This window comes from Gordonia terrae (assembly GCF_001698225.1).
Lineage (GTDB): Bacteria > Actinomycetota > Actinomycetes > Mycobacteriales > Mycobacteriaceae > Gordonia > Gordonia terrae.
Window position 1 is genome coordinate 576545 of the sequence record NZ_CP016594.1, and the last position, 56298, is coordinate 632842.

General features: G+C 67.5%; 59 protein-coding genes and 1 tRNA gene (2 of these 60 only partly in view). 39 read left to right on the forward strand and 21 right to left on the reverse strand.

Annotation, left to right across the window (positions count from 1 at the left end):
- From BCM27_RS02645 to BCM27_RS02685, 9 genes are all read left to right on the forward strand, one after another.
- On the forward strand, positions 1-1009 hold the 3' portion of the coding sequence (locus BCM27_RS02645; protein ID WP_004021520.1) for a CaiB/BaiF CoA transferase family protein. The gene continues 299 nt to the left of window position 1, outside the view; only the last 1009 of its 1308 coding nucleotides appear in the window; its start codon lies off the left edge, out of view; the stop codon is at positions 1007-1009.
- 16 nt (positions 1010-1025) lie between these two features.
- Complete coding sequence (locus BCM27_RS02650; RefSeq protein WP_239450649.1) at positions 1026-2255, forward strand: CaiB/BaiF CoA transferase family protein; 1230 nt, start codon at positions 1026-1028, stop codon at positions 2253-2255.
- The gene (locus BCM27_RS02655) at positions 2252-3430 is read left to right on the forward strand and encodes a thiolase C-terminal domain-containing protein (RefSeq protein WP_004021522.1); all 1179 of its coding nucleotides are present in this window, start codon (positions 2252-2254) and stop codon (positions 3428-3430) included. Before BCM27_RS02650 ends, BCM27_RS02655 begins: the two co-directional genes overlap by 4 nt.
- Positions 3427-3894, forward strand: coding sequence for a Zn-ribbon domain-containing OB-fold protein (locus BCM27_RS02660; protein ID WP_004021523.1), 468 nt, complete (start codon positions 3427-3429; stop codon positions 3892-3894). The genes BCM27_RS02655 and BCM27_RS02660 overlap by 4 nt, the downstream gene beginning before the upstream one ends.
- 25 nt (positions 3895-3919) lie before the next feature.
- Positions 3920-5230, forward strand: coding sequence for an acyl-CoA dehydrogenase family protein (locus BCM27_RS02665; RefSeq protein ID WP_004021524.1), 1311 nt, complete (start codon positions 3920-3922; stop codon positions 5228-5230).
- A gap of 1 nt (position 5231) precedes the next feature.
- Complete coding sequence (locus BCM27_RS02670; RefSeq protein ID WP_004021525.1) at positions 5232-6317, forward strand: acyl-CoA dehydrogenase family protein; 1086 nt, start codon at positions 5232-5234, stop codon at positions 6315-6317.
- Positions 6314-7489, forward strand: coding sequence for an NAD(P)/FAD-dependent oxidoreductase (locus BCM27_RS02675; protein ID WP_033204528.1), 1176 nt, complete (start codon positions 6314-6316; stop codon positions 7487-7489). The genes BCM27_RS02670 and BCM27_RS02675 overlap by 4 nt, the downstream gene beginning before the upstream one ends.
- A gap of 116 nt (positions 7490-7605) precedes the next feature.
- Positions 7606-8406 (forward strand): FadR/GntR family transcriptional regulator, encoded by an 801-nt coding sequence (locus tag BCM27_RS02680; RefSeq protein WP_004021527.1) that lies wholly within the window; start codon positions 7606-7608, stop codon positions 8404-8406.
- Between the two features lie 39 nt (positions 8407-8445).
- Positions 8446-10065: a thiamine pyrophosphate-binding protein gene (locus tag BCM27_RS02685; RefSeq protein WP_004021528.1), complete on the forward strand. Its 1620-nt coding sequence runs from the start codon at positions 8446-8448 to the stop codon at positions 10063-10065.
- Here BCM27_RS02685 and BCM27_RS02690 read toward each other — a convergent pair.
- Positions 10051-10938 carry a TIGR03619 family F420-dependent LLM class oxidoreductase gene (locus tag BCM27_RS02690; protein ID WP_004021529.1) on the reverse strand — a complete coding sequence of 296 codons (888 nt, stop codon included), beginning with the start codon at positions 10936-10938 and terminating at the stop codon, positions 10051-10053. The two genes, BCM27_RS02685 and BCM27_RS02690, sit on opposite strands and share 15 nt — an antisense overlap.
- A 189-nt stretch (positions 10939-11127) precedes the next feature.
- Between BCM27_RS02690 and BCM27_RS02695 the strand changes: the two genes are divergently transcribed.
- The 8 genes from BCM27_RS02695 to BCM27_RS02730 all read left to right on the forward strand — a co-directional run bounded on the left by BCM27_RS02695 (position 11128) and on the right by BCM27_RS02730 (position 19210).
- Positions 11128-11892: an SDR family NAD(P)-dependent oxidoreductase gene (locus BCM27_RS02695; RefSeq protein ID WP_033204526.1), complete on the forward strand. Its 765-nt coding sequence runs from the start codon at positions 11128-11130 to the stop codon at positions 11890-11892.
- Between the two features lie 85 nt (positions 11893-11977).
- Positions 11978-12493, forward strand: coding sequence for a thioesterase family protein (locus BCM27_RS02700; RefSeq protein WP_004023333.1), 516 nt, complete (start codon positions 11978-11980; stop codon positions 12491-12493).
- Between the two features lie 140 nt (positions 12494-12633).
- Complete coding sequence (locus BCM27_RS02705) at positions 12634-13896, forward strand: cytochrome P450 (RefSeq protein ID WP_004023334.1); 1263 nt, start codon at positions 12634-12636, stop codon at positions 13894-13896.
- Positions 13897-14117: 221 nt separating this feature from the next.
- Positions 14118-15227 (forward strand): phosphotransferase family protein, encoded by a 1110-nt coding sequence (locus BCM27_RS02710; RefSeq protein WP_004023335.1) that lies wholly within the window; start codon positions 14118-14120, stop codon positions 15225-15227.
- 40 nt (positions 15228-15267) lie between these two features.
- Positions 15268-15558 carry a hypothetical protein gene (locus BCM27_RS02715; RefSeq protein WP_004023336.1) on the forward strand — a complete coding sequence of 97 codons (291 nt, stop codon included), beginning with the start codon at positions 15268-15270 and terminating at the stop codon, positions 15556-15558.
- A gap of 8 nt (positions 15559-15566) precedes the next feature.
- A complete protein-coding gene (locus BCM27_RS02720; protein WP_033204522.1) occupies positions 15567-17036 on the forward strand; it encodes a class I adenylate-forming enzyme family protein in 1470 nt (489 codons plus the stop codon).
- A 46-nt stretch (positions 17037-17082) separates the two neighbouring features.
- Entirely contained in the window at positions 17083-18696 is a 1614-nt protein-coding gene (locus BCM27_RS02725; protein ID WP_004023338.1) for an FAD-dependent oxidoreductase, read from the forward strand.
- 40 nt (positions 18697-18736) lie between these two features.
- Positions 18737-19210 (forward strand): MaoC family dehydratase, encoded by a 474-nt coding sequence (locus BCM27_RS02730; RefSeq protein ID WP_004023339.1) that lies wholly within the window; start codon positions 18737-18739, stop codon positions 19208-19210.
- Between the two features lie 18 nt (positions 19211-19228).
- Here the strand turns inward: BCM27_RS02730 and BCM27_RS02735 are convergent, their stop codons facing one another.
- From BCM27_RS02735 to BCM27_RS02765, 7 genes are all read right to left on the reverse strand, one after another.
- Positions 19229-20611 (reverse strand): FAD-binding oxidoreductase, encoded by a 1383-nt coding sequence (locus BCM27_RS02735; RefSeq protein ID WP_004023340.1) that lies wholly within the window; start codon positions 20609-20611, stop codon positions 19229-19231.
- 28 nt (positions 20612-20639) lie between these two features.
- A complete protein-coding gene (locus BCM27_RS02740) occupies positions 20640-20972 on the reverse strand; it encodes a hypothetical protein (RefSeq protein ID WP_004023341.1) in 333 nt (110 codons plus the stop codon).
- 265 nt (positions 20973-21237) lie between these two features.
- The gene (locus BCM27_RS02745) at positions 21238-22545 is read right to left on the reverse strand and encodes a signal peptidase I (protein WP_004023342.1); all 1308 of its coding nucleotides are present in this window, start codon (positions 22543-22545) and stop codon (positions 21238-21240) included.
- Positions 22538-23134, reverse strand: coding sequence for a SipW-dependent-type signal peptide-containing protein (locus tag BCM27_RS02750; RefSeq protein ID WP_004023343.1), 597 nt, complete (start codon positions 23132-23134; stop codon positions 22538-22540). The genes BCM27_RS02745 and BCM27_RS02750 overlap by 8 nt, the downstream gene beginning before the upstream one ends.
- On the reverse strand, positions 23131-23724 hold the full coding sequence (locus BCM27_RS02755; RefSeq protein WP_004023344.1) for a signal peptidase I: 594 nt from the start codon (positions 23722-23724) through the stop codon (positions 23131-23133). The genes BCM27_RS02750 and BCM27_RS02755 overlap by 4 nt, the downstream gene beginning before the upstream one ends.
- A complete protein-coding gene (locus BCM27_RS02760) occupies positions 23721-24284 on the reverse strand; it encodes a hypothetical protein (RefSeq protein ID WP_141638839.1) in 564 nt (187 codons plus the stop codon). The genes BCM27_RS02755 and BCM27_RS02760 overlap by 4 nt, the downstream gene beginning before the upstream one ends.
- Before the next feature lie 25 nt (positions 24285-24309).
- The gene (locus BCM27_RS02765) at positions 24310-24852 is read right to left on the reverse strand and encodes an alternate-type signal peptide domain-containing protein (RefSeq protein WP_004023346.1); all 543 of its coding nucleotides are present in this window, start codon (positions 24850-24852) and stop codon (positions 24310-24312) included.
- Between the two features lie 391 nt (positions 24853-25243).
- Here BCM27_RS02765 and BCM27_RS02770 point away from each other — a divergent pair, with 391 nt between their 5' ends.
- From BCM27_RS02770 to BCM27_RS02785, 4 genes are all read left to right on the forward strand, one after another.
- Positions 25244-26509: a lipase family protein gene (locus BCM27_RS02770; protein WP_004023347.1), complete on the forward strand. Its 1266-nt coding sequence runs from the start codon at positions 25244-25246 to the stop codon at positions 26507-26509.
- 64 nt (positions 26510-26573) lie between these two features.
- Entirely contained in the window at positions 26574-27263 is a 690-nt protein-coding gene (locus BCM27_RS02775) for a hypothetical protein (protein WP_004023348.1), read from the forward strand.
- A 128-nt stretch (positions 27264-27391) separates the two neighbouring features.
- Positions 27392-27823 (forward strand): organic hydroperoxide resistance protein, encoded by a 432-nt coding sequence (locus BCM27_RS02780; protein WP_004023349.1) that lies wholly within the window; start codon positions 27392-27394, stop codon positions 27821-27823.
- A gap of 65 nt (positions 27824-27888) precedes the next feature.
- Positions 27889-28365, forward strand: a complete 477-nt coding sequence (locus BCM27_RS02785; protein ID WP_004023350.1) for a Dps family protein — start codon at positions 27889-27891, stop codon at positions 28363-28365.
- 87 nt (positions 28366-28452) lie between these two features.
- Here BCM27_RS02785 and BCM27_RS02790 read toward each other — a convergent pair whose 3' ends face one another.
- Positions 28453-29034, reverse strand: a complete 582-nt coding sequence (locus BCM27_RS02790; RefSeq protein WP_004023351.1) for a hypothetical protein — start codon at positions 29032-29034, stop codon at positions 28453-28455.
- Positions 29035-29237: 203 nt separating this feature from the next.
- Between BCM27_RS02790 and BCM27_RS02795 the strand changes: the two genes are divergently transcribed.
- The 3 genes from BCM27_RS02795 (at position 29238) to BCM27_RS02805 (ending at position 33641) form a co-directional block, all read left to right on the forward strand.
- Complete coding sequence (locus BCM27_RS02795) at positions 29238-30710, forward strand: serine/threonine-protein kinase (RefSeq protein ID WP_033204598.1); 1473 nt, start codon at positions 29238-29240, stop codon at positions 30708-30710.
- A gap of 129 nt (positions 30711-30839) precedes the next feature.
- Entirely contained in the window at positions 30840-32216 is a 1377-nt protein-coding gene (locus BCM27_RS02800) for a DUF2252 domain-containing protein (protein WP_004023353.1), read from the forward strand.
- Between the two features lie 54 nt (positions 32217-32270).
- Positions 32271-33641 carry a dipeptidase gene (locus BCM27_RS02805; protein ID WP_004023354.1) on the forward strand — a complete coding sequence of 457 codons (1371 nt, stop codon included), beginning with the start codon at positions 32271-32273 and terminating at the stop codon, positions 33639-33641.
- Here BCM27_RS02805 and BCM27_RS02810 read toward each other — a convergent pair.
- Complete coding sequence (locus BCM27_RS02810) at positions 33628-34695, reverse strand: acyl-CoA dehydrogenase family protein (RefSeq protein ID WP_004023355.1); 1068 nt, start codon at positions 34693-34695, stop codon at positions 33628-33630. The genes BCM27_RS02805 and BCM27_RS02810 overlap by 14 nt on opposite strands.
- A gap of 213 nt (positions 34696-34908) precedes the next feature.
- On the opposite strand from BCM27_RS02810, the gene BCM27_RS02815 reads away from it, so the two are divergent.
- Positions 34909-35352 carry a helix-turn-helix transcriptional regulator gene (locus tag BCM27_RS02815; protein ID WP_004023356.1) on the forward strand — a complete coding sequence of 148 codons (444 nt, stop codon included), beginning with the start codon at positions 34909-34911 and terminating at the stop codon, positions 35350-35352.
- A 66-nt stretch (positions 35353-35418) separates the two neighbouring features.
- On the opposite strand, the gene BCM27_RS02820 is transcribed toward BCM27_RS02815, so the two are convergent.
- Positions 35419-36033, reverse strand: coding sequence for a lipocalin family protein (locus BCM27_RS02820; protein WP_004023357.1), 615 nt, complete (start codon positions 36031-36033; stop codon positions 35419-35421).
- 149 nt (positions 36034-36182) lie between these two features.
- Positions 36183-36608: a DUF7144 family membrane protein gene (locus BCM27_RS02825; protein WP_004023358.1), complete on the reverse strand. Its 426-nt coding sequence runs from the start codon at positions 36606-36608 to the stop codon at positions 36183-36185.
- Positions 36609-36808: 200 nt separating this feature from the next.
- Between BCM27_RS02825 and BCM27_RS02830 the strand changes: the two genes are divergently transcribed.
- Positions 36809-36882: transfer RNA gene (locus tag BCM27_RS02830), tRNA-Pro, on the forward strand.
- 77 nt (positions 36883-36959) lie between these two features.
- On the opposite strand, the gene BCM27_RS02835 is transcribed toward BCM27_RS02830, so the two are convergent.
- From BCM27_RS02835 to BCM27_RS02850, 4 genes are all read right to left on the reverse strand, one after another.
- On the reverse strand, positions 36960-37154 hold the full coding sequence (locus BCM27_RS02835; protein ID WP_004022074.1) for a hypothetical protein: 195 nt from the start codon (positions 37152-37154) through the stop codon (positions 36960-36962).
- A complete protein-coding gene (locus BCM27_RS02840) occupies positions 37151-37876 on the reverse strand; it encodes a haloacid dehalogenase type II (RefSeq protein ID WP_033204517.1) in 726 nt (241 codons plus the stop codon). Before BCM27_RS02840 ends, BCM27_RS02835 begins: the two co-directional genes overlap by 4 nt.
- The gene (locus BCM27_RS02845) at positions 37873-38880 is read right to left on the reverse strand and encodes a metallophosphoesterase (protein ID WP_004022076.1); all 1008 of its coding nucleotides are present in this window, start codon (positions 38878-38880) and stop codon (positions 37873-37875) included. The genes BCM27_RS02840 and BCM27_RS02845 overlap by 4 nt, the downstream gene beginning before the upstream one ends.
- A gap of 83 nt (positions 38881-38963) precedes the next feature.
- Positions 38964-41411: a penicillin-binding protein gene (locus BCM27_RS02850; RefSeq protein ID WP_004022077.1), complete on the reverse strand. Its 2448-nt coding sequence runs from the start codon at positions 41409-41411 to the stop codon at positions 38964-38966.
- 312 nt (positions 41412-41723) lie between these two features.
- Here BCM27_RS02850 and BCM27_RS02855 point away from each other — a divergent pair, with 312 nt between their 5' ends.
- Complete coding sequence (locus tag BCM27_RS02855; RefSeq protein WP_004022078.1) at positions 41724-42032, forward strand: WhiB family transcriptional regulator; 309 nt, start codon at positions 41724-41726, stop codon at positions 42030-42032.
- 20 nt (positions 42033-42052) lie between these two features.
- Here BCM27_RS02855 and bagB read toward each other — a convergent pair whose 3' ends face one another.
- On the reverse strand, positions 42053-43147 hold the full coding sequence (gene bagB / locus BCM27_RS02860; RefSeq protein ID WP_004022079.1) for an ArsA family ATPase: 1095 nt from the start codon (positions 43145-43147) through the stop codon (positions 42053-42055).
- On the reverse strand, positions 43147-44244 hold the full coding sequence (bagA, locus tag BCM27_RS02865; RefSeq protein WP_004022080.1) for an ATPase BagA: 1098 nt from the start codon (positions 44242-44244) through the stop codon (positions 43147-43149). Before bagA ends, bagB begins: the two co-directional genes overlap by 1 nt.
- Before the next feature lie 43 nt (positions 44245-44287).
- Here bagA and BCM27_RS25615 point away from each other — a divergent pair, with 43 nt between their 5' ends.
- From BCM27_RS25615 to BCM27_RS02900, 8 genes are all read left to right on the forward strand, one after another.
- The gene (locus tag BCM27_RS25615; RefSeq protein WP_004022081.1) at positions 44288-44452 is read left to right on the forward strand and encodes a Sp36 family protein; all 165 of its coding nucleotides are present in this window, start codon (positions 44288-44290) and stop codon (positions 44450-44452) included.
- 2 nt (positions 44453-44454) lie between these two features.
- Positions 44455-44928, forward strand: a complete 474-nt coding sequence (locus BCM27_RS02870; protein ID WP_004022082.1) for a RidA family protein — start codon at positions 44455-44457, stop codon at positions 44926-44928.
- Positions 44929-44936: 8 nt separating this feature from the next.
- Complete coding sequence (locus BCM27_RS02875; RefSeq protein ID WP_004022083.1) at positions 44937-45698, forward strand: TSUP family transporter; 762 nt, start codon at positions 44937-44939, stop codon at positions 45696-45698.
- A 112-nt stretch (positions 45699-45810) separates the two neighbouring features.
- On the forward strand, positions 45811-47385 hold the full coding sequence (locus tag BCM27_RS02880; RefSeq protein ID WP_004022084.1) for an MFS transporter: 1575 nt from the start codon (positions 45811-45813) through the stop codon (positions 47383-47385).
- Positions 47382-48617, forward strand: coding sequence for an MFS transporter (locus tag BCM27_RS02885; RefSeq protein WP_004022085.1), 1236 nt, complete (start codon positions 47382-47384; stop codon positions 48615-48617). Before BCM27_RS02880 ends, BCM27_RS02885 begins: the two co-directional genes overlap by 4 nt.
- Before the next feature lie 40 nt (positions 48618-48657).
- Positions 48658-48894 (forward strand): hypothetical protein, encoded by a 237-nt coding sequence (locus BCM27_RS02890; RefSeq protein ID WP_004022086.1) that lies wholly within the window; start codon positions 48658-48660, stop codon positions 48892-48894.
- Between the two features lie 77 nt (positions 48895-48971).
- Positions 48972-50114, forward strand: a complete 1143-nt coding sequence (locus BCM27_RS02895; protein ID WP_004022087.1) for a flotillin family protein — start codon at positions 48972-48974, stop codon at positions 50112-50114.
- A gap of 78 nt (positions 50115-50192) precedes the next feature.
- Entirely contained in the window at positions 50193-51014 is an 822-nt protein-coding gene (locus tag BCM27_RS02900; protein ID WP_004022088.1) for an MBL fold metallo-hydrolase, read from the forward strand.
- Positions 51015-51108: 94 nt separating this feature from the next.
- Here the strand turns inward: BCM27_RS02900 and BCM27_RS02905 are convergent, their stop codons facing one another.
- Together BCM27_RS02905 and BCM27_RS02910 are read right to left on the reverse strand one after the other, a co-directional pair.
- Entirely contained in the window at positions 51109-51783 is a 675-nt protein-coding gene (locus BCM27_RS02905) for a Crp/Fnr family transcriptional regulator (protein ID WP_004022089.1), read from the reverse strand.
- Positions 51784-51964: 181 nt separating this feature from the next.
- Entirely contained in the window at positions 51965-52228 is a 264-nt protein-coding gene (locus tag BCM27_RS02910; protein ID WP_004022090.1) for a hypothetical protein, read from the reverse strand.
- Positions 52229-52474: 246 nt separating this feature from the next.
- Between BCM27_RS02910 and nth the strand changes: the two genes are divergently transcribed.
- The 4 genes from nth to BCM27_RS02930 are packed head-to-tail and all read left to right on the forward strand — an operon-like array spanning position 52475 to position 56002.
- Positions 52475-53251, forward strand: coding sequence for an endonuclease III (nth, locus tag BCM27_RS02915; RefSeq protein WP_172622041.1), 777 nt, complete (start codon positions 52475-52477; stop codon positions 53249-53251).
- Positions 53248-53979 (forward strand): TlpA family protein disulfide reductase, encoded by a 732-nt coding sequence (locus BCM27_RS02920; RefSeq protein ID WP_033204512.1) that lies wholly within the window; start codon positions 53248-53250, stop codon positions 53977-53979. The genes nth and BCM27_RS02920 overlap by 4 nt, the downstream gene beginning before the upstream one ends.
- Positions 53976-54812, forward strand: a complete 837-nt coding sequence (locus BCM27_RS02925) for an NUDIX hydrolase (protein ID WP_004022094.1) — start codon at positions 53976-53978, stop codon at positions 54810-54812. The genes BCM27_RS02920 and BCM27_RS02925 overlap by 4 nt, the downstream gene beginning before the upstream one ends.
- Positions 54809-56002: a MarP family serine protease gene (locus tag BCM27_RS02930; protein WP_004022095.1), complete on the forward strand. Its 1194-nt coding sequence runs from the start codon at positions 54809-54811 to the stop codon at positions 56000-56002. The genes BCM27_RS02925 and BCM27_RS02930 overlap by 4 nt, the downstream gene beginning before the upstream one ends.
- On the opposite strand, the gene BCM27_RS02935 is transcribed toward BCM27_RS02930, so the two are convergent.
- Positions 55917-56298, reverse strand: the 3' portion of a protein-coding gene (locus tag BCM27_RS02935) for an alpha/beta fold hydrolase (protein ID WP_004022096.1). Its footprint extends 683 nt past the window's final position; 382 of the gene's 1065 nt are visible here — the last part of the coding sequence; the start codon falls outside the window, past its right edge — the gene reads right to left on this strand; it ends in the stop codon at positions 55917-55919. The two genes, BCM27_RS02930 and BCM27_RS02935, sit on opposite strands and share 86 nt — an antisense overlap.

The following is a 56298-nucleotide window of genomic DNA, read 5'->3' on the forward strand; positions in this document are numbered from 1 at the left end:
CACAGTCGACATGAAGACCGCCCGGGGCCGCGAACTCGTCGACGAGCTCATCTCGCAGAGCATGGTCGTCACCGAGAATTTCGCGCCGGGTGTGATGGAGCGGTGGGGCCTCACCTACGAGCGACTGCGCGAGCTGTCCCCCGAGGTGGTCTACGGCCGGATGAGTGGGTTCGGCCATTCCGGACCGCACGCGCACTACAAGTCCTACGGACCCATTGTGCAGGCGGTCAGCGGTCTGTCGTTCATCAGCGGACTGCCCGGCGTCGAACCGTCGGGATGGGGCCTATCCTACATGGACAACCAAGCCGCGTATTACAACTCGGCCGCGCTCATGATGGCGATCCTCCGTCGACGCGCGACCGGGCTGGGTGCCGAGGTCGATGTATCGGCCGTCGAGGTCGGGATCTCGATGATCGGTGCCGACATGCTCGACGTGACGGCCAACGGAGCGGCCACTCGTCGCCCGACGTTTCCGCGCGGCAACCGCCTCGACGATCCGACGGCCGCCCCGCACGGGGTGTACCCGAGCGTCGACGAGGACCGGTGGGTCGCGATCGCCGTCTTCGACGACGCCGACTGGCAGCGCTTCGTCGCGGCCATCGGCCGGCCTGCGTGGACCGCCGACCCGCGGTTCGCGACGCAGCCTGACCGGCACGCCAACCAGGACGCCCTCGACGTCCAGGTCGCCACCTGGACGCGCGAGCGCAGCGATCGGGAGGCGATGGAGGTGCTCCAGGGTGCGGGCGTCGCGGCCGGTGCAGTGCAGAACGCCCAGGACGTGAGCGAATGGGATCCCCAGATCGCCGCTCGCGGAACGTTCTTCGAACTGGACCATCCGGTGATCGGCGAGGCGCGGTTCGAGGGGACCCCGGTTTCCTTCTCCCGCACCGAGCCGCACACCTGGCGATCCGCGCCGCTACTCGGCGAGGACAACCACTACGTGTTCGGGAACATCTTGGGCCTGTCCGGCGACGAGATCACCGAACTCGAGAACGACGGAGTGATCTGACATGTGGCAAGGACCGGTGGACACACTCACCTACAGCGGCCTCCGTGTGGTGGAGCTGGCAGACGACCCGCGAGGAGAGATCCTCGGGAAGCTGCTCGCGGACCAGGGCGCCGACGTGATCAAGGTCGAGCCCGTCGGAGGCTCGCGGGGAAGGCGTGTGGGCCCTTGGGTTCGCGGGCACGAGGGCGATCCCGACTTCAGCCTCAATTTCTGGACGTACAACACGAGCAAGCGGAGTGTCGTCGTCGACGCGACCACCGCCGAGGGACGGACCGAGCGCGACGACCTCATCGCCACCGCCGACGTGCTCATCACCTCGGACACCCCCGACGGCCTCACCGCGGCGGGCATCGATCTGCAGGAACTGACCGATCGTCATCAGCATCTGATCGCGGTCTCGGTCTCGCCCTACGGCCTCACCGGGCCGTGGGCCAACCGGCGCTCGAGCGACCTCGTCGCGCTCGCGTCCGGCGGGATTCTGATGAGCTGCGGATACGACGATCACTCCATTCCGCCGATCCGCCCGGGCGGCAACCAGTCGATGCAGATCGCGGCGAGTTTCGGCCACACCGGGCTGCTGCTGGCGCTGCTGGAACGACAGATGTCGGGACTCGGCCAGATCGTCGATGTGTCGATGCACGAGGCGATCGCCGTCAGCGGTGAGCTGGCCAACCCGTACTGGTTCTATCCACGGGTCCTACTGCAGCGCCAGACCTGTCGTCATGCTCAACCGAGCCCGACATCGCCGGCACTGTTCGAGTGCGCCGACGGCGTCCAGGTGTACTTCGCGCTGATCCTCAGCGACACCAAGACCTGGGGCATCCTGGTCGATTGGCTCGACTCGCTCGGCATGGCGCTCGACCTCGCCGACGAGGAGTATCTCCAGCTGTCACATCGTCAGGAGAACTTCCCCTACATCCAGACATTGCTGGAGTCGTTCTTCCTCATGCAGGATTCCGGGGCGGTCTACACCGAGGCGCAGCGACGCGGCTTGCCACTGGGCCCCATCTCCGCCCCCGAAGACCTGGTCGAGGATCCGCACCTGGCAGCACGCGGGTACTTCGTCGACGTCCCGATGGACGGTGAGTCGGTGAAGTTCCCGGGCTCGCCGTTCTCGTTCTCCTACGGGACCGGCGCACCCACGAGCCCACCGAAGCTTGGTGCAGACACGGAAGCAGTTCTCGCTCAGACGAAATCGTCGGCCGCCGAGGCGACCGCAGGCGTGGGGATCGGAGTGATGTCGTGAGCACCTGGAAGCCCGACACCTGTGCCGTCGTCGGGATCGGCACCACCGAATACTCGAAGAAGTCCGGTGTCAGCGTCACCTCACTCGCGGCCGACGCGGCTCTTGCGGCGATCGCCGATGCGGGACTGAAGCCCGGTGACATCGACGGTCTGATCCGCAGCGATTACGACGAGACGTCCCAGGTGGCGCTCGCCGATGCCATCGGTGCCGACGACATCGCCTACTGGGGACAGAACGGGCCCGGCGGCTCCGGTCCGTGCGCGATGGTCGGCCAGGCCGTCGCCGCGATCATGTCCGGCCAGGCCACCACAGTTCTGGTGTACCGCGCGCTCAACGGCCGATCCGGTCGCCGACTCGGCAAAGGAGTCAGCGTCGACGGCGGTGTCGGCGGCGCATCGAGCTACCTGGAGTTGTTCGCACCTTATGGCATGACCTCCCCAGGCCAGTTCTTCGGGATGCTCGCCCGCAGGCACATGTCCGAGCACGGTCTCACCCACGAGGCGCTTGCCGAGATCGCGATGGTGTGTCGCCGCCGCGCCAACGCGAACCCGGCCGCCCAGATGTACGACCGGAAGCTCTCGCTCGAGGACTACTACGATTCCCGAATGATCTCGGACCCGCTTCGGCTCTTCGACTTCTGCCTCGAATCTGACGGCGGCGCAGCACTTGTCGTCACCACGGCCGAACGGGCGAAGGATCTGCGGCAGCCGCCGGCCCTCATCAATTCCGTTGCGCAGGCGACAGGACTGCGCGTGGGACCGGGACAGATGTATCCGGTGCTGTTGGGAGAGAGCCTCGAGCACCTGACGTCCAAGCGTGTCGCCGAACGGCTGTACGAACGGTCAGGGCTGCGCCCGTCCGACGTCGACGTCGCGCAACTGTACGACTGCTTCACGGTCACGGTCTACCTGCAGCTCGCCGACTTCGGTTTCTGCAGCCGCGACGACGTGTCGGGATTCGTCGAGAGCGGTGCCCTGGATCTCGACGGTGCCATCCCGATCAACACCGCAGGAGGGCAGTTGTCCGAGTCGTACATCCACGGCATGAACCACATTGTGGAGGGGGTCCGACAGATCCGTGGGACGTCCACCTCGCAGGTGCCGGGCGCGCAGGTCTCACTCGTCACCTCCGCGCCGCCGCCCGGCGCGAGCGCACTGCTGTTGGTGGCCGCATGAGCGCCCCGGGCAGCGACGCGAACACCGAACTCGGGGGCGGTGTCGGACTCCGGCCGGTGGTCGACGACCCGGAGACCGGCGGGTTCTTCGCCGCTGCGGCCGATCGTCGTCTGGTGGTCCAGACGTGTCGCACATGCAACCACCAGCAGCACCCACCGAGGCCGCGATGCCGTTCCTGTCACGGCGACGATCTGGACTGGGCCGACGTCCCACAGGCGGGGACCGTCCACACCTGGACCGTCGTCGAACACCAGATCAACCCGCATTACCCGGTGCCGTACACGTCGGTCCTCGTGGACGTCGAACCCCGGCCCGGCGAGCCGGTGATCCGGTTCCTCGGTCACATCGCCGGACGCCCGGCGATCCACGTCGGCGACCCGGTGCGCACGGTGTTCGTCGACCTCGACGAGTCGATCACCATCCCGAATTGGGAGCTCGTCCCCGCCACCGACCCACTCACCTGAACCTCCCCGACTGAAGGAGCCCCCCATGGCATGGGACTTCGAGACCGACCCCGAGTACCAGGAACAACTGGACTGGGTGGAGCAATTCGTTCGCGACGAGGTCGAGCCGGCCGATCGCATGTACGACCATCCGCTCGACATGGCCGACCCGGTGCGCAACGCCATCATCAGGCCACTCCAGGAGAAGGTTCGCGAAAAAGGTTTGTGGGCCTGCCATCTCGGTCCGGAACTCGGCGGTCAGGGCTATGGTCAACTCAAGCTGGCCCTGCTCAACGAGCTGATCGGCACCACGCTCAGTGGACCGGTGATCTTCGGGACCCAGGCCCCCGACTCCGGCAACGCCGAGATCTTGGCGCATTACGGTTCCGACGAACTGAAGAAGACCTACCTCGAACCGTTGCTCGCCGGCGAGATCGCGTCCTGCTTCTCGATGACCGAGCCCACCGGCGGCTCCGACCCGACCTCGTTCCGATGCCGCGCCGTCCGCGATGGGGACGACTACGTGATCTCGGGTGAGAAGTGGTTCTCGTCGAATGCGCGTTTCGCGTCGTTCCTGATCGTCATGGCGGTCACCGATCCCGACGCCGAGCGCCATCGCCGCGCGTCGATGTTCGTCGTACCCTCCGACACCCCGGGTATCGAGATCGTCCGCAACGTCGGCGTCACCGGCCACGCCGGGCATGAGGGCACCCACGCCTACGTCCGCTACAACGATGTCCGCGTGCCCGCGGCGAACCTCCTCGGTGGTGACGGCGACGGGTTCAAGGTCGCCCAGGTCCGGCTGGGTGGCGGTCGCATCCATCACGCGATGCGCACCGTCGCGCTGGTGCGTCGCTCGCTGGATGCGATGCTCGAACGCGCTGTCTCGCGCGAGACCCGCGGCCGCACACTCGGCGAGCTGCAGCTGGTCCAAGAGATGATCGCCGACTCGTGGATTCAGCTCGAACAGTTCCGGCTGCTCGTGTTGCGCACCGCGTGGAAGATCGATCAGGTCAACGACTACAAGCAGGTCATCAAGGACATCGCCGGCGTCAAGGTCGCCATGCCGAAGGTGCTGCAGGACGTCGCGGGCCGGGCCGTCCAGCTACACGGTTCGCTCGGCATCTCCACCGAACTACCCTTCGGCAAGTATGTCCTCGAGGGCTTCCACATGGCCATCGCCGACGGTGCGACCGAGATCCACAAGCAGTCGGTCGCCAAGCAACTCCTCAAGGGCGTGGAGCCCGCCCCGGATCTGTTCCCGTCGATCCACGTCCCCCGTCTCCGAGATGCCGCCGACACGAAGTTCGCCGACGTCTTGGCCGCTGCCGCGGCCGACGCCGCCGAGGTGAACTGACATGATCCTCGACGATGTGGACGCCGTCGCCGATCGCGCCGACTTCGCGGAGGTCCTCGCCGGCGTCGCCAACCGTGCGACACCGCGCAACACCGTCGTCACCCGAGCGGATGCGGCCGCGTCGGGGGAGATCGACTCCGCACTCTGGGAACGCCTGATCGGTGAGATCGGGGTGCTCGGGCTGGCGGTCCCGGACGAACTCGGTGGGGCAGGGGCAACCTGGGCGGAGATCGCCGTGCTGATGGAGCAGATCGGACGCAGCACCGCAGCGGTTCCGGTACTTGGTGCGGTCCTCGCCGTCGAGGCGATCACGGCATCCGGGGACTCCGCTGCCCTCGCCGAACTGTTGCCCGCGATGGTCGCGGGCTCGACGATCGGAACCGTGTGGTCGGGAACGGGACTGACCGCCGACGCCACCGGAGCGGTGTCCGGCGAGGCGCGCCTCGTCCTCGACGGCGGCCATGCCGACGTGGTCCTCGCGCAGGCCGAAACAGGCACCGGTGCAGCGTGGTTCGCAATCGAGACCGCAAGTGCCGCCGTCCGTCGTCACGAGACGCTCGACCTCGTCCGCGATCTCGCCACCATCACGTTCAGCGACGCTCCCGCGCGGGCGATCGCGGTCGCCGACCCCGGCGGTTTGGCTGCTCGGCTGCGGGATCTGGCGCTGGTTGCGGTGGCCGCCGAACAGCTCGGGGTCGCCGAGCAGGCGCTGGCGGATGCCGTCGAATACGCCGGCGTACGTGAGCAGTTCCGCCGGGTCATCGGCTCGTTCCAGGCGCTCAAACATCTCATCGCCGATGTCGCCACCGAGACCGACCTCGCTCGTTCGATGGTGGAACACGCTGTGTGGGCTGCGGTCTCGAGTCCGGATGATCTGCCGGAGGCGGCGGCCATGGCGATGCTGGCGGCGTCACGTGCCGCAATTCTCGCCAGCGGTGAGAACGTCCAGATCCACGGTGGCATCGGATTCAGCTGGGAGCACCCCGCCCATCTGCTGTTCCGCAAGGCGCGAAGCAACGACTCCCTGCTCGGCCCGACCGAACGCCTGACGGACCGCATTCTGTCGACTCACGGTGTGCACCGATGACTCCCGACGGTGGTCATCGAGTTGTGGTGCTCGGTGGCGGAATCGGCGGTGGACGCACCTGTGCCGCACTCCGATCGGAGGGTTTCGACGGTCACATCACCCTCATCGGTGGGGAGGAGCACGACCCCTATGACCGTCCGCCGCTGAGCAAGGCGTGTCTCACCGAGTCCGCCGACCCCGGCCTCGGACTCGACTTCGAGGAACTCGAGGTCTCGGTCCGGCGCGGCGTGTGGGCGACCGGACTTGATCGGGGCGCCAAGATCGTCGCGACCACCGGTGGTGACATCGGTTACGACACACTGGTTCTCGCAACCGGTTCGGCACCAGTTCGACTCCCTGGGCCGGGTGAACAATTGACTTTGCGCACACGAGAAGACGCCGAGAAGCTTGCGGCGGTGCTACGGCCCGGGGCGCGGATGGTCATCGTGGGAGCCGGTTGGATTGGCGCCGAGGTTGCCACTGCAGCGAAGGGTTTCGGCTGCTCGGTGGTGTGCGTCGAGGCAGGTGACGGCCCGCACGCGGGTCCGTTCGGTGCAGCGGTGTCCCAACGAATGGCCGAGATGTGGGAGGGCGTCGACCTCCGCGTGCGAACAGGTGTGGCCGAAGTCGAGGACGCCGGCGTCCGGCTCATCGACGGCACTCTGCTCACCGCGGACGCAGTCGTGGTCGGGGTTGGTTCGCGAGCTGATGTCGGCTGGCTGGCCGCGGCGGGTCTCGACGTCGATCGGCACGGGATATGCGTCGATTCGGGGCGTCGGACAAACGATCCTTCGATCTATGCGATCGGTGACGTCGCGAGCCGGTGGAGCGACCGTCTGTCGGCGCGGGTCCACACCGGCCACTGGGATGAGGCGGCAGTAGGCGGCGCGGTCGCGGCGCGCTCGATCATGCATTGCGACAGGGGGACCGATGACATCCCCTACTTCTGGTCAGACCAGTTCGGGCGCAAAGTGCAGTATGTCGGGCAACATCGCCGAGGGCATCGGTTGATCGTCCGCGATCACCCGACGACGGATCGCTGGGGTGCGGTCTGGCTCGACGAGTGCGATCGCGTTGCCGCCCACCTGTCGGTTGGTTTTCCGCGGGCAATGATCCACGCGCGATCCGCCATCGCGGACGGCCGCCGGGTGGATCGGAGGACTCTGGCTGATCTGACTGCACCGCTGGGATGAGCGCATCGGCCGGGTTCGGACTCGATGCGCGGACCCGCCTCGATGTGATAGATCATCGGTATGAATTGCTGACCCGTGGAAACTCCGCAGGTACTGCTATCAGGGATGGGGACAACATGACCGAATCGAATGCCAGGACGCGTGACATCGCTGACCAGCCCGCGATCGCGATTGCGGGAGGCGGTTCGGTACTCCGTCCGTTGAAGGCTGCGGAGGTCGTCGCGCGCGCGGTTGTGCGAACCATTCGCTCCGAGGGTCTTCAGACCGGGGACAGTCTGCCGTCCGAGGCCGAGATGCTCCCTCAGTACGGGGTGAGTCGCGAATCCTTACGAGAGGGATTGCGGCTTCTGGAGGTCCAGGGCATGATCTCCATCCGCCGCGGGCCCGGAGGAGGCCCGATCGTCGGCACGGTCGATTCGGCCAACCTGGGTCGGATGGAGGCGCTGTACCTCCATCTCGCCGGGGCGACATACGACGAGTTGTTCGAGACGTGGGTGTTCGCCGAGACCACCCTGGCCGGGATGGCAGCTGCAAACCCTGACAGCGAGGCGCGCCATGCCGCCATGGCACCGTACATCGACGGGCTCGTGGACGAGGTCGTGCACGGCGACCTCGACGTCTACATGTCCGGACACGAGGGCTTTCACGGATCGGTGGCGGCCCTTGCGGGCAATCGCGTCTTTCAGGTGACCTTCCGCGCCTACGGACAGATCGTTGCCCACCACCTGGCCATGGTCGGCGACGTCAAGTTGATCCATCAGGAGCTCGTCGACGACCATCTCGAACTCGCCCAAGTGATCTCCGAAGGAGATCCCGAACGGGCATCCACATTGATGAACCAGCACCTGACTCGTGTTCTCGCGTTGAACCGAGCGCAGCTGGGCACTCTCCTCGACGGCGACGTGGAGTGGGTCTGAATCCCTCCCGAGTCGTCGACTCACAGAAGGAAATTCACGATGTTCTTCCACGAGTCCATCGCCAGGTCGCTGCGCGCCGAAGGCGTCACCAGCATCTTCGGCGTGATGGGTGACGCGAATCTGTACATGATGGACAGCTTCGCGGATCTCGATGACACCCAGTTCATCTCGACTTCCAACGAGGCCGGGGCGATCACCGCGGCCAACGGATACGCTCGCGTCACCGGAGGTCTCGGCGTGGCCAGCGTGACCCATGGCCCCGCGCTCACCAACACCTTGACCGGCTTGGTCGAGAGTGTGAAGGATCGGACCCCGGTACTCCTCGTCGCCGGTGACACCGCGGTTGTCGATCGCGACAACTTCCAGAACATCGCCCAGCGTGAGCTGGTCGTCGCCACGGGTGCCGGTTTCGAACAGGTGCGGTCTGTCGAGACGATTGCGGAGGACGTCGCCGTTGCGGTTCGCCGCGCGATGACCGAACGTCGGCCGATCGTGCTCAATGTGCCGATCGAGTTCCAGTGGCAGCAGGCCGGACACTCTGCCGGAGAGCGCAGGTGGGCGCCGGTTCAGGCAGTGCGGCCGGCAGCGCAGGCGCTCGAGGATGCGGTGGCAGTCGTTGCTGCTGCCCGACGGCCGTTGGTGATCTCCGGGCAGGGCGTGATGTCTGCCGAGGCGCGCGCCGCCGTCGCGCGTTTCGCCCACCGTATCGGCGCGCCTCTCGGTACCACACTGCGCGGCCGCGATTCATATCGCGACGACCCGCACAACATCGGCATCGTCGGCACCATCTCGCACGAGGTCGCCCTCGATGTGATCGGCGATGCGGACACCGTGATCGCCTTCGGTGCCGGGTTGAACAAGTGGACGACTCTGGAAGGCAGCGTGCTCGCCGGCCGCCGCGTAGTTCAGATCGATTGTGACCGAGACGCCCTGCACCGCAATGGTTCCGCTGATGTCGTGGTTCTCGGCGATGCCGCGGCGACCGCGGATGAGCTCGTGGAGATGCTCGACTCGATCGAGGTTCCGGCAACCGGTTTCGCCTCGCCGGAACTCGCGGCGCGACTGACCGAGCGCCGCGATGACGGGTTCGTGGACCGCAGTCGCGTCGGAACGGTGGATCTCCGCTCGGCGATGATCGCCATCGAGAATGCTTTCCCGCGCGATCGCGCTCTGGTCTATGACGGTGGCCGGTTCATCTTCAACGCGTTCGCGCTGTTTCACGTCGAGCAACCCCGGGACTACGTGCACACGGTGAACTTCGGATCCATCGGACTGGGGATGGGAAATGCGATCGGTGCAGCGGTCGGTTCCCGTCGGCCGACCCTGTTGGTCACCGGTGACGGTGGCTTCATGCTCGGCGGTCTCGCCGAGTTCAACACCGCGGTGCGTCACGGACTCGATCTCGTGGTCGCGGTCTTCAACGACGGGGCCTACGGCGCCGAACACATCCAGTTCCGCCGAAAGGAGCTGGATCCGTCTCGGTCGACGTTCGATTGGCCGGACTTCGCGCCAGTGGCCGAATCGCTCGGTGGGCGGGGCTACACGGTGAGGTCGTTGGACGATCTCCATCGGGCCCTTGCCGAGCTGCCGAATCGCGATCGTCCGATTCTGCTGGACATCAAGCTGGACCCGGACGAAGTCGACTCAGCGGGACACTGACCCGCCCGTCATCCCGATCCCGAGTCGCCGAGCGTGCTCGGCGAGGATCTCGGACCGGTGCGGGTCGGTGCTGGGCCAGACGACGTCGGCCCAGATCACGATGTCGTCGAATCCGGCGTCGATCCATCGACGGAGCTCGTCGGTGTCGGCGCCGGGCATTCGGAACCAGGTCCGAAACGGGGTGGAGCGGTCGTGCCGTGCGGTCTCGGAGTCGAGCCGGTCGCGCAACCCGACCGCTTCCGCGAGTGTCGGGGTGCCGCTGCTCAACCAGCCGTCGCCGAGCGATGCGGCGCGTCGGAGCGCGCGGTCGGAGTTGCCTCCGAGTATCAGGGGCACCGAGGTGGAGGAATCGGTGATCTGGACGGGCTCGAACCGGTACTCGCCGGTCGTTCGCGAGATCCAGCCGCCGCCAAGGGCTTCACGGATGATCCCGGTCCCGTCTCGTAGACATCGGAACCTGGCCTCGAATGGTGCGTTCAGAGCGGCGAACTCCTCGACGAGCCAGCCCGCGCCGAGACCCAGGATCAATCGGTTTCCGGTGACCTCCGCGACGGTGCACGCCGAGCGCGCGATCTGCAGAGGATGCCGCAGCGGCGCCACGTAGACCCCGGTGGCCAACGTGATGCGGTGCGTCACCGCACCCGCCGCCGCCAGCGCCGACAGGGGATCCACGAGGCGCACGGAGGCGTGCGCATGCCCGGTGGTGTGATGGCGGACGGCTGCGGCTGCCTGCGGATGAGATGACTTGTACCTCTGCGGGGCGAGAACGTGCTCACCGATCCACACGGAGTCGAATCCAGCGGCTTCGGCATCACGGGACAGAGCGATGATGTCTGGCGCAGCGAGGCCGTATGCGGAGAGTCCGATACGCACATTCGTTCCTTCGTATTCCCGGTGGAGACGCACCGCGCGGATCGGGAGTTGTTGCCGCGCAGGCCTTGGCAATAACATCATGAGAAATTATTCTCGAATGTGCCACCCCGATGGCATGGCGAACACCACCGTTCTCGGAACGAGCTGACCTCGCATACCCGCGGACACGTCGAAAGGTACTGCCGAACAATGAAACTCAAGGGACTGTCGGTGGCGATCACCGGTGGTGCATCCGGTCTCGGTCTCGCAACGGCCCAACGTGTCGTCGACGCCGGTGGGCTGGTCACCCTGATCGATCTGCCGACCTCGGACGGGCAGGCCGTGGCCGACGGCCTGGGCGCCGCTGCCTCGTTCGCCGCCGCCGACATCACCGATGCCGAACAGTTCGCCGCGGCACTCGATGTCGCCGACAACCGCGGAGGTCTGCGCGGGCTCGTGCACTGTGCCGGAGCCGGCCGCCGTATGCGCATCCTGGACAAGGAAGGCAAGGCCGGTTCAGTCGAGGACTTCGAGTCCGTCATCAGGCTCAACCTCGTGGGGTCGTTCCATGCGCTCTCGCTCGGCGCCGAGCGCATCGCTCGGCTCGATCCGATCGACGGTGAGCGTGGGGCGATCATCATGACCGCGTCGGTCGCGGCGTTCGAGGGTCAGATCGGCCAGATCAACTATTCGGCGTCCAAGGCCGGGATCGTCGGGATGACGTTGGTCGCAGCCCGCGATCTGGCGAGCAAACTGATTCGGGTGAACACCGTCGCGCCGGGCATCATGGACACCCCGTTGCTGGCCCGGTTGCCCGAGAATGTGCGGACGTCGTTGGCCTCGAGCATTCCGAATCCGGCGCGGCTGGGCCGGCCGGAGGAGTTCGGTCAGCTCGCGGCCTCGATCCTGGAGAACGCGTATCTCAACGGCGAGACCATCCGCCTCGACGGGGCGATCCGGATGGCTCCGCGATGATCGCGGTCGGTCGCGGCCGGACGCCAGGATTTGTGATCCCCGCACCGTGAGGCGCCGTCGAAGGCTTCCCACCGTCGATGACGTGATGCGACTGGATGAGGTGGACGTGGGTCCGATCCCGGCCGACCACATCGACGGGAACGGGCATCTCAGCGTGCGGTTCATCGTGGAGATCGCAGCCCACGGGGCGCACGAGGTGCTGGTGGCCTGTGGGCTGACAGACGCGCGCCGCGCGAGTACCCATCAGGGTGTGTTCACCGCTGAGCACCACCTCGTCTATCTGAGTGAGATGAGGGTCGATTCCGATCTCGGCGTCTACGTGCGAATACTGGATCGGTCGAGTCGCGCGGTGATCCTGTTGGCGTTCGTCGTCGATCGGACACGGCGACGCGTCACCACGGTCCTTCGAACCGTAGTCGTCAGCGTCGACCTCACCACGCGGAGGGCGAGACCGTTTGCGCCAGAGGTGGCTCGTGAGATCGACAGGGTCATGCGCCGCCATGAATCGCTGTCCTGGTCGCCACCGTTTCCGCGATGGGGCAGGTTGTCTGGCTCTCGTCGGCGCAGGTGGCGACGCCGCATCGCCGGCGGCTTGCTGTAACCCTCATGAGGAATTAGTGTGGGCTGCGACACATCCGCTGCCTCCGTTTTGCGTGTGTCACTCACCAAGTGGTCGAACGGAGGCCCGCGATCCCGCAGCCCTGTCGGGCGCTTCCGATCGACCAGTCGAGGAGACGTCTCTTGAGTGCACATACGACGACCCAGCTCACCGATGCGGAGTTGGCTGACGCTGCCGAGCGACTCGAGCGTGCGAAGACTGCCGGCTGTCCGGTCGTCGACTTCGATTACACGACACGCCGGCCCGCGATGACCTACTTCGAGGAGTTCGACAAGCTCCGCCACCAGACGCCCACGGCGTATTCGTCGTATGGGCCCGGCTTCTGGATGCTGCTCACTTCTGACCTGGTCCGCGAGGCGTATCAGACCCCGGAGATATTCAGCAGTAGCGCGACGATTCCGTCGGTTCCGAACCCGGATTGGCACTGGATTCCGACGATGGTCGACCCGCCGTTGCACGGCGAGTACCGCCGGATGCTCAACATCGCGTTCTCGCCGCGCTTCGTGAAGCAGAATGAGGACCGGATTCGGCAGGACTGCATCGAGACCATCGAGGAGTTCGCCTCCGCCGGACACTGCGATTTCCTGGAGCAGTTCGCGAAAGTGTTTCCGACACAGGTGTTCCTGCGCATCGTTGGCTTGCCGATGGAGCATGCCGACATGTTCATGGCCTGGGTCGAGGCGACGTTCGACGGTTTGGGTCACCTGGGGGATGATGCGCTGGACCAGCGGGAGGCGCAGGTCGCGATCAAAGAGTACTTCTCGCGGGTCTTGACCGACCGGCGCGAGAACCCGCCGGCCGATGCAGACGACGACTTCTTCTCCATCCTGGCGTCCACCGTGATCGGCGGGGAACCGATCACCGACGAGGCGTTCACCAACATGGCTGAGGTCATTCTGCTGGCCGGTCTGGACACGGTGAAGAGCCAGCTCAGTTACATGTTCTATCACCTGGCCAACACTCCGAGTGATCGAGAATGGCTTGTCCGCGAGCCCGAGATCATTCCGAATGCCGTCGAAGAGTTCCTGCGTGCCCACAACATCGTCATGACCGCGCGGCAGATCGCCGAAGACACCGAGTTCCATGGTTGTCCGATGAAGAAGGGCGACATGGTGATGGTCGCCAATCCGTCGGCATCGCGCGACGAGGCGGAGTTCGACAACCCGACCGAGATCCAGTTCGATCGCCAGATCACCGCCCACTATTCCTTCGCGGGTGGGCCGCATCGCTGCGTCGGAGCACACCTCGTACGCACCGAGTTGGCGATCGCGCTGGAGGAGTGGCACAAGCGGATCCCGAACTACTCCGTCACCAATACGGAGGGTCTCGTCGAAGCCGGACCGACCGTCGGACTCGAACGTCTGGAGTTGGGGTGGTCGGTGTGAATCCGCCGACAAGGTGAAGCGGATCGCCGAGACGAATGCACGGGAACTCCTGTCGGCCAGTCGGATTGGGAGTAATCGAGTCCCTCCGCCATCGAAGCCATCCGGCGGGCCGCAGTTGACTAAATCATCATGAGGAATTAAGGTGTGACTGTGTTCACTCATACAGGCCGCGCCCGCCGTGCGCCATGGGACCGGTGCTCGAAGGCCGGGAGCGTTGACGCATGACCGCCGGTGCACGTGACGATCTCACTCCGGATGTCGCGCCGGTGCGCGACGGCGAGAATCTCGACTGGGATGCGCTCGAGACGTATCTCCGGCTGCACCTCTCTGAGGTCGGCGGACCGTTTTCGGTGCTCCAGTTCCCGCGCGGATCGGCGAACCTCACCTATCGGGTGACCTTCGGCGATCGGCATCTCGTGGTGAGGCGACCGCCGCTCGGGCAGGTTGCGGCGGCCGCGCACGACATGGCGCGCGAACATCGGGTGCTGTCCCGCTTGTACGCCGCCTATCCTCGGGCGCCTCGTGCGTACCTCCACTGTGCGGACACCGCGGTCATCGGCGCGGAGTTCTTCGTCTCGGAGTACCGGCGCGGTCACGTGGTCTGGGACCACGTCCCAGCGGCGATCTCGACCGACGCCGATGCATCCGTACGGGTGGGTCTCGCGGTCATCGACGCACTTGCGGACCTGCACGACGTCGATCCCGCCGCGTGTGATCTGCAGGATCTCGGCCGCCCCGAGGGATTTCTCCGGCGGCAGGTCGAGGGGTGGACGCGCCGGTGGGCCGCAGTCGCGGAGCAGTCGTTGCTCGATGATGCAGTGCAGACCCGGGTGATGGTCGACGAGGTCGCCGCGCGCCTTGCGCGCGACCTCCCTCGGACCCAACGAGCAGGCATCGTCCACAACGATTTTAAGATCGACAACTGTCAGTTCATCGCCGGTGATCCCGACCGAGTCGCCGCGGTGTTCGACTGGGACATGGCAACTCTCGGGGATTCGCTCGCCGACTTCGGCACGCTGCTGAACTACTGGCCCGACCACACCCTGTCAGCCGATGATCCCGGTGCGTTTGTCGCTGCGTCGGCCACTCGTGAGCTCGATCTCCCCGATCGTGATGCGGTCGTCGAGCGATATGCGTCCACGAGTTCGCTCGACCTCGCCGAGATCGCCTGGTACGAGGCCTTCGGATGCTGGCGCACCGTCGTCATCTTGCAGCAGCTGTATGCGCGAGCGGTCCGCGGCGAGAGCGCCGACCCACGCATGCTGCAGCGGGGCGAGATGGTCGCGCCACTGACTCGCCGAGCGCTTGCGTTGCTCGGCGGCATCGTCTGACCCACTTCCTTCTCCAAGCCGATCAGAAAACGAGGAACTCATGAAGACCGGAAGCAGGCTTCTCAGCTCGGTATGTGACACCGAGGTCATGGTGGTCAAGGGCGCCGACATCGAAATCGACTGTGGTGGTGCGCCGATGGTCGACGTCCGGACCGCTGACGTCGGCGATGTGGCAACCGGATTCGACGGCGGCACGGCGCTCGGAAAGCGGTACGTGCATGAGGCCTCGGGTCTGCAGGTGCTGTGCGTCAAGCCGGGTGTCGGAAGCCTGTCCGTCGACGGCGAGATCCTCCCGGAGCTCGCCGCGAAAAAGCTCCCCTCGTCGGACTGAGGCGCCGGATGAATGTGACGATGCTCCTCGAGATGGTCGCTCAGGCGGCCGGGGACAGAACCGCGGTCGTCGCCGACGGCACCCGCCTGACCTACGACGCGCTGGCCCACCAGGCCGGCGCGTGGTCGGCCGCCATCCGTGAACAGGACGTGCACGCTGTCGCCTACGTCGGCGAGAACTCCGCCGACACCGTGGCGCTCTTCTTCGGTACCGCGATGGCCGGGGTCTCCTATGTTCCGGTGAACTATCGGTGGACCGACGAGCAGCTGCGCGAGGCGCTCACGCGTATCGCACCGGTCTCGGTGGTGACCGACGAACGGTCCGCCTCACGTGTTCTCGGACTCGACGGTGTACATCCGTTGGGACGCCCTGATTCTGGTCGTGTCGCCGATGCCGCCGACACGGACGCCGACTTCCCCGCCGTCCTGCTGTTCACGAGCGGCACCAGCGGCACGCCGAAGGCCGCGATCCTGCGTAATCGGCACCTGGTGCCCTATGTGCTGTCCACCGTCGAATTCCTCAACGCGAGTGAGGAGGAAGCGATCCTCGTATCGGTTCCGCCATACCACATCGCCGCGGTGAGTTCCATGATCACGTCTCTGTACTCGGGTCGGAAGATGGTGCTGCTCACCGCATTCGAGGCCCGGGGGTGGGTCGATCTGGCGCGGCGCGAGCACGTCACCCAGGCCATGGTCGTGCCCACGATGCTCGACCGGATTCTCGACGTGATCGAATCCGACGGCAAGTCCCTACCCGCCCTGCGGCACCTGTCGTATGGCGGTGGGCGGATGCCGGTCGACGTCATCGAACGGACCCTGCGACTGCTGCCCGGCGTCGACCTGGTCAACGCGTACGGTCTGACCGAGACCAGCTCCACGATCAGCCTTCTGGGTCCGGAGGACCACCGAACCGCCTCCGCCAGTGCTGATCCCGCAATTCGCGCCCGCCTGGGGTCCGTGGGTCGAGCGCTGCCCTCGGTGCAGATCGAGATCCGCGACGACGACGGGGAGGTGCTTCCTCCCGGTGAGTCGGGGGAGATCTGGGTTCGCGGCGAGCAGGTGTCCGGCGAGTATCTGAGCCACTCGGCGATCGACGCGTCCGGGTGGTATCCGACGCGCGACCGCGGGCACCTCGATTCCGATGGGTTCCTGTTCCTGCACGGTCGAGCCGACGACGTCATCGTGCGCGGCGGCGAGAACATCTCGCCGAGCGAGATCGAGGACCGCTTGCGGCAGCACCCGAGCGTCGACGATGTGGCCGTGGTCGGGATCCCCGACGAGCAATGGGGCGAACGGATCGAGGCCTTCGTGGTGAGTTCGCGGGGAATCGATGTCGATGAACTGAAACAGTGGGTGCGCGACGGGTTGAGGTCCACCCGCGTGCCGCAGTTCATCCATCACGAGGCCGAGTTGCCGTACAACGAGACCGGCAAGTTGCTGCGGCGCGTGCTCAAGAACGAGCGGGTTGCAGCTCTGTAGTCGACCGTGACCGCTCAGCCGGTCCGAGGAGAAATCAGGTGAGGTCATGACGTTCGTGATCACGCAGAACTGCTGCAATGACGCGTCCTGTGTTCCGGTGTGTCCGGTCAACTGCATCCATCCGACTCCCGACGAGCCGGAGTATGCGACCACGGAGATGCTCTACATAGACCCGGACGCCTGCATCGAGTGCGGCGCATGCCTCGATGCCTGTCCGGTGAGCGCGATCGAACCCGACTACGATCTCGATGAGTCGTCGTTGCCGTTCATCGAACTCAACGCGGTCTACTACCGCGATCCCGCGCATCAGGAGTACGCCCAAGTTCCGTTCACACAACCGCCTGCGCGCTTCTGGGCGGGTGCAGAGAAGCTGCGCGTGGCGATCGTGGGGGCCGGGCCGGCAAGCAGTTACGCAGTCGAACACCTACTCGCTCAACGGGGTCTCGACGTACAGATCGATGTCTTCGAGAAGCTCATGACCCCGTGGGGGCTGCTGCGACATGGGGTCGCACCGGATCACGAGGCGACCAAGCAGGCGGCCGAGGCTTTCACCCGGTCGATGCGGCATCGCGCGGTCAGGGTGTTCTTCGACGTGGAGGTGGGTACCGACGTCACCTTCACCGAGTTGTCCGATCGGTATCACGCTGTGCTGTACGGCGTCGGTGCGGCGTCGGACCGACGGATGAGTATCCCCGGTGAGGACCTGGCCAACAGCATGTCCGCCACCGAACTGGTCGCCTGGTACAACGGGCACCCCGACGGGCTCGATCACGAACCCGATCTCTCATCGGAACGAGCAATCGTGATCGGGAACGGCAACGTGGCACTCGATGTCGCGCGAATCCTCGCGACCGATGTCGACGAGCTGCGGAAGACCGACATCGCCGAACATTCGTTGACAGCACTCGCCACGTCCCGTATCCGGGAGGTCCGGGTCCTCGGGCGGCGGGGTGCCGACGTGGCAGCCTTCACGACCCCGGAGCTGATCGGACTGCGAGAAGCGCTGGGCCCAAGGCTTGTTCGCAGCGAGGACCTCGGCGAACCCAGTCCGGACTCATCGGTGATGGCGATGTTCAAGAGGGAGTTGATCGAGAAGCTGCCGACGAGACGCCCGGACACCGACGAACCCGTCGTCGTGCTGGACTTCCGTCGGACCCCGGTGTCGGTGGTGGGCGACTCGACGGTGGCTGCGCTGCGCTGTGTTCCGACCGGCGGCGGTGAGGCGCTCGACCTGGCATGTGGTCTCGTCGTGCGGGCGGTCGGATACCGATCCGAACCGATCGCCGGCCTGCCGTTCGATCTCGAACGCGCCGTGGTGCCCAATGACGAAGGGCGCGTTACGGACATCGATGGCAGTGTGATCGCGGGCGCCTACGTGACAGGGTGGGTCAAGCGCGGCCCGACGGGCGCGCTCGGGACGAACCGACGCTGCGCACGCGCAACCGTCTCCTCCCTACTGGACGACTTCGGCGCCGGTCGGTTGGCCGGCCCGCAGGTGACCGACGACATCGCGGAGCGGTTCCCGAGTTCGGCGAACTTCGATGACTGGCGACGTCTGGACTCGCACGAGAAATCGACTGGCCGAGCATCGGGACGGACGCGGTTGAAGACGGTGACCCGCTCCGAACAGCACTCCATAGTCTCCGCACGTGACTCCTGACCCGAGAGTGCCCCTCACTCATGGACCAGACCGGAGACCGATGAATCACCCCGCCAGCGCTCCTCGCGTGTTCCCCTCCGTCGAGGCCTTCGCCGACGCGGTCGGCGAAGAGCTCGGGATCAGCCCGTGGCTGATCGTCGATCAGGGGATGGTGGACGCGTTCGCGGACGTCACCCGTGACCACCAGTGGATTCATGTCGACCCCGTCCGGGCGGGGGAGGGGCCGTACGGCGCGACCATCGCGCACGGATACCTGACCCTGTCCTTGCTGCCGTCGATGGGTTGGCAGATATACACCGTCGAAGGCGTGCAGATGGGTGTCAACTACGGGCTCGACTCCGTTCGCTTTCCTGCGCCGGTGCCGGTGGGCTCGCGCATACGCGCCGTGGCCACGCTGACCGACGTGCAGGACGCGACCACGGGTACGAGGTTCACCGTGCGTTTCGTCGTCGAGATCGAGGGGGCCGACAAGCCGGCGTGCGTGGCCGACACCGTTCGCGTGCTCGTCGGCTGAGGGTCGCCGGCCCTCCGGTCAGTCGAAGACCTTGCCCGGGTTGAGGATTCCGTTCGGGTCGAAAGCCGCCTTCACGCCTCGGTGCAGATCGAGCATCTCCGCTGTGAGTTCTCGTCGCAGGAACGACTTCTTGAGCAGGCCCACGCCGTGCTCGCCGGTGATCGTGCCGCCCAGCGAGAGTCCGAGATCCATGATCTCTCCGAACGCCTGGAACGCCCGGTCCACACTGTCGTCGTCATAGAAGATGGCCGGATGGAGGTTGCCGTCTCCGGCGTGACCGGGGCAGATGGCCCGGACGTCGTGGCGTCGGCCGATCTCGGCGACACCGTCGACGAGTGAGGCGAGAGCACTGACCGGAACGCACACGTCGTCGGCCAGCGGGCTGCCCTGGGCTGCGATCGCGGGGCCCAGGAGGCGCCGCGTCTCCATCAGCATGTCCGCTTCCTGGGAATCCGACGCGGTGTAGACCTCGTCGGCGCCGGACGAGAGGAAGCATTCCTCGAAGACTCCCAGGTCTTCTGCTGCGCGAACTCCCCGATCGGAGCGGATGAGGAGTACGGCGCCGGAGTCCGGAAGACCAACATCGCGAAAGTCCGAGATGATCGCGATGCTCGGGCCGTCGAGCAACTCGAGCATCGAAGGCCGGCGACCGGTCGCCTGCACGGCGGCAACGGCTTCGGCCGCCGCACGAACCGTGGGGAACATCCCGACTGCGGTCAGCGACTCCTCACGCTCGGGCAGGAGCGCAACGGTGATCTCGGTGATCGCGGCCAGCGTTCCTTCCGAACCGGTCAGCAGGTGGGTGAGATCGTAACCGGCAACGCCTTTCGCGGTTCGGCGTCCGGTGCGCATGACCCGACCACCGGGGAGGACGAACTCGAGGGCACGGATGTAGTCGGCGGTGACTCCATACTTCACGCAACACATTCCGCCCGCGTTGGTGGCGACGTTTCCCCCGATGGTGGACATCTCCCACGACCCTGGGTCAGGAGGATAGAACAGGCCGAGCTCGGCGACGGCCGCCGCGAGTGTCGAGTTGACCGTCCCGGGTTGGACGACCGCGATCTGTTCGACCGGGTCTATCTCCAGGATGCGGTCCATCTTCTCGAAGGAGAGCAGGATGCACCCGTCGACAGCGTTCGCCGCGCCGGCGGCGCCGGTCAACGCGCCTTGACACACGACGGGAACGCGCTCGGCGTTCGCGACCGAGAGAACGTGGGAGACTTCGTCGGTGGTGGTCGCCGAGACGAGTGCGATCGGTTCACCGGCGGCGCAGAACGGGGCGATGTCGCGCAGTCGGTCGATCCAGGACTCGGGAGTGGTCCGGAGCGCCGACGGGGCCAGCCCACCGGCAAGGCGATCGAGAACCCGGGTCGTCGTCGCCGTCATCGTTTCAGACACGAGCTTCCTGTCCCTCTATCGTTGGTCGTCACACGAACGTCGGCACACGGGCTTCGGCGCTCGCGTGAAGCCGGGGCAGGGGCGCGCGGATGCCGGCAGTCAGGTGTAGGCCGTCGAACCGCCCGAAGCGTTCTGCGTGGAGTTGTAACCTGTCGACCCGCACCTGCCATTCGAAGCTGGCGAAACGATCGCGTAGCCAGAGAATGTTGATGAAGGCCAGCGTGTCGTCGAGGTGGCCAATCGTGTGCCGACGAACTTCTTGTTGCAGCCGAGCATGATCGAGCCCCGTGACCACCCAGAGCTCGGTGGTCGTCGACCGATCCCTCAGGAGGACGCCGGAATTCGCAATGGTGAGGAGCACGATTATCGCTGCGTTGAGCCGGGGACGAGCTTGTAACCGACTGCGGGTCGTCGAGCACTTCTCTTGTCTGCCATCTGGTTTCCGCCCGTGATCTGTGAGTGCGAGAGCGAGCACAGGTCGACGCGTGGGCGCGGCCCGGGGGCCACGGACCCGGGTGCGAAGCCGGCCGCGAGAGCGTTCGGGTGTGCTCCACGCCACTCTAACATTCATCCTGATGAATTCGCCAGCCACCGCCTGCCGCCGGTCGTCGAACCCCGGACCGCTCTCAGCGATACCCGTCGGCCGTTGTCGGCTCCGAGGTTCGCGATACATCGGGAACTGCCTGTCCGACTTCGGATTCGCGTGTCGCCGGGGAAGTGGTCGGCGTCGTGGGCGTCGAGGTCGGTGGGCCATCGGTCGGTGAGGCCGGGTCCGTGGACGGCTCGGTCGACGATGATCCCGGGGTCTGCGACGCCGAACTCGGCGAGCCGGATTCGCTCGGGGTCGTGCTCGACACGGACGGGGCGGTGCGGGCCTGACGTCCGGGTGCTGCCCCGGGACTCGTCACCGTCCCCGGCGTCGCGCACGACGAACTCAAGACAGCCTTCGTGATCCGATGGGTCAGTGTGGGACTCGGCGAGATCCAGAAGTTCCCCACGCGGGAGACGAGATGAACCGTCGTCGAGCTGGGGAGCAGATCCAGGAGACCCGCACTCACCGTGTAGCTGACGGTCCCCGACGCCTGGGCCGGTAGGTCCTGGGTACTGAGCAGGAGACCGGTCGTCGTGGCCCGGAACTCGAGCCGGTAACCGAACGCGGGCCCGACCACCGGCCAGCTCAAGAGGGCGCTCGTCAGCAGTGTTCCCTGGGTCGCACAGGTGAAGCTCGCCGGCCGGGGCGCGGTGCCCAGCGTCATCGTCACCTGGCCGACGGTCCGGTCCGTCACCCCCGCTCGGGCGGCACCGGGCGGCAACGCGACGATCAACGTCGCCGACAGCGCACCGACGAGGAACATCGACATCCCGGCATGCGTGGCGCGTCCGGGGAGGCCGGGGGGCGGAGTGGTCGCCCGGTGCCGACCGCTGTTGCGTCTGCGCCGGTGGGGTCCGAACACCGCGACGAGCAGCCAGACCGCCAGGACGATGCCCGCCGCGCGGGCAGCGGGCGTCGACGACCACGCGACGGCATAACCGAGATAGGGGACATCGGCCAGCACGCGCTCGACGTCGGTGACGACATACGGGATGAGATCGGGTTCGGTGTTCGCGTCACCCTTCAGTACGAGCGACACCGAATTGCCCGCGCCGGCATCCGCATTCACCACCCGGTGGGTGATCCGATTGCCGTTGTCGGCGATCACGCTCACGACGTCACCCGGCTCGACCGCGCCGGCCGGGACCTCGCGAGCGAGGGCGAGGGAACCGACGGGGATCGCCGGCTCCATCGATCCGGACCGGAAGACGAGTGGTGTGATGCCGAACAGCACGGCCGACAGGGCCAGGCACATACAGACCACGCCTGCGACGGCACCGACGCTCAGCGCGACGTCGGTTCCTCGCCCGGGCCGGCGACCGGGGGTGACGGGCTCAGACATTCGCCACCCCTGTGCCGTCGAAGGTGAACACGACGCCGCCGGTTGCGGCCTGGGTGGCATTCGATGCCGTTGCGGGCAGCGTGAACTGAAGGCACAGGATCTCGGCTCCGGTGCCGGCCGCGAGTGGGCCGCGCGTACCGAGGATGGCGGCGTCGGCGCCGGTGAGCGGCATGGTGGGAACCGTGGGGGTGCCGGTGCACGTCGATCCCGAGATGGTGCCGCCGACCACGACGGCGAGTTGTACCGCGGTACCGGCCGTGCCCGTCCCTCGGACCTTGGTCGTGTAGGTCGCGGCGACATTGCCCCGACTCTGGACGGTGACACGCACCGCGGCGGATTGTCCGGGCAGCAGCGCCGACCCGAGTGGCACCGACAGCGGCGCGGCCTGGGTCGCGTTCACGTTGTCGAGCCACAGATCGACGGTGCCGGTGGTGAAGGTCCCGGAGGTGGTCGTCGTGGTTGCCGACCAGGCGGCCAGTGTCCCGACTGTGCCGAGTCCGAGAACGATCCCGACCGACAGCACCGCACGGACGCGGGTCGACCGCAGGAATCGCCCGAACCCACGTGCGGCCGCGCGCATCGTGCTCATCGCGGCGCGGATCCGGTCGACACCCGCCGCCTGTCGACGACCGCACCGACGAGCTGAACGGCGGCATAGAGCCCGAGGGCGCCCGCCATGACGGTCACCACCAGAACGCGAGTGTCTCCGGTGAGCCAGTTGTTGACGTAACCGAGGTACGGGATCGAGTACCACACCGCTCCGCGGATCTGGGCCGGCTCCACGGACCCGGGGTCGGGCTGTGGGTTGTTGTCGCCCTGCGTCGTATACGTACGTCCGCCGGTACTGTCCATGCCCGTGGCGATGATCCGATGCGTGACGACTGCGGGTTCGCCCGACCGGATCTGGTAGGTGATCACCTCGCCGACCGGCAGGCGGTTCGTGTCCGAGTCCCGGACCACGACCAGCGTGCCCGGCGGGTAGGTGGGTCGCATCGACTCCGTCAGCACCGTGTACGGCTGGGCGTTGCCGACGAGTGGGATCACGACGAGCGCCAGGACCAGTGCCGAGACCGCGAACACGAGTAGCCAGGTGACGATCGTGCTGACCCACCACCATGGTCCGGTGCGCGACGGATCCGACTCCGTGGTCGACCGAGTGTCGTTGTGCCGGTGGCTCATACCTGCTCCGCCCGGAAGCCGAAGACGTGGGTGTAGGTGGCCGGTTCGGCCCCGGCGACGGAGATCAGCGTGCTCCGGATGCACCAGGTGTCCTGCGCCCCGGCGGCCAGGGTGCGGAACGCCGATGCGACGGTCGAGACGGAGCCGACGCCCGACAGTGTCGGGAAGGCGCTCGTCGGCCCGAGAGCCGATGTCGCCGTACAGGTTCCACCGATTGCCCCGGCGAGGGCCACCGCGACCGTCGACGCCGTCGACACCTGTGGGCCGGCGGAGGTCAATCGGTACCGCAGTGGCGTCGTCCCCGTGTTGACGATCGCCAGCGGCGCCTGCCGGAACTGGTTCGGGACGAGAGCCGCTCCGGTCAGCTCGGGAAAGGTGTAGACGTTGTCGGCTCCCGAGCCGGTGGCGAGGGCCAGTCGGCCGGTGGCCACCTGGCCGGGAGCCGACGACGCGGTCTCGGTCCAGTACGCCCCGGTCGAGCGCACCGACACCGCGATCAGGACGACCACCACCGCGAGCGCTGCCGCGCCCGCGACGGGCCCGAACACGTGGCGCGACATGCGCATCCGTCGTCGTCGAGGTCGCTCAGGCGCGTTCCTGCTGCAGGGTCACCTGCAGCTGCGAGAGGTTGACCGTCGAGTTGATCCCCACCTGATCGGGGGTGTCGCGATCGAAGTCCACCGTGACGGTGACGTCCACGGTCTTTCCGTTGTCGGCCGTCGTGATCACGCTGCTCGGAATGGGCGCGCCGCCGAAGGTCGCGGTGTTCGTGACCGTCACCCAATCCGTCAGCGCTGCCGGAATGACGTTGGTGCCCTGATTCGTCGTGGTGATGCGCGCGGTCAGGTTGTCGCCGATCGCGGCGACCCGGTAGCTCGCGGTGAACTGCAGGACGTCACCGGGCACCATCCGGAAGGTCGCCGGATCGATGTCGACCGGGGCCGCGGCATTCGAGACATCCTGCCACTGACCCGCATTCACTGCTGTCAGGTCGAGCGTTCCGGTCTGGACGTCGCCGGAGTCGGTGGTCTCGCTGTCGCTCCACAGGGCGTAGGTGCCCAGGCCGCCCAGCAACAGCAGCACGGCCGCCACCGCTGCGAACAGACCCTTGCTGACCTTCTTGTTCACTTTTTCGCCTCTCGTCGTGGTGTGCCGATTCGCCCGAGAATTCGATCGAAATGGGGTCAGAATCGACGCGAGAAATGTACCGATCCGACTTCGAGGCTATTCGTATGAATGGGTGAGGGAAAAGTGGCGGTCATTCTTTTTGGGGAACGCGAGCGAAATTGCGCATTGTTCAATCACGAGACCGTAACGAATTCTTTCGCTGCACTGAAATGGTCGGGCCCCGTGGGGAGGATGTTCGGCCCACCGCGTCGGGACTCCGTCGTCGGCTGCTCCCCCGGACGCCGGAGTGGGGAACTCCTGGTGCCCGGACCCCCCGACGCGATGCCAGTCACCTGACTCAAGTTACTGTGGGGTAGGTTACACAGCCATGAACGGGAGGTCGGGGAAGAACATGACTCATCGCAGGACATCGAGACGTGTCGTCGGTGTCGTCGGCGCGCTGGTGGCGGCCTGTGCCGCATCCTTGCTTCCGGCTGCGGCCGGTACCGCTGCCGCGGCGGATTTCTACAGCCCACCGGCCCGGTATGCATCCGAGCCGGGTTCAGTGATCCGCAGCCAGTCGAGTCCGCTGCTGCTCCAGATCCCCGGGATGGCCGGTCAGTGGCCGGGGACGGCGCGCACCGTGATGTACACCTCGCGTCGTTCCGACGGGACACCCGTCCCGGTCACCGGCACCGTCGTCGAGCCCACCGCGCCGTGGCGCGGCAAGGGTCCGCGACCGACTCTGGTCGTCGGGTCCGGAACGATCGGTCAGGGCGACCAGTGCGCCCCGTCGAAGCTGATGGGTCTGCCGATGGCGGTCGACCTCACGAAGCCGAGCATCTCGGTCAACTACACGGCACCTGAGATGTACTACATGCTCGTCCACGGCGTGCGGGTCTTCGTCACCGATTACGTCGGGATGGGCACGCCCGGTGTGCACACCTACGTCAACCGCGCCGAGTCCGGACAGGCCATGCTCGACGGTGCGCGGGCCGCGCTCGACCTCTCGGGCGCGCCCGCCGATGCGCCGGTCGGCTTCGCTGGGTACTCGCAGGGCGGGGGAGCCGCGGCGTCGGCCGCCGAACTCGCCGAGACCTACGCGCCCGAGCTGAACGTCCGCGCCACCTACGCCGGCGCACCCCCGGCCGACCTGGAGAAGGTCATCCCGGCGATCGACGGCACCACCATCGCGGGTGCGATCGGTTTCGCGATCAACGGACTGACCGAGCGGTATCCGAACGTCGCCGACGTGGTGCGCCGAGAGACCAATCCGACCGGCAAGGCCGCGCTGAAGCAGATCTCGACGAGTTGTATCGGCGACATCATCCCGGCCTTCGGTTTCCGCCGCGTCGAGACGTGGACGCGAACCGGTGAGACGCTGTCAGCCCTCATCGCGCGATCGCCGGGGCTGCAGGACGTGGTCCGGCAGCAGCGGATCGGACGCCTGAAGCCGAACGCGCCCGTCTTCGTCGAAGGCGGACTGCACGACGACGTGATCCCGTACGGCCAGGTCGCGCAGCTCGCCGCGGACTGGCGGGCGCAGGGCGCCGACGTCACCTTCGTCACCGATCCCACCCCGCCCATCCTGACCAAGTCGATCGTCAACCACGTCGTGCCCATGCTCGGGACATTCGTGCCCGGGATGGAATTCGTACTGACCGAGTTCCGGAAATAGGCCGCACGTTGTCGGGCGTTTCTCGGCGCTGGAGGGCCGCCGGGGCGAGTGGCAGGATCGGGGCATGACGGATCCGAAGGACCCGACCGGCGGGACGTCCGGCGACCCGGCCGGGCGTGACCCCGACCGTGTCCCGAGCCAGGCCGAGCTGGATGCCGAGGACCTGGCCGCCCTCGAACGATCCTCCCGAGACCGGGACCAGGCGGCGCTCTATCCGGCCCGGCCCGGCGATCCCGGACGGCCACCGGATGCGCTCGCCGTGCACGCACGGATCGTGTGGTGGGGCGCCGCGGTGATCGGGTTGGTGCTGACGATCTACGGCTTCTTCAACCTGGGGACCATCACCGACGACCTGCGTGGCCGGTTGCTCGAAGGAGTGGTGGCCGACCCGGCGAACTCCGCCCCGGAGAGCGAGGTCGATACGCTCGCCGGGTTCTTCCCGCCGTTCATGCTGGTGATGATCATCGTCGTGCTCGCCATCGAGTACGCGTGCCTGGTCACCGCTGCCACACAGCACAGCCGCCACCTCCGGAACTTCTTCCTGGCTGCCGTCGTCGTGCACCTGTTGTGCATCCCCGTCGGCGTCGACCTCCTCTTCCGGTACCCGGACGTGTCGTCGACCATGGTCGTCCTGAGCTATGCGCAATTCGTTCTGCTCGTGGTCGCCGCCCTCTGCACCCTGCGTCGCCCGGTCAACCAATGGCTACCGGAGTCGACCCGGATGAAGCCGACGCGGATGATGCGCGGACGCTGAGTCGGTTGCGGAGCCCGGTGTCGCGACCATCACGTCGCCGACGGCGGTGTCGCCGGAATGTTCGGTGAACGGAACGGGTTGGAACGACCGTTGGCCGAACCCGCACTGAGTATCCAGGAGGATCTCGAATGGCAATCGAACCGGTGTACACCATCTCGTCGAAGGCGTCCGGCGGTGGACGCGACGGCGAAGTCGTCTCGGCAAGCGGCCAGATCGACCTGGACCTGCGCCCGCCGAAGGAACTCGGTGGCAACGGCGAGGGAACCAATCCGGAGGAGTTGTTCTCCGCGGGCTACGCGGCCTGCTTCCTGAGCGCGCTTCGTGCCACGGCCAAGCAGGCGGACACCCCGGTCCCCGACGGGGCAACCGTGGACGTGACCGTCGGAATCGGGAAAGACCCCGCGGACAACGGATTCGGGCTCACCGTCGCCATCGAGGTGTCGCTGCCCGGCCTCGACGAGGCCAAGGCCAAGGAGCTCGCCGACCTCGCGTACACGTTCTGCCCGTACTCGAAGGCGACCAAGGGCAACATCGACTCCGCGGTCACCGTCCGCGTCTGACCGCGTCGCACAGCGCAGTCGGAGCACGACTGCGACCAGCTATGACAAGAAGGGAGTTCTTGATCATGACCACTACTCCGATCACCAGCACACTCACCGACGAGCAGCAGTCCGTCGCCGGAAAGGCGTTGCAGGACACTCTCGTCGATCTCATCGACTTGTCGCTTATCGCGAAGCAGGCGCACTGGAACGTGGTCGGCAAGCAGTTCCGATCGGTGCATCTCGACCTCGATGAGCTGGTCACGGTGTCCCGGGAGTTCACCGATGCGGCGGCCGAACGGGCCACCGCGATCGGCGTGAGCCCCGACGGCCGTGCCGAGACCGTCGCGAAGACCGCCCACACCAAGGGATTCGGTGAGGGATGGACCAAGGACAGTGACGTCGTCGAGGCGATCGTCGACAATCTCAAGGCAGTCGTCGCGGGTCTCCGCGAGCGAATCGGGGTCACCGAGGAGGCCGATCCGGTCACCCAGGATCTGCTGATCTCGTTCGCCTCGAAGCTCGAGCAGCTGCACTGGATGTGGCAGGCGCAGATCGCCTAGCGAGCCGCCTGACCCTCTCACAGCAACGAACCCCCGCCGGGCGGTCCAGCCCGGTGGGGGTTCGTTGTGTCTCGGGTCGCCGGTCGGTCAGTCGACGGGCCGTGTGGAGACCGGGGTTTCGGTGGACGGGGCCTCGGTGGACGTGGCTTCGGCCGTCGGGGCTTCGGCGGACGCGGCTTCGGTGGACGGGGCCGAGTCCGGATCCGAGTCCTCGCCGGCGTAGGAGTCGCTGAAGGACACCCGTGGCGTGGTCGCCGAGTGATACAGCGCGATGCCGACGTACACCAGCGTCGAGACCCCGAAGACGCCTGCGGCCACGATCGTCGCGACGTGTACGACGGTCGCGAACACGCCGTCGAGTGATCCCACCGCGAGCGCTCCCGCTCCGGCGAGCACCGCACCGAGAAGCGCCCACGCGGCGCTCCGAATCCACGGCGCGACCACCGAGGCGTAGAAGAGCCGGTGATAGATGGTCAGCGAGAACTCGTCGACCGCGGCCAGCCGCACCTCGTCGTCGCCGGCGAGGTCGCGCAGTTCCCGGGCGAGCTGGGTCTGGCGCTGCAGGGTCGTCGATTCCCGTTCGCGGTATCGCACGAATCCGACGACGCCGAACGCCGTAGCCACGAGTCCCAACCCGACCATCACACCCCAGTAGTCCACGACATGCACGCTACAACTAGAACCTGTTGCAGTCGTGAAGCGGGTCACAGGGCCGCGTCGTCGTGGCCGGTCACGGCCTCGCCCCCGCGGTGGCCGTCGAACCCGCACTGCCGGCGCTGCTACGTTGGGCGACCGTCTGCGCCGGAACGGACGGACCGGGGCGAGCCCGGCGGCCGCGCGGAGGATTCGGCAACGAACGGGAGGGTGCGCGGGTGACCGGTCGGGTGATCTGGACGTCGATCGTGTGCGTGGTCGTCGGCCTCGTCGTGAGCGCTTCGGCAACCGGTGTCGGGGCGTCTGGCGTCGGGGCGTCCGGGATCGGTGCGTATACGAACCCGCCGCCGGGCGTCGGCGTGCTCTCCGGCGATGTACCGGAGTCCGTTCAGCTCAGTCGCGAGCTGTACGCCCGATCCGACGAGGCGATCCTGGTGGGTCCCGACGCACTCGAGGACGCCGCCGGCCGGGCCGCTGCAGCACGTGTCGCACAGGACAAGCACGTGCCGGTCCTGGCCGTGACCCCGCAGACGGCGCCCAGCGTCACCGACGAACTCCGACGACTCGGGGTCGAGACCGAGGTCCGGCTCGGCCGGGTCGATGGCATCCCGTCGCCGCGTATCTCCGCGGCTCTCGACGACCTGCGGGGCAACGCCTCGAGGTCGGGGACCGCACCGGTGGTGATGCTGACCCGCGACGCCCCGGCCGACGCGATCATGACGGCACGGTCGGCGGCACGTGTCGTCGAGGTGCCGGTACCCGACCCGCGTGCGACCGCCGAGTCGGTGGCCACGATCGAGGCGGCCGCGTCCGAACCGGCCGCCGTGCGGGCGGTGGGACCCGGCTTCGGCACCACCGAGGAGTTCGCCCGGCGCGTCGAACTGGCCCGCGACACACCGGAACTGCCCGGCGGTGGGCAGGTCGTCTTCCCGGGCAGGCGGATGGTGGCGTTGTACGGCTCGCCGGACGCGCCGGCGCTCGGTCCCCTCGGCCGGCAGGGCATCGCGGCGTCGATAGACCGGGTGCGTCGCCTCGCCGCCGAGTATCAGCGGGTGAGTGCCGAACCGGTGGTCCCGGCGTTCGAGATCATCGCGTCGGTCGCCTCGGCCGAACCGGGCCCGGGGTCGACCTACACGAACATGATCGATCCGGAGACCCTGCGGCCCTGGGTCGAGGCCGCCGGCCGCGCCGGGGTCTACGTGACCCTCGACCTCCAACCGGGCCGCATGGACTTCCTGACGCAGGCGCGTCGCTATGCCGACCTGCTGGCCCAACCGCATGTCGGCCTGGCGCTGGACCCCGAGTGGCGGCTCGAACCCGATCAGGTCCATCTCACCCAGATCGGCTCGGTCGGGGCCGGGGAGGTCAACCGGACCTCGGAGTGGCTCGCCGGACTCGTCCGAAGCCGCCACCTCCCGCAGAAATTGTTCGTGCTGCACCAGTTCGACGCCGGGATGCTCGACGATCGGCCCGCGATCGTGACCGACCGCGACGAGTTGCAGGTGGTTCTGCACGCCGACGGGCACGGCACCCCGGACGTCAAGATGGAAACCTGGCGCAGATTGGTCACCGATCTCCCGGCGGGGATGTGGATGGGCTGGAAGAATTTCTACACGGAGGACAAGCCGACGTTCTCGCCCGCGACCACGCTGGCGGTGCGCCCGTCCCCCTGGTTCGTGTCGTATCAGTGACTCCGACGTCACCATGCGGTCCGGGCCGGACGGACGTCGTTCGCGGCGGTTCACCGCGGGTTCCGAACGGGACCCGGAGAACTGCAACTCCGCCCGGTGGCGGGGCCGCACCGACGTGAAGGAGCGCCCGTGGCGACATCCCTCTCCACCCTGCCCACCGCTGCCGAACTCGCCGCGTGCCCCACGCCGACCGAGCGCGCCGACCCGCTGAAAATCCTGGCGGCGCAGGCACAGACCCGGGTCGCCGACCTGATCCCGGTGCGGCACGCCCGGATGTCGGCCACCCCGTTCACCTTCTACCGCGGTGCGGCCGCGGTGATGTCCGACGATCTGTCGCGAACCCCGGACACCGGGATCATCACGCAACTCTGTGGCGACGCACACCTCAGCAATCTCGGTCTCTTCTTCAGCCCCGAACGTCGAATGGTGTTCGACCTCAACGACTTCGACGAGACGCACGTCGGCCCGTTCGAGTGGGACGTCAAACGCCTCGCGGCGAGCTTCGCGATCGCCGGACGCAACAACGGATTCGACGACGCGATCAACCGCAAGGTCGCCAAGACCGTCGCCAAGTCGTACCGGCGGGCCATCGCGCGCAGCGCCACGCAGACGACGCTCGAGAACTGGTACGCCGGCATCGACGCCGACGACTTCCTGACGGATTTCGGTCCGAAGCTCGACACGTCGATGAGTGAGCGTACGCAGAAGGCCCTCGAGAAGGCGCGTCACCGCGACAGTGCCCAGGCCCTTGCGAAGCTCTGCGTGATCGACGCCGACGGTACGGCGCACATCCGCAGTGACCCTCCGCTTCTGGTGCCCCTGCACGAACGGTTCCCGGCGGAGACCGCCGACGTCGTCGCGGAGCGGGTCCGCGAGCGGATCAGTGCCTACCGCGACACCGTGCCCCTGCACGTGGCGGCGCTCCTCGACCAGTTCGAGATCGTCGACATCGCGTTCAAGGTGGTGGGAGTCGGCAGCGTCGGTACGCGGGCATGGATCATCCTGCTCACCGGCAAGGAGATGGGTGACCCGCTCTTCCTCCAGGTCAAGGAAGCGCAACGCTCGGTTCTCGCCGACCATGTGCCTGCGTCCGGCTTCGACAACCAGGGCCAGCGGGTGGTCGAGGGTCAGCGACTGCTCCAGGCGACCAGCGATCTGTTCCTCGGCTGGTCGACGGGGACCGACGAGAACGGCGAGCGACGCGACTTCTACGTGCGCCAACTGCGGGATGGCAAGGGTTCGGTGGTCGTCGAGGCCCTGAGCCCGGAGGGCATGAAGTTGTATGCGCAGTTGTGCGGTCTGGTCCTGGGTCAGGCGCATGCGCGCACCGCGAGCCGCTTCCGGATCGCCGAGTACCTGGAGACCACCAAGGGCTTCGGCGAGGCCATCGCCGAGTTCTCGATCGGCTACGCGGATCTCAACGACTCCGACCATTCGAGGATGATGGAGGCCATCGGCCGCGGCGAACTCGAGGTGTACGACCTGGTGGCCGAGGGAAAGAGCTGAGTCCCGTCCGTTCGGCCGGGACCGCCCGATTCGAGGACAGACGGGAGATCGCCGGTGGAATCGACTGCGCGAGAAAACGACAGGGACGTCGAACTGCGTGACCAGGTGGCCGCGCTGATGCCGCAGGCGAGGTCAGATCTCGCGGAGATGGTCGGTTTCCGGTCGGTGCACGATCCGCATCAGTTCCCCGTCGAGGAGTGCGACGGGATGGTCGACTGGCTGCTGTCGGCGTTCCGGGATGTCGGCGTGGAGGACATCGCCGCACATGTCACGAGCGACGGGAGCAAGGCGGTCACCGGATCGATTCCCGGCCCGGAGGGCGCACCGACCGTCCTGCTCTACTTTCACCACGACGTCCAACCGCCCCTCGGTGACGATGAGTGGGATTCTCCGGTGTGGGAATTGACCGAGCGCGACGGTCGCTGGTTCGGGCGCGGAGCGGCGGACTGCAAAGGCAACATCGCGGTACACCTCACCGCGCTGCGGGCACTTGCCGGCTGTGCCGGGGTGACGGTGAAGATCATCGGTGAGGGCTCGGAGGAGCAGGGGACCGGCGGCCTCGAGGACTTCGCGGTCCGGAATCCGGAACTGCTTGCGGCCGATGCCATCCTGATCGCGGACTCCGGCAACTTCGCCGTCGGGAAACCGAGCCTGACGACCACCCTGCGGGGTATCGCGAACATCGTGGTGTCGGTGGAGACGCTCGGGTCGGCCATGCACTCCGGGATGTTCGGCGGCGCCGCGCCGGATGCCCTCGCCGCCCTCATCTCGATGCTCGCCACCCTGCGTGACGAGCGCGGCAACACCACCGTCAGTGGACTCGACGCCGACGCCCGCTGGTCTGGGGTGTCCTACCCGTCCGAGCGATTCCGTGGCGATGCAACGGTTCTCGACGGGGTCGAACTGGTCGGATCGGGATCGGTGTCGGACATGGTGTGGGCGCGTCCGGCCGCCACGGTGCTCGGTATCGACTGCCCACCGGTGGTCGGATCGTCGGCGGCCGTGCAGCCGCGGGCGCGGGCGCGGATCAATCTCCGGGTGCCGCCGGGGATGGACCCCATGCATGCGCAGGACGCACTGATCGAGCATCTCCGCCGGGTCACGCCCTGGAACGCACGGGTGTCCTTCGAACGCGAGGCGGTCGGGGCGCCGTTCGTCGGGTCCACCAGCGGCCCGGCGTACGACACACTCACCGACGCGATGTCGACCGCCTACGGCAGTGAGGTGCTGATCCAGGGACAGGGCGGGTCGATCCCGTTGTGCAACGTTCTCCAGTCGCTGTACCCCGACGCCGAGATCATGCTCTTCGGTGTCGAGGAGCCGCGCTGCCTGATCCACGCACCCAACGAGAGCGTCGACCCTTCGGAGATCGAACGGATCGCGCTGGCCGAGGCCATCTTCCTGCGCGACTTCACCTACCGCTGAAGAGCTGCAGCAACGCGTTTTTCAGCTCCGGTCGACTCGCGGCGACCAGGATGAACGCGGCTTCGCGGAACAGTCGCTCGGAATGACTCCCGCGCACGAGTGCGCGTCCGCCGTCCGCGGACACCAGCGCGGCCGCGGCGTCGAGTGCCAGGCGGGCGGCGTCGGCCCGGGCTGCCAGCAACGCGGCGGCATCCGCCATCCCGTCGTCGAGTGCGGTTCGCGCGACGTCGGCGCGCTCACGCAGCGCACGGGCTTCTCGGTCGTGCCCGCTGATGTCGAGCAACGCGGTGCATCGGCGCAGGAGCCCGAACGGGAGGGTGCCGTTGAGCCGGACGCCGACGTTCTGGTTCGCGAAGAACTCCGCGAGGCCCACTCGGGTCACCACACGATCGACGGGGACGATGAGGCCGTCGACGCGCAGCGACACCGTCTTCGTCCCGGCGGCAGCGGACAGGTCGACGGGTGTGGCCTGCACCGCGCGGGCCGACGCGCCGTCGAGGAGATCGGACATGCGCACGATCGCGGACACGACATCGTCGGTGCCGGCGTCGCGTGCCGAGATCTGCAGGAGGTCGAGGTCGCCCCAGCCGCTGACGAAGGGAGCGTGACCGGAGAGCAGCCAGCCGTCGGCGGTGGCCGTCGCGGACATCCGTGGCGGCGTGGGGACGACCCCGGCATAGGCGACCCCCGCACGCAGTCGTCCGGCCACGGTCGCTTCGAGGAATTCCGCTCGTAGGTCGGCGTTCGTGGTCCGGGACAGGGCCAACACGACGCCGTGATGCTGAATCCAGGTGAAGGCGGTGGCGAGACAACCGCTGGTCAGTACCTCCAGGATCTCGGTGATCTGACCGAACTCGAGTCCCGGCCCACCGGCCTCGACCGGCGCGGCCATCCCGTACAGGCCGGCGTCGGCCAGCGCCTGCCAGTGCGCTTCGGGCACTGTGCCGGTGCGGTCCACCTCTCCGGCCGCCGGGAACAAGACCTCATCGGCGATCCTGAGCGCGGCCGCCCGGAGCTCGACGCGTCGTGCGTCTGCGGCGTCGTCGGTGGTCACGGTTCTCACCCTACGACGCGTGCTCCCGCCGGCCTCCAGAGTTGGACGTCTGACCCGGTCTGGCGCCGACCTGGCTCACGGAACCCGTCGTGGCGCAGCACGATCCCGGGACCAGAATCCTTGAAAGTGGGACCAAAGGCCCAAGACCGGCGACGTGAGCGTCGATAAGCTCGTGTATCGGGTGGGAGCAGTCTTCGTGTGGAAGGAACCCAGGTGACCGCAATCCTCAATGGTCGGGACGTGCAGTCGATACGCGTAGTGCCGGAATCGAATTCGGGTGCTCCGCGGTCGGATATGCGGACGAGTGAGCGGTACTTGCGCGCCGCGGTCACCGACCTCATCGAGCGCAACTTCCGTGATCCCGACTTCAGCGTCGAGATCGTCGCCCGGCACCTGCACGTGAGTCGCCGGCACCTCTACCGGGTCCTCGCCGGCGGCACCACCTCGCTCGCGGAGATGATCGCCGACCGCCGCCTGGAATGGGCCCAGGGATTGCTCATGGGTCCGGGCAATCTGAAACTCGAGGCCATCGCGCACGCGTCCGGCTTCGCCTCGACGGCGACGATGCGCAACCGCTTCCGGTCGAAGTTCGGGTGCACGCCCGACGAGTTCCGCCGCACCGCGCCGATACCCGGGCCGGACGCCGAGGCAAGCTGAAAAAGCTCCGGCGCAAACACTTTCGTGCCTGCGCCGGAGTCTGTGGTCATCGTCTGACGGTGGCCGTCACACCGTGCACAAGGGCGAGTAGTCGCTGCGTCCGCCGGTGGTCGGAGACACCAGGAAGGTGCACGGGTTGTACCCGACCTTCTCGATCTCCTTGGTCAATCGACGCAGCTCCGAGTTGGGGACCACCTTGTCGCGGGAGAGCAGAAATCCCGATCCCCGGGTGGGATCACCGACGATCGCATACCGGTAGGGGCCGGTCGGGTTCGGGCCGTCCTCGAGATAGGCGACGATGTAGTTGGGCGCGCCGCCGGGGTTGATGCTGCCCGGGGTCTGCGGGAAGCGAACGCTCAGTTGCGCATTGGTCTGCGGGTCGACGACGGTCGCGCGCCCGACGACGCCTCCGCGCATGCCGGTGGGGCCGGTGCACTGGTTGTCGACGCCGATCGTCGTGGCGTCGATGTAGGTGTAGGTCGCGCTGGTGTCCCGGGCGCAGGTGACGCCGAAGAACGACGGCACTGTCGCCAGCTGCCACCACTTACCGAGGTAACGGTCCACCTCGACCTTCGCCACGGGGGCCAGCGGCGCCGCTTGCGCCGGGCCGGCTCCGGCTGCGAAGCCGACGCTGAGGACTACGCCTGCGACAAGGGCTGCAAGGGACCGGGTGATGCGCATGGTGTTCCTTTCGGGCGAAACGTCGTCGCGCGGCTCTCGAGGTGGAGCAGCGTCACCAGACGATTCGGACCGGATGCGCGTCGTGGATTGGTCGGTCCCCGCAGCCCTCGTCTCAGCGAAGTGTTCTCACTGCGTCAGTGGCCGGTCGGTCACAGGTTGTATTCGTTGGTGGGATTCCAGGTGGAGACGGCCCAGATCACGATCAGATCCAGGACGATGATCAGGATGGCCCACGCGGGGTAGTAGGGCAGCCACAGGAACTGCGCGATGATCGACAGCGACGCGATGATGATCGCGGAGATGCGCGCCCAGTCGGCGCCCACGGCGAGGCCACCGGCGACCAGGACCCCGACGATGCCGAGGATCAGGTGGATCCAGCCCCAGGTGGTGAGGTCGAACTGCCAGATGTACTGGGGTCCGGCGACGAACAGTTCATCGTTGGCGATGGCTGAGATGCCCTGGAAGATCGAGACCAAGCCGGCTACGAAGAGCAGCGCGGCGGCTACGATCGCGATCCCGAATGCGAAACCCTGCTTGGCAGACGAGTTGGCCTGCTGATCCGGGGAAGCGCTCATGGTTGGCGTGTCCTTTCAGTGGTTGTACGCCGACTCCCTGGTCCCGACCGACGGCGCGGCGGCACTGGTACGGATGGACCACAACAAGAATGAGGTGCGGGAGGCACTTTCGCACAGCATTTGAGCCAGACCGGGCACATCTTTGACCAGGCGATTTAGTACTCGACCACAGTGGGGTATAAGCTATCGCAGGCTACACACGGGGTGTGGCGCAGCTTGGTAGCGCGCTTCGTTCGGGACGAAGAGGTCGTGGGTTCGAATCCCGCCACCCCGACGCAAGGTTGAGATTGCAGACGAGACCCTGACCGGAGACATCCGGTCGGGGTCTCCTCGTTTCTGCAGGTCGCCGGGTCACTCCGGCTCGTCCTCCGAGGAGAGCCGACCACCGATGTGGGCCAGAATGATCGGGTCGTCGGTGAGGACGCGGTCGACTTCCTCGCCACCGTCGCAGCGGAGCAGACCCAGCGTCACCCCGGCCGGTCCGTGGTGGACCACCCGCCACGACGCCCCGGAGTCCTCCCAGCGCAGCAGGTCCTCGAGGGTCATCCGGGCGCGACGCTCTCGGCGCGGCTCAGCTGACGCGCGAGGTCGAGCAGATCCGTGGCGTGGTAGTCGTTGTCCGGCGAACCGGAGTCGTCTTTCTCGTCCCCGCCCCACTCGTCGGGCCGCTCGATGAACGCCGTCCGCAGTCCGAAGGACCGGGCGGCGTCGAGATCGCTCTGGTGGGTTGCCACCATCATCACCTCGGCTGGTTCGACCTCGAGGAGATCGGCCAGCCCGCAATAGGTCTCGCGCGCCGGCTTGTAGTGCCGCCAGAGGTCGGAACCACCGACGACGTCCCAGGGGAATCCGTTGTGCCGGGCCATGTCGGTGAGCAGGGCGACGGTCCCGTTGCTCAGCGCGCAGATGATGTGATCGCGTTTGAGGCGCCGGAGGCCGTCGGCGGCGTCCGGCCAGCCGGGGATCGTCCGCCAGGCACGGACAAGAGAGCGGGCCTGCGCGCCGTCGAGCGACACGTCGTGCAGCGCGGCGACCTCCTGCAGGGTCTCGGTCTGCAGATCGTCGAGGCGGCGCCACGGCAGCTCGCCGGATTCGACGCGAGCCAGGATCGGCGAATACCGGCGCCGCCAGTCCTTGGCGAACGACGCGGCGTCGACACCCGGGACGGTCTCGCGGACGGAGTCGGAGATGCCGGTGAACCAGTCGGTGACCGTCCCGAAGGTGTCGAAAGCGAGGACCTTCACACGGGGATGAAGGTCAGCGCTCACATGGTCTCCCGGGCCAGCTGCGGCAGCGACTGGTCGGCGTCGTAGTCGGCGTCGCCGTGGGACACGGGCGTGAGGGTGAGAAGGCTGGCCTCCGGACGGCAGCAGAAGCGTGCCGGAGCGTACGGCGAGGTACCCAGGCCGGCGCTCACGTGCAGTTTCATCGAGGAGCCCCAGCTCGACGGGCCCTTCACCCGGGACCGATCGAGCTGGCAGTTCGTCACCAGCGCGCCGAAGTACGGCAGACAGAGCTGCCCACCGTGCGTGTGACCGGCCATGACCAGGTCATAACCGTCGGCGGCGAACCGGTCGAGGACCCGCGGCTCGGGCGAGTGGGTCAGACCGAGCCGCAGATGGGCCAGTGGGTTGGGGCGTCCGGCGATCGTCTCGTAGCGGTCCCGCTCGATGTGTGGATCGTCGACGCCGGCCGCGACGACCCGTACGCCGCTGACCTCGAGTTCGCGGACGGTGTGCGTCGCGTCGAGCCATCCACGTTCGGTGAACGCGGCCCGCAGGTCCTGCCACGGCAGCGGCTCGCCCTGCGTGCGCTGGTGGTCTTTCTTGAAGTACTTGAGTGGGTTCTTGGGCTTGGGGCCGAAGTAGTCGTTGGACCCGAACACGAACAGGCCGGGCCGCGACAGCAGGCCGCCGAGCGCCTGGATCACCGACGGGACCGCCTGCGGGTGCGCGAGATTGTCTCCGGTGTTGACGACGAGGTCCGGTTCGAGCGCCTCGAGCTCGGCGATCCACGCCTGCTTCAGCCGCTGGCCGGGCATCATGTGCAGATCGCTGATGTGCAGGACCCGCAGCGGGGAGGCGCCGGGTTCGAGGACCGACAGCGTCGTGTGTCGCAGCGCGAATGCGTTGCGCTCGATCACCGTCGAGTAGAACAGCCCGGCCGCGGCGAGTCCCGCGGCGCCGGCCAGAGCGCGGACGGGTACCCCGGAACCGGACGGACCGAGGCGGGGGATGCCGAGGCGTGCGATGTCGAGTTCGGAGTGCTGCATCCCCCCAGGATACGCATCCCGCGCGCCGGTTCCGCCCCCGTTTCCCTGGCGGCGCGGGCGGGTCGTCGACCGTCCGATCGCGATCAGCCCGGGAGCTGGATCACCACCGGACCGACGCCGGGCACGACGACCGTCGTCTCGGTGGGACCACCGTCGTCGCCACCGGCACGGCGGCCGTTGCTGACGTAGATAGTCACGGTGCTGCCGGGCATGGCCGAGTCGGACGGCGCGGTGAAGACCACGGTGCCCTGCGGACGTCCGCTGTCGACGTCGAGTTCGCTGACCTTGAATCCGGCGCCCTGCAAACGGGACGTGGCCTCGCTCGCGGGGAGGCCGCTGACCTGCGGGATGCGCCCTCGATCGCTCCCGTTCCAGTACTCCCGATCGACCGGGGGCAGGTTGACGGGACCGAACTTCGTGGCCACCGGCCGGACGGCCTGGAACCACGTCCGGGCCGGTTCCATGCCGCCATAGAGATCGCCGTCGTAGCAGGACCGCAGCGGGCTGCTGCACACGCCCTGCGGGTTGGGGCCGTCGCTGTAGACGTAGGCGGCACCGGCGATCTGGTTGGTGAAGCCCACGAAGGCCGACGAGCGGTGCGCCTCGGTGGTACCGGTCTTGCCCGACATCGGCAGGGTCCAGCCCGCCGAGCCGGCCGCACCGGCCGCGGTGCCGCCGCCCACGTCGTCCTTGCTCATCGCGTTGGCGAGGGTGTGTGCAAGTCCCTCGTCCACGACCTGCTCACACGGGGGCGGCGTGAACGGAACCGCGGTCAGGGCGCGCTGGCCGTCCGGTCCGATGACCGGGTTGCCGTACTGGTCCCGCTTGATCCGGCTGATCGCCTTGATCGGGTTCGGCGGGCACCACGTGCCGCCCGACGCGATGGTCGCAGCGACATTGGCGAGCTCGAGACCGTTGAGCGGCAGGGGGCCGAGGGTGAAGGAGCCGAAGTTCCCGTCCTTGACGTACTGGGCCATGCTCTTCTCGCCGTAACCCGACGATCCGGGGATGGTGTACGAGCGCAGGCCCAGCCGAACGGCCATGTCGACCGCGGGCTTGACGCCGACCTGCTGGAGCAGCTTCACGAACGCGGTGTTCGGCGACTGCGCCAGGGCGTTGGTCACCGACATCGAGGCCGGATACCGGCCGTCGTTCTTGACGCAGTAGGCGTTGACGGGACATCCGTTGGCCCCACCGCTGTTGCCCATGCCCTCCACGGCGATGGAGCCGGGGACGGGGATGTTGGATCCCGCGCCGAGACCCTTCTCCATCGCGGCGGCGACGGTGAAGATCTTGAACACCGAGCCGGCGCCGTCGCCGACCATCGAGAACGGCTGGGGTTGCATCGTCTCGCCGGCGCCGAGGTCGAGGCCGTAATCGCGGCTCGACGCCATCGACAGCACGTCGTGCGACTTCTTGCCGGGGCGCAGCGTGCTCATCACGTCGGCGACACCGTCGGCGGTCGGGCTGGCCTGTGCCTTGACCGCCCGCACGGTGGAACGCTGGACCTCGGGGTCGAGCGTGGTCTGGATGATGTAGCCGCCGCGCAGGACCGAGTTGCGGGACATGCCGTTCTCGGCCAGGAACTGCAGGGCGTAGTCGCAGAAGAAGCCGTTGTTGTCCGCCGCGATGCATCCCTGCGTCGGGGTCTGCGGACGCGGCAGCACGCCGAGCGGCTTCTCCTTGGCCGCGATCAGCTCGTCACGCCGTTCCGGGAAGTTCTCGATCATCGTGTCCAGCACGACGTTCCGGCGGGCGAGGGAGGCCTCGGGGTTGGAGTACGGGTTCAGCGCGGAGCTGGACTGGACCATGCCGGCGAGCAGCGCGGCCTGCTCGACCCTGAGGTCCTTGGCGGGGATGCCGAAGTAGGTCTGCGCGGCGGCCTCGATGCCGTAGGCGTTGTTGCCGAACGGCACCACGTTCAGGTACCGGGTGACGATCTGCTTCTTCGCCTCCTGCTTGGCAGCGGCGTCGTCGAGTCCCTTGTCGCGCTTGGCCTGATCGATGAGGGTCTGCTCGAGGGTCAGCGCCATCCGCACCTCGCGGAGCTTGCGCGCGGGCGTGGTCTCCACTGCGGCCTGGCGATCGGCCTCGGTCCGGGCGAGCACGAGGAGCTGGTAGTTCTTGATGTACTGCTGATCGAGGGTCGACGCACCCTGCTGGACCTCGCCCGACGACGAGTTCTTCAGAGCGGCACGGATGGTGCCCTTCCAGTCGACGCCGTCGTGTTCGAGGAACCGTCGGTCCTCGACCGAGATGATCGCGCGGATCATGTCGGGCGAGATGTCGTTGTAGCCCACCTGATAGCGGTACTGGTCGAACAGCACCGCGATCGGCTTCCCGTCGACATCGGTCATCGTGGTGACCTCTGGCAACGTGCCGTTGAGGAGTTCGGAGGAGACGTTCTCGACCGCGGCCGCCGCTCGGTTGGAGACGACCCCGATTCCGCTGGCCACGGGATAGAGCAGACCGGCGACGAGAACTCCGGCCAGCAGGCTCGCCCACGCCAGCGACCACAGTTTCTTCGACATCACCCCGACAGGATACGTGCGTTCCTCCCGAACACCTCCCTGCACTCGCCCGCGGCGACGGCGACGACCGGCTCGACCGGCGTTCCCGGGGCGGCGGGGTCCGTCCGCGCGACAGGGTGATCGCCGACCGTCCGAACAGATGAGTTTGCACGGTTGTCCCACTTTGTTGCTTCCAGGGGTTGCGCCCCCCAGCACAGATCCCTAGATTGAGTGCAGAATGTGACTCACTTAACAGTTCGCTGCAAATGTGGCTTGAGCAGCGAGGTTGAGACGTTCTCGCAGCTACGCAGATACGACAGGTAGGGGTGGCGGATGGCGACAGCGGCAGTTTCCAACGAAGAGGATCGCTTGGCGTGGGTTGCTCAGGCGCGGTGTAGAGGGGGAGACCCCGACGATCTGTTCGTGCGAGGCGCGGCCCAGCGCAAAGCCGCCACGATCTGCCGCCACTGCCCGGTGCAGCTCGAATGCGGCGCCGACGCGCTCGACAACCGTGTCGAGTTCGGCGTGTGGGGCGGATTGACCGAACGCCAGCGCCGTGCACTCCTCCGCCAGCACCCCGAGGTCACATCCTGGTCGGCGTTCTTCGCCGCGCAGCGTCGGCGCCACCGCGACGCGGTCTGAACTCAGGGGGGGAGCAGTGATCAGCCGCGGCCGGTGATCTGCTCGGCCACCGCCCGCAGTGCGGTCACGTCCGCGACCTCGAACGGCAGCGCCGGCACCCCGACGATCGGTACCCGCGGATGCGACGCCGTGAATCGTTGCAGCAGATGGAGTTCGCGTTTCCCCGTGGCCGCTCGATCGGCGTGAATCCGGAGGACTCCCCGGGTGAGGTCGTCGGTCACCGAGTCGAGGGCGACCAACGCGGCCTCCTCGTGGATCGACGTCAGGTTCGGATGGGTTCGGTTGAGGATCAACCCGGCGAGCGGCATCGACTCCTCGGACAGGCGGTCGACGAAGAACGCGGCCTCCCGCAGGGCGTCGGCCTCCGCGGCGGCGACGACCGCGAACTGGGTGCCCGGCTGCTTGAGCAGGGCGTAGGTCTTCGCGGCACGGTCCTGGAAGCCGCCGAACATCGAGTCCAGCGACTGCACGAACATCGCGACGTCGCGGAGCATGTCGCCGCCGATGATCGTCGCGACACCGCGCATGGCCAGGCTCATCGCGCCGGTGACCATGCGGCCGACCCCGCGGCCGCCGCCGACCAGCACCTTCATCAGGCGGCCGGAGAGAAACGAACCCAGCCGCTGCGGCGCGTCGAGGAAGTCGAGTGCGTTCCGCGACGGCGGGGTGTCGACGACGATCAGATCCCAGTGGTCCTGTTCCAGCAGCTTTCCGAGCTTCTCCATCGCCATGTACTCCTGCGTGCCGGAGAACGACGAGGCCACGGTCTGATAGAAGGCGTTCTCCATGATCGCCTCGGCCCGCTCGGGGGAGGAGTACTCGAGCACCATCTCGTCGAAGGTGCGTCGCATGTCGAGCATCATCGCGTCGAGCGTGCCCTTGCCGTCGATCGCCACCGGTTGCGGATCGTTGGTGAGTTCGGACATCCCGAGGGACTGGGCCAGACGCTTGGCCGGGTCGATCGTCAGCACGGCCACGGTCCGGCCCTGCTCGGCGGCGTACATGGCCATCGCGGCCGCGGTGGTCGTCTTGCCGACTCCGCCCGCGCCGCAACAGATCACGACGCGCGTCGACGGATCGGTGAGCACCGAGCCCATCTTGAGGTCGAGTGGCATCACGCACCCGCTTTCTGGAGGAGGTTGGCCAGCTCGTAGATGGATCCCAGGTCGACGCCGTCGCCGAGGGACGGGAGTTCGAGCGTCGGCAATTCGACCTCGTCGAGCTGCGCCTTGGCGATCTGCTGCGCCTGCAGCCGGGTCGCGTGCTCGATGGTCTCGGTGAGCAGGCCGGCCAGATCCCCGTCGGCGAGCTTGAGTCCAGCCGCGGTCAGGCTGTCCTCCACTCGCCCCGCGTCGATCCGGCCCTCGGCGATCTCGTCGATCACGTCGGCGGGAAGATGGGGCGCGCTCACGCGGTTGATGACGAGGCTGCCCAGAGTGAGGTTCTTGCCCCGGAGTTCGTCGATGGCCTCGATGGTCTCCTGGATCGGCATCGCCTCGAGGAGCGTCACGAGGTGGATGATCGTCTCCTCGGAATGCAGGAGCCGGACCACGCCTTCGCTCTGGTTGCGGATCGGGCCGGTCTTGGCGAGATCGGCCATCGCTTGCGTGACGTCGAGGAAATTCCCGATGCGTCCGGTCGGCGGGGCATCCACGACCACCGCGTCGTACACACGGTTGCCCTGCTTGTCGGTGTGGATGATCCGCTCTTTGATCTTGCCGGTGAGCAACACGTCGCGAAGGCCGGGAGCGACGGTCGTGACGAAGTCGATGGCACCGATCCGCTTCATCGCGCGGCCGGCGAAGCCGAGGTTGTAGAACATGTCGAGGTACTCGAGCAGGGCATGCTCGATGTCGATGGCCAGCGCGGACACCTCGCCGCCGCCCTCGGCCGTCGCGATGCGGGTGTCGGTCGGCGGCAACGGCGGGATGTCGAAGACCTGCGCGATGCCCTGGCGTCCCTCGGTCTCGACGAGGAGGACCTTCTTGCCGTCGGCGGCCAGCGCCAGCGCCAGCGCGGCCGCGACCGTGGTCTTGCCGGTGCCGCCTTTGCCGGACACGAAGTGCAGGCGGGCGCGGGCGGCGGCCGCAGGCCACTCGTTCCCACCCGCGACGGACGAAGCGTCTGTCGCACCGCTGCCGGAAGCGTCGTCTGTCACGCCGGAATCGAGCGACTCACCCGACCCGGATCGCGAGCCCTGTTCATTGGCCACGGCAACACCTTATCCATTCACCGTCGCCAGATAGGGTGAGTCCATGAGTGAAGTGACCGCGTGGGAATACGTGACCGTGCCGCTGCTGACGCACGCCACGAAGCAGATCCTCGATCAGTGGGGCGCCGATGGCTGGGAACTGGTTTCGGTTCTGCCCGGTCCGACCGGCGAGCAGCACGTGGCGTACCTGAAGCGACCGAAGGGCTGACCATGGTGACCACGTGGACCGATCGTCTCGTCGAGCTGGGCATCGAGCTCCCGTCCGTGGTGCCGCCGGTGGCGAGCTACACCCCGGCGGTGCGCACCGGCAACCTCGTCTACACCTCGGGTCAGCTGCCCGTCGTCGACGGCGAGCTGTCGGCGCGGGGCAAGGTCCACGAGGGCGCCGAAGGCATCGTTCAACCGGAGGATGCGACTGCGGCAGCCCGGGTCTGCGCGCTCAACGCACTGGCGGCGATCGATGCCCTGGTCGGGATCGACTCGATCGTGCGGGTGATCAAGGTCGTCGGGTTCGTCGCGTCCGCCCCCGGTTTCACCGGTCAGCCCGGCGTGATCAACGGGGCCTCGGATGTCCTCGGCGAGATCTTCGGTGACGCCGGGGTGCACGCCCGCTCTGCCGTCGGTGTCGCGGAGCTGCCGCTCGGTGCGTGCGTCGAGGTGGAACTGATCGTCGAAGTGGCCTGACGTCCGCCTTGGACGTCGCACTCCTGATCGCCGCGGCCGCCGCGGCGGGCTGGGTCGACGCCGTGGTCGGCGGCGGTGGACTCGTCCTGATCCCGGCGATGTTGATCGTTCAACCGGGGTTGCCCACCGCGACGGCCCTGGGGACCAACAAACTCGCCGCGGTGTTCGGCACCGCGTCGGCGGCATGGCGCTACACGCGTCATGTTCGGATCGATCTTCGTCGGCTGATCCCGGTTTTCGTCGCGGCGCTGTTCTTCTCGGCGCTCGGTGCAACGGTGGCCGTGGCGCTGCCCACCGAGATCTTCACGCCGATCGTGCTGGTGATGCTGGTGTGCGTCGGACTGTTCGTCGCGCTCAACCCGGGCTTCGGCGGTGACGCGTCGGCGGGCGCGCGCTCGCGCGTGTCGACGATCGCCGGTCTCCTGGTGGCCGGCGTCGTCGTCGCCTTCTACGACGGGGTGATGGGACCGGGGACCGGGACGTTCCTGATCATCAGCCTGACCGCGCTGGTCGGCACCAGCTTTCTGGAGAGCTCGGCGATGGCGAAGGTCGTCAACACCGGCACCAACCTCGGTGCGCTCACGGTATTCGGCCTCCAAGGAAATGTCTTGTGGCTCTTGGGGTTGGGGTTGGCCGTCGCCAACGTCATCGGCGCCCAGATCGGATCCCACATGGCGATCGGACGGGGTAGTTCGTTCGTGCGGTGGGTCCTGCTGGCCATTGTCGTGGTGATGGTGGGGAAGCTCGGGTACGACCTCATCGCGGGGTGAACGCCGCCGGGCGTCGCAACAGGCGGGTGGAACGGCTCCGGCCGATCTATGCTCTCCTCGTCGAGCCCGCGGCGGACGGGCCGTGACGCGGCTGTCGTGGAGGCGGTGCACCATGGGCGATTCGGCGACTTCGGAAACCGCGGCTCCGCTGTCGGGCAAGCAGCGGGTGCTCGCGCTGCTGCTCGCGATGGCGATGTTCGTTCTGGTCGTGGACACCTCGTTCATGAACGTGTCGATCTCGGCGGTGGTTCGCGATCTCGACACGACCGTGAGTGGGGTGCAGTCGGCGATCGCCCTGGAGGCTCTGGTGTCCGCGGCGTTCATCCTGATCGGGGGCAAGGTCGGCGATCTGATCGGCCGGCGGCGGGCGTACGTCATCGGATTGCTGGCCTACGCCGTCGGCGCATCCGCCATGGCCCTCGCGCAGGGACTCACGACGATCGTCGTCTTCTGGGCGATCATCGGTGGGATCGGGGCGTCGCTCCTCCTTCCCGCGATGCAGTCGCTGGTACACGGCAATTTCCAGGGCGACGATCAGAAGCGGGTGTATGCCCTCGTGGGCGCCGCGGCGGCGATCGCGGCTGCGGTCGGCCCGCTGTTGGGCGGATTCATCACGACGTACCTCTCGTGGCGCCTGGCCTTCGTCGCCGAAGTCGTCATCATCGCAATCGTGTTGTGTGGAATCGGTTTGGTCCGCGATGTCGCGTACACCGGGCCGCGCGGAGTCGACCCGATCGGAGCGCTGCTGTCGGTGCTGGGGATGGGCGGGATCGTCTTGGGGATCCTCGTCTGGCAGGAGGGCGGTGAGGCGGTTGGCATCCTGCTCGTGGTCGGAGCCGCGGGTCTGGTCGGCCTCACCTGGTGGTTGATTCGCCGGCGCCGCGCCGGCCGACCCACTCTCCTGGACCCGGATCTGTTCCGCTCGAGGCCTTTTCGTCTGGGCGTCAGCCAGCAGCTACTCCAGCAGATCGCACTCGGCGGCATCATGATCTCGCTGCCGATCTATCTCCAGATGGTCCTCGAGTACGACGCCATGGAAGCCGGGCTGTCACTGGCACCCCTGTCGCTCAGCATGTTCGTGGTCGCGTTGCTCGCCGGGCGGCGGACGCACACCCGGCCCCCGTCGGCGATCGTGCTCGCCGGTTTCGGGCTGCTCACGCTCGGTGTCGCCGTCCTCCTCTCGATCGTGCCGCGGGCGGATTTCGGTTGGGGTCTGATCGTGCCGCTGATCGTGGCGGGTGCCGGTCTGGGACTGCTCGTCTCGCAGCTGAACGACTACACGCTGGGGCCGATCAGCGACGAACGCGTGAGCGAGGCCGCCGGGACGAACTCTGCGGCCGGTTCGTTCGGATTGTCCTTCGGGCTGGCGAGCGCAGGCGCGATCCTGCTGGCGTCGCTCGCCTTCGGATTCGTCCGCGAGGCGGAGTCCAGTGAGGTTCTGGCACCCGCGGAACAGCAACAGGTGGCTCGAGTACTCGACGACGATGCGCAGGTGATGAGCAACACGCAGCTGACCGAGTTGCTGGCCGGTCAGCCCGCGGACGTTCGCGACGAGATCATCCGCATCAACACCGAGGTGCGGCCGGTCGCGCTCCAGGTGGCACTTCTGATCCCGTTGGCCGCGGGCGTGCTCGGCACGGTCAACGCGCTGCGGATGAGAAGCGGGGCGGGTCGGCGGCGATCATGAGTTCGCTTGTCGCCCTGCAACGGCGAACCGTCGTGCTGCTCTGTGTGGCCCAAGTCCTCTGCGGGTTGTCGATGGGTGGGGCGCTGGCGCTCGGCGCGATCCTCGGTGAGGAACTGTCGGGGACGGACTCGCTGGCCGGTCTGCCGACCACTGTGGTCACTCTCGGTGCGGCCGCCGCGGGGCTCCCGCTGGCGTCCCTGGCAGCCGGGCGCGGTCGTCGTCCCGCTCTGACCACCGGTCTGCTGATCGCCGGAATCGGGACCCTGACCGTGGCGGTGGCGGTCGACCACGGTTGGTTCGTGCTGATGCTCATCGGCATGGCCGGACTGGGGTCGGGCAGCGCGGTGAGTCTGCAGGCGCGGTTCGCCGCGACCGACCTGTCGTCGCCGGGAACCCGTGGGCGCGATCTCTCACTCGTGGTGTGGACGACGATGGTCGGCGCGGTGATCGGACCCGCGGTCGTCCCGTTCGGTGCGACCGTCGCGGGGTGGTTCGCGATGACCGAGCTGTCGGGTCCGTTCCTCGTCGGCGCCGCGGGGTGTTTCGGCGCCGCCGCCGTGCTCTTCGTCGGGTTGCGTCCCGACCCCCTCGTCGTGGCGATCGGCGAGACCGGTGGACCGCGTGCCAGAGTGTCGCTGGCCGAGGGGTTCTCGGCGATCGTGCACACACCGCCGGCCCGCGCGGCGATGGCTGCGGTGGTGTCGGCGCATGCGGTCATGGTCGGGGTCATGGCGCTGACGCCGGTCCATATGCATCACGGCGGCGCCTCGGTGACCCTAATCGGTCTGTCGATCAGCGCGCACATCGCCGGGATGTACGCGCTCGCACCGGTGATGGGACTGCTTTCGGATCGGGCGGGGCGAGTCCCGGTCATCCTCGGCGGTCAGGCGGTACTCGTCGTCAGTTGCGTCGTCGGGTTCGCTTTCGCGGAGTCGCAGACCGGCCTCGTCGTGGCCCTGGTCCTGCTCGGCATCGGATGGTCGGCGTCTACGGTCGCAGCGTCGACGTTGCTCACCGACAGTGTGGACACCGCACGACGTGCACCGGCGCAGGGCGTTTCGGATACCTCGATGAGTCTCGCCGGAGCGGCCGCGGGCGCGCTCGCCGGGATCGTCGTCGGTGCCTTCGGTTATCCGGCGCTGGTTCTCGGTGCCGCGGTGATCGCGGTGGTGACCGCGGCCTACGTCGTGCTCGACGGTGTCCGCGACCGGCGTCGGACCGTGATGGCCTAGGGTTCGACACACTGCTCGGGAACACAGGGGAGGCCGTCGGATGACAGCGTCGCAACTCGTCGGGCGTACCGGAACGGTGACGATGTCGATACCGGGCGGTGAGGTTCTCGGGGAGATCGAGTTGCCGTTGGCAGGCGGAACCGAGAGGTTCCTGGCACGCGCCGTCGAACCGATCGGGTTCGACGCGCCCGTACTGGTGATCGCCGAACGGCCCGGCCGAATCGTCGACGTCGAACCGTGGATGCCGGTCCCGGGCACGGCGGATCGAACCATGTGAACAACCGATCGTCGAAACGGCCCGGATACGGCAGGATCTGACGTCGACACCTACCGCCTGCCTCTCGAGGAGAGACCATGCTCGGCTACTACGTTCCCGAACCCGACGAGGCGATGCTGATCTCCGGCGCCAAGTCCGACTTCGACGATGCGCCGTTCGTCGTGGTGGTGGGGCACGGCAAATGGGTCATGCCCTTCTTCCGGAAGGTCCGTTTCCTGTCGATGGCATTGCACGAGGCGACGATTCGCGAGGTGTGCGTGACGACGCAGGGCATCCAGCTGAACGTGCGGGCGGTCATCGCCCACAAGGTCGGCAACGACGTGGCGTCGATCGTGAATGCCGGACAACGGTTCATCTCCGAGCAGGAGAACGAGATGAACCAGCTGACCGGACAGATCTTCTCGGGCCATCTGCGGTCCATCGTGGGCTCGATGACCGTCGAACAGATCATCCGCGAACGCGACACCCTGGCCCGTCAGGTGCTCGATGCCTCGAAGCGCGAGATGGGATCGATCGGCCTGGTCGTCGACTCGTTCCAGATCCAGTCGATCGACGACATGGACTCCGGTTACATCAATGCGCTGGCCGCTCCCAACATCGCCAAGGTGCAGCGCGAGGCTGCCGTCGAACGGGCTCGCGCAGACCAGGAGTCGGCCAAGGCGCAGCAGGAGTCGCTGCGCAATCAGGCCGATTACGAGCGGGAGACGGCGATCAAGCGGGCCGCGATCAAGGCCGAGACCGACAAGGCCAATGCCGAAGCCGCCCAGGCCGGTCCACTCGCGCAAGCCCGCGTCAACCAGGAGGTCATCCGTGAACAGTCCGTGCTCGCGCAGGCGCAGGCCGAACTCCGTGAGCAGGAACTGATCTCGGAGGTCGTGAAACCGGCCGAGGCCGAGGCGCTGCGCCGCCAGATCATCGCCGAGGCGGAGGCCAAGGCGGTCGAGATCCAGTCGGCGGCCGCCGCGCAGCACAATCGGATCGCCCTCGACCAGCAGCTCATCGAGGCCCTGCCCACGCTCGTCGGCGAGGTCGCCAAGGGGCTCAGCACCGCGAATCTCACCGTGTACAACGGCGCCGAAGGGGTCAACGGGATCATGACCGGTGTGATCACCCAGGGTGCCGCGCTCCTGCGGAGTCTGCAGGATCAGGTGGCGCCGACGTTGGTCGACGGATCCGCCGACGAGCATCACGTGAACGGCACCCCGGTCCGCGAGAACTGATCGGGCCGTTCGGCTCGGCGTGGTCGGATCGTCGGGCTTCGCCCGGCCGTCCGGGCCGAGTCGATAGGCTCGGAGACCATGAGCTCACCGAATGACGCCGCACCGACGCACCCGGCCTACGGGGTGCTTCGGGAAGTGACCCCCTTCGCGTCGGTCTTGCTGTGCGACAACTCCGGGATGATGGAACTCGATGGTACGAACACCTATGTGCTCCGTGCGCCCGGAAGCGACGAGTGCGTGGTCGTCGACCCGGGGCCGCCGAAGTACAAACACCATGCCCGACGCCTCGCCGAGCTGCCCGGGGTCTCGCTGGTGCTGGTGACCCACCGGCACTTCGATCACACCGGCGGGGTGTCGCGTCTGCACAAGCGCACCGGTGCTCCGGTGCGCGCTCGTCTCGAGAAGTACTGTCGCGGCGGGGCACCGCTGCGCGACCGTGAGGTGATCGAGGCCGCGGGCCTGCGGATCACGGTGTTGTCCACACCCGGGCACACGGGTGACTCCGTCAGCTTCCTCGTCGAACACGAGGGACAGCGCGCGGTCCTGACCGGTGACACGATCCTTGGGAGTGGCACGACCGTGCTCGATCCCGCCGACGGTGGGCTGCGCGATTACCTGAACTCGCTGAACCGCCTCATCGTCGACGGGGAGGGGGCGGCGCTGCTCCCGGCGCACGGTCCGGACCATCCCGACCTCGGACCCGTCGCGCGGTACTACAAAGCCCATCGCGAGGAGCGGATCGACCAGATCGTCGCCGCCCTCGACACGATGGGCGTCTCGGCCCGGGACGCGAAGCCGATGAAGGTGGTGCGCAAGGTGTACGCCGACGTCGACAAGAAGCTGTGGCCCGCCGCCCGGATGTCGGTGAAGGCACAGCTGGAGTACCTGCGCGAGGCCTGACCCTTCGAGGCTCGCTTCGCTCGCGCCTCAGGGAGCGGGGAGGAGCAAAGCCGCTCGCTCCCGGAGGAGCGAGCGGCTTCGTGGTGTATTCGGGTCAGCGTGCGCGGCGCGCGAGACGCTCGGAGTCGGCGATGAGGACGCTCTTGCCCTCGAGGCGCAGCCATCCGCGCTGGGCGAAGTCGGCGAGTGCCTTGTTGACGGTCTCGCGCGACGCCCCGACGAGCTGGGCGATCTCTTCCTGGGTCAGGTCGTGGGTGACGCGCAGGGCGCCGCCCTCCTGGGTTCCGAAGCGCTGGGCGAGCTGCAGGAGCTGCTTGGCGACGCGACCGGGGACATCGGTGAAGATGAGGTCGGCGAGGTTGTTGTTGGTGCGGCGCAGGCGGCGTGCCAGGACGCGCAGCAGCTGCTCGGCGATCTCCGGGCGGTCCTTGATCCACGCCTTGAGCGCGTCGCGGTCCATCGACACCGCACGCACCTCGGTGACGGTCGTCGCGGACGAGGTACGCGGGCCGGGGTCGAAGATGGAGAGCTCGCCGAACATGTCGGACGGTCCCATGATCGTCAGCAGGTTCTCGCGTCCGTCAGGGGAGCGGCGGCCGACCTTCACCTTGCCGGACATGATGATGTAGAGCCGATCCCCGGGCTCGCCTTCGTGGAAGATCACATGTCCGCGAGGGAAGTCGACGGGCTGAAGCTGCTTGGTCAGCGCCGCGACGGCGGAGGGCTCGACGCCCTGGAATATGCCCGCCCGCGCCAGTACTTCTTCCACCTAGGGAACCTTTCTCGAATCTTTGCTACAGCCACGCGTCAGATCGCGCCCTTGGATACGCTACCCCGCGCACAAGCATATGTGTTGGATGGGTCACTGGAAGCTCATTGCGCGTGTGTCCGGTCGTCGAGGTGTCGACGTGGCGTCCGGTACTAGGTGGAGGCGGACTCGCGGTGACCGATCAGCTGGCCCGCTGCGGCGACGCGGCGTGGTCGGCGACGGCCGATTCGTGACGCGTGACGCGTCGGTCGCGGAGCTCGTCGAGTGCGGCCGGCATCCCCTCGCGGGCGAGGGTCTGGACGTTCTGGGCGTCGGCCGAGTCGAGGAAGTCCTCGACCTCGTCGCGGGAGACCGCCGTGCGGTCGATCCGGGATTGGACCTTGTCCATGCCCATGGCGAAGAGCATGAGTACAGCCGGGAACAGCAGCGCCGCGAGACCGTGCATGGGGACCAGTAAACACAATGGACCCGCCGGAATCCCCATCCGGAGTGCCGCCGTCACTGACTTGTTACCTGACCGTAGGTTGTGGGTGAGCTGATCCCCGCGACCGGCCAGAGGACTTCGCGCAGGGCGGAAAATATATGTTGAACTGCGCAAACGGTGGGCATTCCGACGTGGTGCCGGCAGGCCGGGCTGTGCCTGGAGCCGCTGGAATCGGGATTGCCGCTACACATCGCTAACCTGAATCAGGTGAGCGCACGCAAGACCGCTGCCTCGGGCCCGGCCCCGGCACGTAAGCAGGAGACCCATCTCGGATTGGTCCGGCGCGCGCGACGGATGAACCGCACCCTGAAGGTCGCCTTCCCGCACGTGTACTGCGAGCTGGACTTCACCGATCCGCTGGAGCTCTCGGTGGCGACGATCCTGTCTGCACAGTGCACCGATGTCCGCGTGAACCAGACCACCCCGGCGCTGTTCGCGAAGTACCGGACGGCTGCGGACTATGCCGGTGCCGACCGCACCGAGCTCGAGGAGATGATCCGACCGACCGGGTTCTACCGGAACAAGGCGAACTCGATCATGGGACTCGGCCAGGCCCTCGTCGAGCGGTTCGATGGGGAGGTGCCGAACAACCTGAAGGACCTGGTGTCGTTGCCCGGATTCGGGAGGAAGACCGCGAACGTGGTGCTGGGCAATGCCTTCGGCGTTCCCGGGATCACCGTCGACACCCACTTCGGCCGCCTGGTCCGACGCTGGCAGTGGACCGAGGAGACCGATCCGGTGAAGGTCGAGCACGCCATCGGCGAGCTGATCGAACGGCGCGAGTGGACCGACCTGTCACACCGGATCATCTTCCACGGCCGCCGGGTGTGTCATGCGCGCAAGCCGGCCTGCGGCGTGTGCATCCTCGCCAAGGACTGCCCGTCGGTGGGGACCGGTCCGATGGACAAGGCCGACGCCGCCGCTCTGGTGAAGGGGCCGGAGACCGAGCATCTCCTCGCGCTGGCCGGGATCGCCGCCCCGTGAACGACACCACGGACACAGACCAGAGCGCAGGGACCGAAGCGGGTCCGTCGTCGCGGGATTCACGTTTTCCCCCTGTCGCGCGGTGGACCGTCGTCTTCGTGATCGTGATGATCGCCCTGATCGTCGCGATCTGGCCGCGCGGGGACGATCCGGCGCCGATGACCGGCACGCCGTCGTCGGCGAGTGGAACCCGCCCGATCGACGCCCCGGTCGACGAGGCGCGGGTGGCGGAGGCGCGCCAGGCCGCCGCACTGCCTGAGTGCCCGGTCACGGGTCTGCCGGAGTCACCCGATTCCGTCCTCGAGGGCGTCGTCGAGCCCTGTCTGGGCACCGGCGCGCCGTACGACCTCGGTGCGGCGACTGCGGGCCGCCCGCTGGTGATCAACGTGTGGGCGCAGTGGTGCGGTCCGTGCAAGACCGAGTTGCCCTACTTCGAAGAGTTCGCCGCGCGCGCCGGGGACCGGGTCACCGTGCTGGCCCTGCACGCCAAGGAGGGCGGTAGCAATCCGTTCTTCCCGCTGACGCTGCTCGCCGAGATCGGAGTCCGTTTGCCGTCCGTGCTCGACCTCGACGGGAAGGTCGCCGCGGCCATCGGCGCGCCGCGGGTGTTCCCGTCGACCGTCTTCCTCAGGCCCGACGGCACGGTGGCCGAGGTCTATCCCGGTGTCTTCGACAGCCCGGAGGAGATCGCCGACTCGGTGGCCGAGCACCTGGGCGTGCGGATATGAGTGGGCGGCCGCGCGCGGACGCGGGTCCGCTGGTCCCGCGTGCGGAGATCCCACCCTGGCTACGAGCTCTCACCGAGGACGTCACCGCTGTCACCAGGAGTGTCGACAATCGTGGCGGCGACCGGTCGCGCTGGGCGTCGATGCTGCCGACGAAGTCGCGGTCGGCGGCGGTCCTGATCCTGTTCTCCGGGTCGTGGGAGTCGGCCGACGACCATCCCGGCGGTGTGCCCGCCGACGCCGAGGTCCTGCTGACCGAGCGTGCGCCGACGCTGCGCCAACACAGTGGGCAGGTCGCGTTCCCCGGCGGTGCGGCCGATCCGGGCGACGACTTCCCGGTGGGCACCGCGTTGCGTGAGGCCGCCGAGGAGACCGGCCTCGATGCCTCCGGGGTCAGCATCCTCGCGACCCTCCCCAGCTTTCCGGTCGGGGTCTCGGGGTTCGACGTCGTCCCGGTGATCGGCTATTGGCACCGTCCGAGCGAAGTGCGCGTCGTCGACGAGGGCGAGACCGCGCGGGTGGACCGCATCAACCTGCGCGAGTTGCTCGACCCGGACAACCGATTCCAGGTCCGTCGCAAGGCGGTCGGCATCGTCTACAAGGGTCCGGCCTTCTTCGTCGACCGGCTGCTCGTGTGGGGCTTCACCGGTGGGCTCGTCGCCGCCATCAGCGAGGTGTCCGGCTGGGACCGCCCCTGGGACAAGAACGACGTGCGTTCGCTGGAGAAGATGATCGAACTCGCCGGCAGCCGTCAGGAATCCGGTTTCGCCGAACTCCACCCGGACGACCGCGACGTCGTCGATGCCCGCAACGCCGAGTCGGGTGGTCCCCGGTGACCGGCTCGACCTGGGTCGACATCATCGTGATCGGCATCGCGCTGCTCGCCGCGGCCAGCGGGTACCGATCGGGTGCGGTCGCATCCGCCCTGGCGTTCATCGGTGTCGCGCTCGGCGCCGTGGCCGGTCTGCTGCTCGCGCCGCGCCTGATCGAACGGTTCGACGACCTGCAGGTGCGGGTGCTCGCCGGAATCCTGGTGCTCGTCGTACTCGTCGTCGTCGGCGAGGTCGCGGGCATGGTTCTGGGCCGCGCGGCTCGCGGTGGTATCCGGTCGCCCGGGCTGCGGGCCGTCGACAGTGGTGTCGGCTCGCTCCTGCAGGTGGTCGCCGTGCTGCTGGCCGCAGGCCTGCTGGCCATCCCGTTGCGGGAGTCGGCGGACCCGGCGATCGCCGGGGCGGTGCGTGACTCCAAGGTGCTGACCGGCGTCGACGCGGTGTCGCCGCAGTGGGTCGACGACCTGCCCGACGACTTCAAGGCGCTTCTGGACAGTTCGGGGCTCCCGAAGCTCCCGTTCGTCAGCACCCCGTCGACGAATGTCGACCCGCCGGACCAGGCGCTGGCCGAACTGCCGGTGGTGACGCAGGCGCGTCCCAGCGTCGTGAAGATCGAGGGCGTCGCGCCGAGCTGCCGGCAGGCGCTCGAGGGGAGCGGGTTCGTCGTGTCGCCCGAGCGGGTCATGACCAACGCGCACGTGGTCGCGGGTACCGAGCGGCTCGAGGTGCAGACCTCGACCGGGGCGCAGCTCCCGGCGCGCGTGGTGCTCTTCGACAGCGAGAACGACATCGCGGTGCTCGACGTCCCGGGTCTGCGTGCGCCTGCCCTGCGGTTCGCCTCACGGCCCGCGTCGACCGGGGACGACGCGATCGCGCTCGGTTTCCCCGAGGCCGGACCCTTCTACGTGAGTCCGCTGCGGGTTCGCGCGGTGTTCGCCCACACCGGCGACGACATCTACCGCACCGGGCAGGTGACCCGTGAGGTCTATGCCGTGCGTGGTCTGATCCGGCAGGGCAATTCGGGTGGACCGCTGCTCAACTCGGACGGCGAGGTGCTCGGCGTGGTGTTCGGGGCGGCCGAGAACGCGGCCGACGAGACCGGTTTCGTGCTCACCGCCCGTCAGGTTCGCTCCGACTTCGACGAATCCGAGCGGCGAAGCGAGCGGGTGAGTACACAGCGCTGCGTCCTCGCCTGACCTTCCGCGCCGATCGGCGCGTGCCGTCCGCGGTGGGTTCGGGCTCGTGGCGCAGGAACTCGATGATGTGCCCGGTCACCGCGGCCGGCTGTTCCTGGTGGACGAAGTGACCGCTGCCCTCGACCTGCCGGTACAGCTGGTGTGCAGCCCACCGGTGGCTGTCGGCCATCGCGTCGTCGAGGATGTAGGGGTCGTCGCGGCCGCGGAGGGCGAGCACCGGCAGGTGCAGTCGTTGATCCATGAGTTCCATGAAGCGGGCGCCGTCGGGCCGGAATTGCGAACGGAACGCCCAGCGC

What these genes read in the sequence shown, in the direction of transcription:
- BCM27_RS02660 (WP_004021523.1), top strand. Translation starts at nt 3,427, where the DNA reads ATGAGCGCCCCGGGCAGCGACGCGAACACCGAACTCGGGGGCGGTGTC.
- BCM27_RS02665 (WP_004021524.1), top strand. Translation starts at nt 3,920, where the DNA reads ATGGCATGGGACTTCGAGACCGACCCCGAGTACCAGGAACAACTGGAC.
- BCM27_RS02670 (WP_004021525.1), top strand. Translation starts at nt 5,232, where the DNA reads ATGATCCTCGACGATGTGGACGCCGTCGCCGATCGCGCCGACTTCGCG.
- BCM27_RS02675 (WP_033204528.1), top strand. Translation starts at nt 6,314, where the DNA reads ATGACTCCCGACGGTGGTCATCGAGTTGTGGTGCTCGGTGGCGGAATC.
- BCM27_RS02680 (WP_004021527.1), top strand. Translation starts at nt 7,606, where the DNA reads ATGACCGAATCGAATGCCAGGACGCGTGACATCGCTGACCAGCCCGCG.
- BCM27_RS02685 (WP_004021528.1), top strand. Translation starts at nt 8,446, where the DNA reads ATGTTCTTCCACGAGTCCATCGCCAGGTCGCTGCGCGCCGAAGGCGTC.
- BCM27_RS02695 (WP_033204526.1), top strand. Translation starts at nt 11,128, where the DNA reads ATGAAACTCAAGGGACTGTCGGTGGCGATCACCGGTGGTGCATCCGGT.
- BCM27_RS02700 (WP_004023333.1), top strand. Translation starts at nt 11,978, where the DNA reads ATGCGACTGGATGAGGTGGACGTGGGTCCGATCCCGGCCGACCACATC.
- BCM27_RS02710 (WP_004023335.1), top strand. Translation starts at nt 14,118, where the DNA reads ATGACCGCCGGTGCACGTGACGATCTCACTCCGGATGTCGCGCCGGTG.
- BCM27_RS02715 (WP_004023336.1), top strand. Translation starts at nt 15,268, where the DNA reads ATGAAGACCGGAAGCAGGCTTCTCAGCTCGGTATGTGACACCGAGGTC.
- BCM27_RS02720 (WP_033204522.1), top strand. Translation starts at nt 15,567, where the DNA reads ATGAATGTGACGATGCTCCTCGAGATGGTCGCTCAGGCGGCCGGGGAC.
- BCM27_RS02725 (WP_004023338.1), top strand. Translation starts at nt 17,083, where the DNA reads ATGACGTTCGTGATCACGCAGAACTGCTGCAATGACGCGTCCTGTGTT.
- BCM27_RS02730 (WP_004023339.1), top strand. Translation starts at nt 18,737, where the DNA reads ATGAATCACCCCGCCAGCGCTCCTCGCGTGTTCCCCTCCGTCGAGGCC.
- BCM27_RS02745 (WP_004023342.1), bottom strand. Translation starts at nt 22,545, where the DNA reads ATGTCTGAGCCCGTCACCCCCGGTCGCCGGCCCGGGCGAGGAACCGAC.
- BCM27_RS02750 (WP_004023343.1), bottom strand. Translation starts at nt 23,134, where the DNA reads ATGAGCACGATGCGCGCGGCCGCACGTGGGTTCGGGCGATTCCTGCGG.
- BCM27_RS02755 (WP_004023344.1), bottom strand. Translation starts at nt 23,724, where the DNA reads ATGAGCCACCGGCACAACGACACTCGGTCGACCACGGAGTCGGATCCG.
- BCM27_RS02760 (WP_141638839.1), bottom strand. Translation starts at nt 24,284, where the DNA reads ATGTCGCGCCACGTGTTCGGGCCCGTCGCGGGCGCGGCAGCGCTCGCG.
- BCM27_RS02770 (WP_004023347.1), top strand. Translation starts at nt 25,244, where the DNA reads ATGACTCATCGCAGGACATCGAGACGTGTCGTCGGTGTCGTCGGCGCG.
- BCM27_RS02775 (WP_004023348.1), top strand. Translation starts at nt 26,574, where the DNA reads ATGACGGATCCGAAGGACCCGACCGGCGGGACGTCCGGCGACCCGGCC.
- BCM27_RS02780 (WP_004023349.1), top strand. Translation starts at nt 27,392, where the DNA reads ATGGCAATCGAACCGGTGTACACCATCTCGTCGAAGGCGTCCGGCGGT.
- BCM27_RS02785 (WP_004023350.1), top strand. Translation starts at nt 27,889, where the DNA reads ATGACCACTACTCCGATCACCAGCACACTCACCGACGAGCAGCAGTCC.
- BCM27_RS02820 (WP_004023357.1), bottom strand. Translation starts at nt 36,033, where the DNA reads ATGCGCATCACCCGGTCCCTTGCAGCCCTTGTCGCAGGCGTAGTCCTC.
- BCM27_RS02825 (WP_004023358.1), bottom strand. Translation starts at nt 36,608, where the DNA reads ATGAGCGCTTCCCCGGATCAGCAGGCCAACTCGTCTGCCAAGCAGGGT.
- BCM27_RS02835 (WP_004022074.1), bottom strand. Translation starts at nt 37,154, where the DNA reads ATGACCCTCGAGGACCTGCTGCGCTGGGAGGACTCCGGGGCGTCGTGG.
- BCM27_RS02845 (WP_004022076.1), bottom strand. Translation starts at nt 38,880, where the DNA reads ATGCAGCACTCCGAACTCGACATCGCACGCCTCGGCATCCCCCGCCTC.
- BCM27_RS02850 (WP_004022077.1), bottom strand. Translation starts at nt 41,411, where the DNA reads ATGTCGAAGAAACTGTGGTCGCTGGCGTGGGCGAGCCTGCTGGCCGGA.
- BCM27_RS02855 (WP_004022078.1), top strand. Translation starts at nt 41,724, where the DNA reads ATGGCGACAGCGGCAGTTTCCAACGAAGAGGATCGCTTGGCGTGGGTT.
- bagB (WP_004022079.1), bottom strand. Translation starts at nt 43,147, where the DNA reads ATGCCACTCGACCTCAAGATGGGCTCGGTGCTCACCGATCCGTCGACG.
- BCM27_RS25615 (WP_004022081.1), top strand. Translation starts at nt 44,288, where the DNA reads ATGAGTGAAGTGACCGCGTGGGAATACGTGACCGTGCCGCTGCTGACG.
- BCM27_RS02870 (WP_004022082.1), top strand. Translation starts at nt 44,455, where the DNA reads ATGGTGACCACGTGGACCGATCGTCTCGTCGAGCTGGGCATCGAGCTC.
- BCM27_RS02880 (WP_004022084.1), top strand. Translation starts at nt 45,811, where the DNA reads ATGGGCGATTCGGCGACTTCGGAAACCGCGGCTCCGCTGTCGGGCAAG.
- BCM27_RS02885 (WP_004022085.1), top strand. Translation starts at nt 47,382, where the DNA reads ATGAGTTCGCTTGTCGCCCTGCAACGGCGAACCGTCGTGCTGCTCTGT.
- BCM27_RS02890 (WP_004022086.1), top strand. Translation starts at nt 48,658, where the DNA reads ATGACAGCGTCGCAACTCGTCGGGCGTACCGGAACGGTGACGATGTCG.
- BCM27_RS02895 (WP_004022087.1), top strand. Translation starts at nt 48,972, where the DNA reads ATGCTCGGCTACTACGTTCCCGAACCCGACGAGGCGATGCTGATCTCC.
- BCM27_RS02900 (WP_004022088.1), top strand. Translation starts at nt 50,193, where the DNA reads ATGAGCTCACCGAATGACGCCGCACCGACGCACCCGGCCTACGGGGTG.
- BCM27_RS02910 (WP_004022090.1), bottom strand. Translation starts at nt 52,228, where the DNA reads ATGCACGGTCTCGCGGCGCTGCTGTTCCCGGCTGTACTCATGCTCTTC.
- BCM27_RS02925 (WP_004022094.1), top strand. Translation starts at nt 53,976, where the DNA reads ATGAGTGGGCGGCCGCGCGCGGACGCGGGTCCGCTGGTCCCGCGTGCG.